The 57,114-nt window shown below is 62.4% G+C and carries 51 protein-coding genes and 1 other RNA gene (1 of these 52 only partly in view); 10 read left to right on the plus strand and 42 right to left on the minus strand.

Annotation, left to right across the window (positions count from 1 at the left end; translation table 11 throughout):
- Positions 1-138 precede the first annotated feature (138 nt).
- Positions 139-4,032, minus strand: a complete 3,894-nt coding sequence (gene purL, locus AB5Y64_RS04150; RefSeq protein ID WP_113977580.1) for a phosphoribosylformylglycinamidine synthase — start codon at positions 4,030-4,032, stop codon at positions 139-141.
- Positions 4,033-4,181: 149 nt separating this feature from the next.
- Here purL and mltF point away from each other — a divergent pair, with 149 nt between their 5' ends.
- Positions 4,182-5,675, plus strand: a complete 1,494-nt coding sequence (mltF, locus tag AB5Y64_RS04155; RefSeq protein WP_042880710.1) for a membrane-bound lytic murein transglycosylase MltF — start codon at positions 4,182-4,184, stop codon at positions 5,673-5,675.
- 322 nt (positions 5,676-5,997) lie between these two features.
- Here mltF and AB5Y64_RS04160 read toward each other — a convergent pair whose 3' ends face one another.
- From AB5Y64_RS04160 to AB5Y64_RS04260, 21 genes are all read right to left on the minus strand, one after another.
- Positions 5,998-6,228 (minus strand): zinc ribbon domain-containing protein, encoded by a 231-nt coding sequence (locus AB5Y64_RS04160; protein ID WP_103242996.1) that lies wholly within the window; start codon positions 6,226-6,228, stop codon positions 5,998-6,000.
- Between the two features lie 123 nt (positions 6,229-6,351).
- Entirely contained in the window at positions 6,352-7,848 is a 1,497-nt protein-coding gene (gene der / locus AB5Y64_RS04165) for a ribosome biogenesis GTPase Der (RefSeq protein ID WP_010675045.1), read from the minus strand.
- Positions 7,849-7,922: 74 nt separating this feature from the next.
- Positions 7,923-9,107, minus strand: coding sequence for an outer membrane protein assembly factor BamB (gene bamB, locus AB5Y64_RS04170; RefSeq protein ID WP_029314685.1), 1,185 nt, complete (start codon positions 9,105-9,107; stop codon positions 7,923-7,925).
- Entirely contained in the window at positions 9,100-9,750 is a 651-nt protein-coding gene (locus tag AB5Y64_RS04175; RefSeq protein WP_039038720.1) for a tetratricopeptide repeat protein, read from the minus strand. Before AB5Y64_RS04175 ends, bamB begins: the two co-directional genes overlap by 8 nt.
- Positions 9,751-9,753: 3 nt before the next feature.
- Positions 9,754-11,031 carry a histidine--tRNA ligase gene (hisS, locus tag AB5Y64_RS04180; protein WP_010675048.1) on the minus strand — a complete coding sequence of 426 codons (1,278 nt, stop codon included), beginning with the start codon at positions 11,029-11,031 and terminating at the stop codon, positions 9,754-9,756.
- A 138-nt stretch (positions 11,032-11,169) separates the two neighbouring features.
- A complete protein-coding gene (ispG, locus tag AB5Y64_RS04185; RefSeq protein ID WP_010675049.1) occupies positions 11,170-12,300 on the minus strand; it encodes a flavodoxin-dependent (E)-4-hydroxy-3-methylbut-2-enyl-diphosphate synthase in 1,131 nt (376 codons plus the stop codon).
- A gap of 10 nt (positions 12,301-12,310) precedes the next feature.
- Positions 12,311-13,231, minus strand: a complete 921-nt coding sequence (locus AB5Y64_RS04190; RefSeq protein WP_171865349.1) for a RodZ domain-containing protein — start codon at positions 13,229-13,231, stop codon at positions 12,311-12,313.
- Positions 13,221-14,012 (minus strand): PilW family type IVa pilus biogenesis/stability lipoprotein TapF, encoded by a 792-nt coding sequence (gene tapF / locus AB5Y64_RS04195; RefSeq protein WP_080768047.1) that lies wholly within the window; start codon positions 14,010-14,012, stop codon positions 13,221-13,223. Before tapF ends, AB5Y64_RS04190 begins: the two co-directional genes overlap by 11 nt.
- Positions 14,013-14,023: 11 nt before the next feature.
- Complete coding sequence (locus AB5Y64_RS04200; protein WP_039038724.1) at positions 14,024-15,127, minus strand: bifunctional tRNA (adenosine(37)-C2)-methyltransferase TrmG/ribosomal RNA large subunit methyltransferase RlmN; 1,104 nt, start codon at positions 15,125-15,127, stop codon at positions 14,024-14,026.
- A gap of 167 nt (positions 15,128-15,294) precedes the next feature.
- Positions 15,295-15,723: a nucleoside-diphosphate kinase gene (ndk, locus tag AB5Y64_RS04205; protein ID WP_010675053.1), complete on the minus strand. Its 429-nt coding sequence runs from the start codon at positions 15,721-15,723 to the stop codon at positions 15,295-15,297.
- 277 nt (positions 15,724-16,000) lie between these two features.
- Positions 16,001-17,284, minus strand: coding sequence for an aminopeptidase PepB (gene pepB, locus AB5Y64_RS04210; protein WP_041213015.1), 1,284 nt, complete (start codon positions 17,282-17,284; stop codon positions 16,001-16,003).
- Complete coding sequence (gene pepB / locus AB5Y64_RS04215) at positions 17,281-18,582, minus strand: aminopeptidase PepB (protein ID WP_119197615.1); 1,302 nt, start codon at positions 18,580-18,582, stop codon at positions 17,281-17,283. The genes pepB (AB5Y64_RS04210) and pepB (AB5Y64_RS04215) overlap by 4 nt, the downstream gene beginning before the upstream one ends.
- A gap of 157 nt (positions 18,583-18,739) precedes the next feature.
- Positions 18,740-19,078 carry an ISC system 2Fe-2S type ferredoxin gene (gene fdx, locus AB5Y64_RS04220; RefSeq protein WP_005299781.1) on the minus strand — a complete coding sequence of 113 codons (339 nt, stop codon included), beginning with the start codon at positions 19,076-19,078 and terminating at the stop codon, positions 18,740-18,742.
- Between the two features lies 1 nt (position 19,079).
- Positions 19,080-20,927, minus strand: a complete 1,848-nt coding sequence (gene hscA / locus AB5Y64_RS04225; RefSeq protein WP_201955889.1) for a Fe-S protein assembly chaperone HscA — start codon at positions 20,925-20,927, stop codon at positions 19,080-19,082.
- A gap of 28 nt (positions 20,928-20,955) precedes the next feature.
- Entirely contained in the window at positions 20,956-21,474 is a 519-nt protein-coding gene (hscB, locus tag AB5Y64_RS04230) for a co-chaperone HscB (protein WP_124243924.1), read from the minus strand.
- 190 nt (positions 21,475-21,664) lie between these two features.
- Entirely contained in the window at positions 21,665-21,988 is a 324-nt protein-coding gene (gene iscA, locus AB5Y64_RS04235) for an iron-sulfur cluster assembly protein IscA (RefSeq protein ID WP_010675058.1), read from the minus strand.
- A 15-nt stretch (positions 21,989-22,003) separates the two neighbouring features.
- Positions 22,004-22,387: a Fe-S cluster assembly scaffold IscU gene (gene iscU, locus AB5Y64_RS04240; protein ID WP_010675059.1), complete on the minus strand. Its 384-nt coding sequence runs from the start codon at positions 22,385-22,387 to the stop codon at positions 22,004-22,006.
- Positions 22,388-22,441: 54 nt separating this feature from the next.
- A complete protein-coding gene (locus AB5Y64_RS04245; RefSeq protein ID WP_010675060.1) occupies positions 22,442-23,656 on the minus strand; it encodes an IscS subfamily cysteine desulfurase in 1,215 nt (404 codons plus the stop codon).
- A gap of 52 nt (positions 23,657-23,708) precedes the next feature.
- Positions 23,709-24,212, minus strand: coding sequence for a Fe-S cluster assembly transcriptional regulator IscR (gene iscR / locus AB5Y64_RS04250; RefSeq protein ID WP_025327241.1), 504 nt, complete (start codon positions 24,210-24,212; stop codon positions 23,709-23,711).
- A 94-nt stretch (positions 24,213-24,306) separates the two neighbouring features.
- Positions 24,307-25,041, minus strand: coding sequence for a tRNA (cytosine(32)/uridine(32)-2'-O)-methyltransferase TrmJ (gene trmJ / locus AB5Y64_RS04255; protein WP_103242991.1), 735 nt, complete (start codon positions 25,039-25,041; stop codon positions 24,307-24,309).
- 190 nt (positions 25,042-25,231) lie between these two features.
- Positions 25,232-25,744, minus strand: a complete 513-nt coding sequence (locus AB5Y64_RS04260; protein WP_103244618.1) for an SCP2 domain-containing protein — start codon at positions 25,742-25,744, stop codon at positions 25,232-25,234.
- 189 nt (positions 25,745-25,933) lie between these two features.
- Between AB5Y64_RS04260 and AB5Y64_RS04265 the strand changes: the two genes are divergently transcribed.
- Both AB5Y64_RS04265 and AB5Y64_RS04270 read left to right on the plus strand, forming a co-directional pair.
- Positions 25,934-26,929 (plus strand): peptidase U32 family protein, encoded by a 996-nt coding sequence (locus AB5Y64_RS04265; RefSeq protein WP_010675064.1) that lies wholly within the window; start codon positions 25,934-25,936, stop codon positions 26,927-26,929.
- A gap of 12 nt (positions 26,930-26,941) precedes the next feature.
- Positions 26,942-27,814, plus strand: a complete 873-nt coding sequence (locus AB5Y64_RS04270; RefSeq protein WP_270804513.1) for a U32 family peptidase — start codon at positions 26,942-26,944, stop codon at positions 27,812-27,814.
- Between the two features lie 75 nt (positions 27,815-27,889).
- Here AB5Y64_RS04270 and nlpI read toward each other — a convergent pair whose 3' ends face one another.
- The 7 genes from nlpI to queA form a co-directional block, all read right to left on the minus strand.
- Positions 27,890-28,822: a lipoprotein NlpI gene (nlpI, locus tag AB5Y64_RS04275; RefSeq protein WP_280520777.1), complete on the minus strand. Its 933-nt coding sequence runs from the start codon at positions 28,820-28,822 to the stop codon at positions 27,890-27,892.
- Between the two features lie 90 nt (positions 28,823-28,912).
- Positions 28,913-29,281 carry a rhodanese-like domain-containing protein gene (locus AB5Y64_RS04280; protein ID WP_069651399.1) on the minus strand — a complete coding sequence of 123 codons (369 nt, stop codon included), beginning with the start codon at positions 29,279-29,281 and terminating at the stop codon, positions 28,913-28,915.
- Positions 29,282-29,381: 100 nt separating this feature from the next.
- Positions 29,382-30,329, minus strand: coding sequence for a protein translocase subunit SecF (gene secF, locus AB5Y64_RS04285; RefSeq protein ID WP_010675068.1), 948 nt, complete (start codon positions 30,327-30,329; stop codon positions 29,382-29,384).
- A gap of 9 nt (positions 30,330-30,338) precedes the next feature.
- Positions 30,339-32,192 (minus strand): protein translocase subunit SecD, encoded by a 1,854-nt coding sequence (secD, locus tag AB5Y64_RS04290; RefSeq protein ID WP_143237663.1) that lies wholly within the window; start codon positions 32,190-32,192, stop codon positions 30,339-30,341.
- An 18-nt stretch (positions 32,193-32,210) separates the two neighbouring features.
- A complete protein-coding gene (gene yajC, locus AB5Y64_RS04295; RefSeq protein ID WP_010675070.1) occupies positions 32,211-32,546 on the minus strand; it encodes a preprotein translocase subunit YajC in 336 nt (111 codons plus the stop codon).
- Positions 32,547-32,596: 50 nt separating this feature from the next.
- Positions 32,597-33,733, minus strand: coding sequence for a tRNA guanosine(34) transglycosylase Tgt (tgt, locus tag AB5Y64_RS04300; RefSeq protein WP_010675071.1), 1,137 nt, complete (start codon positions 33,731-33,733; stop codon positions 32,597-32,599).
- A 118-nt stretch (positions 33,734-33,851) separates the two neighbouring features.
- On the minus strand, positions 33,852-34,919 hold the full coding sequence (queA, locus tag AB5Y64_RS04305) for a tRNA preQ1(34) S-adenosylmethionine ribosyltransferase-isomerase QueA (RefSeq protein ID WP_010675072.1): 1,068 nt from the start codon (positions 34,917-34,919) through the stop codon (positions 33,852-33,854).
- Positions 34,920-35,130: 211 nt separating this feature from the next.
- Between queA and AB5Y64_RS04310 the strand changes: the two genes are divergently transcribed.
- From AB5Y64_RS04310 to ahpF, 3 genes are all read left to right on the plus strand, one after another.
- Positions 35,131-35,577 carry a CBS domain-containing protein gene (locus tag AB5Y64_RS04310; protein ID WP_010675073.1) on the plus strand — a complete coding sequence of 149 codons (447 nt, stop codon included), beginning with the start codon at positions 35,131-35,133 and terminating at the stop codon, positions 35,575-35,577.
- A gap of 629 nt (positions 35,578-36,206) precedes the next feature.
- The gene (gene ahpC / locus AB5Y64_RS04315) at positions 36,207-36,773 is read left to right on the plus strand and encodes an alkyl hydroperoxide reductase subunit C (RefSeq protein WP_010675074.1); all 567 of its coding nucleotides are present in this window, start codon (positions 36,207-36,209) and stop codon (positions 36,771-36,773) included.
- Positions 36,774-36,915: 142 nt separating this feature from the next.
- Complete coding sequence (gene ahpF / locus AB5Y64_RS04320; protein ID WP_041213024.1) at positions 36,916-38,502, plus strand: alkyl hydroperoxide reductase subunit F; 1,587 nt, start codon at positions 36,916-36,918, stop codon at positions 38,500-38,502.
- A 68-nt stretch (positions 38,503-38,570) separates the two neighbouring features.
- Here the strand turns inward: ahpF and AB5Y64_RS04325 are convergent, their stop codons facing one another.
- A complete protein-coding gene (locus AB5Y64_RS04325) occupies positions 38,571-39,890 on the minus strand; it encodes an MFS transporter (protein WP_223931739.1) in 1,320 nt (439 codons plus the stop codon).
- A 116-nt stretch (positions 39,891-40,006) separates the two neighbouring features.
- Between AB5Y64_RS04325 and AB5Y64_RS04330 the strand changes: the two genes are divergently transcribed.
- Positions 40,007-40,252 (plus strand): hypothetical protein, encoded by a 246-nt coding sequence (locus tag AB5Y64_RS04330; RefSeq protein ID WP_041215012.1) that lies wholly within the window; start codon positions 40,007-40,009, stop codon positions 40,250-40,252.
- Between the two features lie 124 nt (positions 40,253-40,376).
- Here AB5Y64_RS04330 and AB5Y64_RS04335 read toward each other — a convergent pair whose 3' ends face one another.
- Positions 40,377-41,126: a class I SAM-dependent methyltransferase gene (locus AB5Y64_RS04335; protein WP_200163629.1), complete on the minus strand. Its 750-nt coding sequence runs from the start codon at positions 41,124-41,126 to the stop codon at positions 40,377-40,379.
- Between the two features lie 228 nt (positions 41,127-41,354).
- Here AB5Y64_RS04335 and AB5Y64_RS04340 point away from each other — a divergent pair, with 228 nt between their 5' ends.
- The gene (locus tag AB5Y64_RS04340) at positions 41,355-41,840 is read left to right on the plus strand and encodes a VOC family protein (protein WP_200163628.1); all 486 of its coding nucleotides are present in this window, start codon (positions 41,355-41,357) and stop codon (positions 41,838-41,840) included.
- A gap of 87 nt (positions 41,841-41,927) precedes the next feature.
- Here the strand turns inward: AB5Y64_RS04340 and gcvP are convergent, their stop codons facing one another.
- From gcvP to AB5Y64_RS04370, 6 genes are all read right to left on the minus strand, one after another.
- A complete protein-coding gene (gene gcvP, locus AB5Y64_RS04345; RefSeq protein ID WP_368203329.1) occupies positions 41,928-44,804 on the minus strand; it encodes an aminomethyl-transferring glycine dehydrogenase in 2,877 nt (958 codons plus the stop codon).
- 232 nt (positions 44,805-45,036) lie between these two features.
- Positions 45,037-45,426, minus strand: coding sequence for a glycine cleavage system protein GcvH (gene gcvH, locus AB5Y64_RS04350; RefSeq protein ID WP_010675081.1), 390 nt, complete (start codon positions 45,424-45,426; stop codon positions 45,037-45,039).
- 76 nt (positions 45,427-45,502) lie between these two features.
- Complete coding sequence (gene gcvT / locus AB5Y64_RS04355) at positions 45,503-46,600, minus strand: glycine cleavage system aminomethyltransferase GcvT (RefSeq protein ID WP_010675082.1); 1,098 nt, start codon at positions 46,598-46,600, stop codon at positions 45,503-45,505.
- 381 nt (positions 46,601-46,981) lie between these two features.
- Positions 46,982-48,202 carry an FAD-dependent 2-octaprenylphenol hydroxylase gene (locus AB5Y64_RS04360; protein WP_368203330.1) on the minus strand — a complete coding sequence of 407 codons (1,221 nt, stop codon included), beginning with the start codon at positions 48,200-48,202 and terminating at the stop codon, positions 46,982-46,984.
- Positions 48,203-48,302: 100 nt separating this feature from the next.
- Positions 48,303-49,526, minus strand: a complete 1,224-nt coding sequence (gene ubiH / locus AB5Y64_RS04365) for a 2-octaprenyl-6-methoxyphenyl hydroxylase (RefSeq protein WP_368203332.1) — start codon at positions 49,524-49,526, stop codon at positions 48,303-48,305.
- A 187-nt stretch (positions 49,527-49,713) separates the two neighbouring features.
- On the minus strand, positions 49,714-50,283 hold the full coding sequence (locus tag AB5Y64_RS04370) for a UPF0149 family protein (RefSeq protein ID WP_042864005.1): 570 nt from the start codon (positions 50,281-50,283) through the stop codon (positions 49,714-49,716).
- A gap of 173 nt (positions 50,284-50,456) precedes the next feature.
- On the opposite strand from AB5Y64_RS04370, the gene zapA reads away from it, so the two are divergent.
- Both zapA and ssrS read left to right on the plus strand, forming a co-directional pair.
- A complete protein-coding gene (zapA, locus tag AB5Y64_RS04375) occupies positions 50,457-50,789 on the plus strand; it encodes a cell division protein ZapA (RefSeq protein WP_010675086.1) in 333 nt (110 codons plus the stop codon).
- Between the two features lie 16 nt (positions 50,790-50,805).
- Positions 50,806-50,988, plus strand: a non-coding RNA gene (gene ssrS / locus AB5Y64_RS04380) — 6S RNA.
- A gap of 135 nt (positions 50,989-51,123) precedes the next feature.
- Here the strand turns inward: ssrS and emrD are convergent.
- The 5 genes from emrD to AB5Y64_RS04405 form a co-directional block, all read right to left on the minus strand.
- Positions 51,124-52,323 (minus strand): multidrug efflux MFS transporter EmrD, encoded by a 1,200-nt coding sequence (emrD, locus tag AB5Y64_RS04385; RefSeq protein ID WP_200163622.1) that lies wholly within the window; start codon positions 52,321-52,323, stop codon positions 51,124-51,126.
- A gap of 271 nt (positions 52,324-52,594) precedes the next feature.
- Positions 52,595-54,025, minus strand: a complete 1,431-nt coding sequence (locus AB5Y64_RS04390; protein ID WP_244812655.1) for an ABC transporter ATP-binding protein — start codon at positions 54,023-54,025, stop codon at positions 52,595-52,597.
- A complete protein-coding gene (locus AB5Y64_RS04395) occupies positions 54,022-54,828 on the minus strand; it encodes an ABC transporter permease (protein ID WP_171865238.1) in 807 nt (268 codons plus the stop codon). The genes AB5Y64_RS04390 and AB5Y64_RS04395 overlap by 4 nt, the downstream gene beginning before the upstream one ends.
- Before the next feature lie 2 nt (positions 54,829-54,830).
- Positions 54,831-55,793, minus strand: coding sequence for an ABC transporter permease (locus tag AB5Y64_RS04400; protein ID WP_171865236.1), 963 nt, complete (start codon positions 55,791-55,793; stop codon positions 54,831-54,833).
- Positions 55,790-57,114, minus strand: partial view of an ABC transporter substrate-binding protein gene (locus AB5Y64_RS04405; protein ID WP_368203337.1) — the 3' portion only. 202 nt of this gene lie beyond the right edge of the window; 1,325 of the gene's 1,527 nt are visible here — the last part of the coding sequence; the start codon falls outside the window, past its right edge; the stop codon is at positions 55,790-55,792. Before AB5Y64_RS04405 ends, AB5Y64_RS04400 begins: the two co-directional genes overlap by 4 nt.

A 57,114-nucleotide genomic window follows, 5' to 3' on the forward strand; every position in this document is an offset into this window, starting at 1 on the left:
AGCAGGGTGATGGTGGTGGTGTGTTTGGAGACAGCCAGTTTACCAGCACCCTGTCTGTCAACTTCCACTTCCCCAAGATCCCGCGAAGAACCTAAAAAAACCGGCCACTGGGGCCGGTTTTTGGTTTCTTGCTGGCGCTTAACCCAGGCGAACCCGAGCATTGCGGAACATGCGCATCCAGGCGCCATCCTCTCCCCAGTTGTCCGGGTGCCAGGAGTTGGCCACGGTGCGGAATACCCGCTCCGGGTGCGGCATCATGATGGTGGCGCGGCCGTCCGCACTGGTCACCGCGGTGATACCGTCAGGGGAGCCGTTGGGGTTGGCCGGGTATTGCACGGTGACGTTGCCGCGGTTGTCCACGAAACGCAGCCCCACCAGACCGCTCTGTTGCAGCGCAGCCAGGTGAGCAGCATCGCGCACTTCCACGCGCCCTTCCCCGTGGGAGACGGCAATCGGCATCACGGAGCCAGCCATCCCGGCGAAGAAGGCGGACGGGGAGTCCTGCACTTCCACCAGGCTGAAGCGCGCCTCGAAGCGCTCGGAGCGGTTGCGCACGAAGCGCGGCCAGAGATCGGCCCCCGGGATGAGGTCGCGCAGGTTGGACATCATCTGGCAACCGTTGCACACCCCCAGGGAGAGGGTATCGCCGCGCTCGAAGAAGCGCTGGAACTGCTCACGGGCGTTGTCGTTGAACAGGATGGACTTGGCCCAGCCTTCCCCCGCCCCCAGCACGTCGCCGTAGGAGAAGCCGCCACAGGCCACCAGGGTCTGGAAATCTTCCAGCTTGATGCGCCCCTCGAGGATGTCGCTCATGTGCACGTCGACAGCGGTAAAGCCGGCGCGGTCAAAGGCGGCCGCCATCTCCACGTGGGAGTTGACCCCCTGCTCGCGCAGCACCGCCAGACGGGGAGAAACCCCGCGAGCGATATAGGGCGCGGCCACGTCGTCGGACGGGTTGTAGGTGAGCCTGGCCTGCAAACCCGGATCGGTGGCGTCCTGGCGGGCGGCATGCTCCTGATCGGCGCACTCCGGGTTGTCCCGCAGGCGCTGCATCTGCCAGCTGGTCTCGCCCCAGATGGTGCGAAGGGCGGTGCGGCTGGCGCGATACACTTCGCTGCCGGCACGCTGGAACAGGATGAGGTCGTCTTCGCGCACCGTGCCCAGCACATGGGAGCAGGCTGCCAGACCGTGACCGGCCAGCAGGGTCAGCACCGCTTCCTTGTCTTCGCGACGAACCTGGATGACGGCACCCAGCTCCTCGTTGAACAGGGCCGGCAGCAGGTCGCCACCCACGCGATCGAGCTGGATGTCGAGGCCGCAGTGACCGGCAAACGCCATCTCGGTCAGGGTGACGAAGAGGCCGCCGTCGGAGCGGTCGTGGTAGGCAATCAGCTTGCGATCCGCCACCAGCGCCTGGATGGCGTTGAAGAAGCCCTTGAGCTGGACCGGGTTGTCCAGATCTGGGGCACTTTGCCCAAGCTGGCGGTAAACCTGGGCCAGGGCCGAGGCGCCGAGGCGCTGCTTGCCGTTGCCAAGGTCGATGAGGATAAGGTCGGTCTCACCGAGATCGGTGCGCAGTTGCGGGGTCACGGTATTGCGCACGTCCTCGACCCGGGCAAACGCCGAGATGAGCAGGGAGAGCGGCGAGGTGACGCTGCGCTCTTCCCCGTCCTGCTGCCAGCGGGTCTTCATGGACATGGAGTCCTTGCCCACCGGGATGGTTATGCCAAGGGCCGGGCAGAGCTCTTCGCCCACCGCTTTCACGGCTTCGTAGAGACCCGCATCTTCCCCCGGGTGGCCGGCTGCGGACATCCAGTTGGCGGAGAGCTTGACCCGCTTGAGGGAGCCGATATTGGCCGGTGCCAGGTTGGTCAAGGCCTCGGCCACCGCCATGCGGGCGGAGGCGGCATGAGAGAGCAGCGCCACCGGGGTGCGCTCGCCCATGGACATGGCTTCACCGTGGTAGCTGTCGTAGGTCGCGGCGGTGACGGCGCAGTCAGCCACCGGGATCTGCCAGGGGCCGACCATCTGGTCGCGGTTGACGAGGCCCGTTACGGTGCGATCGCCGATGGTGATGAGGAAGGACTTCTCCGCCACGGTCGGCAGGCGCAGCACGCGCTCGGCGGCGTCGCTGAGGGTGATGCCGTCCAGTTGCAGCGCCTTGCCCTGGGCGGGCAGGCTCTGCACGTCGCGGTGCATCTTGGGCGCCTTGCCAAGCAGCACGTCCAGCGGCAGATCGATGGGCTGGTTGTCGAAGTGCGCATCGGACAGGGTCAGGTGCTTCTCTTCGGTGGCGGTGCCGATGACGGCATAGGGGGCGCGTTCGCGCTCGCACAAAGCCTTGAACAGAGGCAGCTTGTCCTGGGCCACGGCCAGCACATAGCGCTCCTGGGATTCGTTGCACCAGACTTCCAGCGGGCTCATGCCCGGTTCGTCGTTCGGAATGGCACGCAAGTCGAAGCGACCACCGCGATCCCCGTCGCTCACCAGCTCCGGCATGGCGTTGGAGAGACCACCGGCGCCCACGTCGTGGATGAAGACAATCGGGTTGTCGTCCCCCAGTTGCCAGCAGCGGTCGATCACTTCCTGGCAGCGACGCTCCATCTCGGGGTTGTCACGCTGCACGGAGGCGAAGTCGAGATCTTCGGCAGACTGACCGGAAGCCATGGAGGAGGCTGCGCCGCCACCCAGGCCGATGTTCATGGCCGGACCACCCAGCACGATGAGGGCAGCCCCCACCGGGATCTCCCCTTTCTGGACGTGCTCGCTGCGGATGTTGCCGATGCCACCCGCCAGCATGATGGGCTTGTGGTAGCCGCGCACCTCGACGCCGTTGTGGCTCGGCACCTGCTCTTCGAAGGTACGGAAGTAACCCAGGATGGCTGGGCGACCGAATTCGTTGTTGAAGGCGGCGCCGCCAAGGGGGCCTTCCTGCATGATGTCAAAGGCACTGACGATGCGGCTCGGCTTGCCGAAGTCCTGCTCCCAGGGCTGCTCGAAACCGGGGATGCGCAGGTTGGAGACGGAGAAGCCCACCAGGCCCGCCTTGGGCTTGGCGCCACGCCCTGTCGCACCCTCGTCGCGGATTTCGCCGCCGGAGCCGGTGGCGGCACCCGGGAAGGGAGAGATGGCGGTCGGGTGGTTGTGGGTTTCCACCTTCATCAGGATGTCGACGCGCTCCTGGTGATACTGGTACTCACCGTTGGCGGGGCTCGGGAAGAAGCGGCCACCCTGGCTGCCTTCCATCACCGCGGCGTTGTCTTTGTAGGCAGACAGGACATGGTCCGGCGTCTGCTCGAAGGTGTTCTTGATCATCTTGAACAGCGACTTGGGCTGCTGCTCGCCGTCGATGGTCCAGTCGGCGTTGAAGATCTTGTGGCGGCAGTGCTCGGAGTTCGCCTGGGCAAACATGTAGAGCTCGATGTCGTTGGGATTGCGACCCAGCCGGGTGAAGTTGGTCACCAGGTAATCTATTTCGTCATCGGCCAGGGCCAGACCCAGGGTCACGTTGGCCTCTTCCAGGGCGGCGCGACCACCACCCAGCACATCTACCTGGGTAAAGGGGCGCGGCTCATGGTGAGCAAACAGGGCGGCAGCCTCGTTCATCTCGGCAAAGACCACTTCCATCATGCGATCGTGCAGCAGGGCCGCGATCTCGCTACGCTGGGCCACGCTCAGCTCACCCTTGGCCTGCACGTAATAGGCAATGCCGCGCTCCAGCCGCTTGACCTGTTTCAGGCCGCAGTTGTGGGCGATGTCGGTTGCTTTGGAAGACCAGGGGGAGATAGTGCCGGGGCGGGGGGTAACGAGGAACAGCTGACCGCTGGGGGTGTGTTCCGGGATGGTCGGGCCGTAGCGCAGAAGCTGGCCCAAGGTCGCTCGCTCGGGGGGCGACAGCGGGCTCGTCAGCTCGGCAAAATGCACGTATTCCGCATAGACGCTTGCTATCTCTACTCCTCTCTGTGCGCAGCTCTGCAGCAGCTTGTGGACACGAAACTCAGACAGTGCTGGGGCACCACGCAAGATTTCCATATACCTTTCTCACCAAGTTTTAGAGTGTGGGGGGATTTGAGACGCGCGTATTATAGGGATCAGGCCCATCCTGAACAAACGTTTTTCTCATCTCGCGCGGTGTGACTCCCTTCATACTCTCTGGTATAAAGGTGCCTCTTTTTTGACAAATGCCGTTTTTTTCAACAAGGGTACTCACCTACTTGCGCTGCATTTTTCGACTGTTCATCGGGATGATGTTGACGCTGGCCCTGGCCGGTTGCGACTTCTACCACCCCTCCAGCCAACTGGAGCAGATCCGCCAGCGAGGCGAGATCCGGGTTGGCACCCTCTATGGCCCCACTTCCTATTACCAGCGTGACGACACCGCACTGGGGTTCGACTACGAGCTGGCGCAGCTTTACGCCGACTGGCTGGGGGTCAAGCTGACCATAGTACCGGCCTACAGCACCGCCGAGCTGGTCGAGCAACTGCAAAAGGGCAAGCTGGATCTCGCCGCCGCCGCCATCGTCGTGACCCCGGAGCGGCGCAAGCTGTTCCGCTTCGGCCCCGGCTTCTACCAGGTCTCCCCCAAGCTGGTCTATCGCAACGGCTCCCCCAGGCCCAAGAACCTCGGTGACATCAAGGGCAGCATAGTGGTGCCGGCGGGCTCCACCGGCGAGGACCTGATGAAGGAGCTGGCCAAGCAGTACCCCAACCTGAAGTGGAGCACCAATCGGGATGCGGACGTGGAAGAGCTGCTCAAGCAGGTGGCCGACGGCAAGGTGGACTACACGGTGGTGCAGGACACCATACTGGCCCGTACCCAGCGCTACTACCCTGAACTCACCGAAGGCTTGACCCTCGCCAGCAAGCAGACCGTGGCCTGGGCCATGACCAAGCTGCCCGACGACAGCCTCTACGCCAGCATCATCGACTTCTTCGGTCAGCGCTTCATGGATGGCGCCATCGCCAAGCTCGACGAGAAGTACTTCGGCCACGTGCAGAACTTCGATTTCGTCGACACCCGTACCTTCCTGCAACGGGCCAAGAGCCTGCTGCCCAAGTACCAGGCGCTGTTCCAGACCCACGCCAAGGATATCGACTGGCGGCTGCTGGCCGCCATCAGCTATCAGGAATCCCACTGGGATCCCCAGGCACGCTCCTACACCGGGGTGCGCGGCATGATGATGCTCACCGGTCCGACCGCCAAGGCGATGGGGGTAAACGATCGCACCCACCCGGAAGAGAGCATCAAGGGGGGCGCCCGCTACCTGCAGGAGATGATGGCGAAGGTGCCCGACTCGGTCCCGGCGGACGAGAAAGTGTGGTTTGCCCTCACCGCCTACAACATCGGCTACGGCCACATGATGGATGCCCGCCGCCTGACCAAGGAGCTGGGCAAGAACCCGGACGCCTGGAGCGATGTGAAAGAGGTGCTGCCCCTGTTGCAGCAGTCACGCTGGCATCGCAAGGTGCGCTATGGCTATGCCCGTGGCGGCGAGGCGCGCAACTATGTCAACAACGTGCGCCAGTACTACCAGAGCCTGCTCTGGCTCGACAACGAACAGCAGAAGGCCCATCGTCGCGAGGAGCTGGACGAGGACGACAGCAGCGAACCGGACGTGCCGGCGCAGCGTCCGGCCATCATCGCCGAAGTGGTCAAACAGATCATCACCCCCTAGCCTCGCCGGGGGTGTGTTTTCCTGCCCTGTTCTCTGTTACCATCCTTGGGTATACGAGGGGCGCTGGAGCGAACTTATTGCAATGTATTCATTGCGTTGCAGTTCCTGCCAAGGGCCCTTTCGGCCCCACGCAAGACCAGGGAGGAGAACAGGATGCGAGCACGCAGAAGAGCCATGTTGGCCCGAAAAACCAAATGTGCCTGGAGCCCGAGACGCAAGCTCAAGCTGGCCGACATGAAACGCAAGATCTGGCACAGAAACCGCTCCTTCACGCTGCTGATAGCGGAGCACACAGTATAAACCCGGCATCAGCCGGGTTTTTTTATGCCTTGTCAGGCTGCGCCTCGAACAGAACGGTGCGTTTGGAGACCAGGGTGTTGCAGTGGTTGCAAAAATAATCCACTGCGCCGCAAGCCCGAAGCCGCTCCAGCTCCTGCCCGCAGGCAGGACACAGGGTCCGGATGCGATAACGGGCCTGACACTGGCCACACGTCGTCTCCTGGCTGCGGCTGTCCAGTTCGCCCTGACAGGTAGGGCAGGTCAGCGTGTTCATTCTCTTCTCGACTCCTCTTTACGTCACTGTGCACCGGCATTACCCGCAGCCCCTCCCCCGGTTTGTCTGCCCTGAGGAGGGCCACCAAGAAAAACGGCTGCCGGTAAGGGCAGCCGCAGGGCTTTATTTCTTCGCTTTGGCCTTGAGCAGGCGCTTGCGCTGGCGTTCCTGGCTCAGGGTCAGGGTGTTCTTCTTGCCCTCGAACGGGTTGACCGACTCCTGGAACTCCACCCGGATCGGCGTCCCCATGATCTTCAACGACTTGCGGAAGTAGTTGATGAGGTAGCGCTTGTAGGAGTCCGGCAGGTCGTTCAACTGGTTGCCGTGGATCACGATGCGCGGCGGGTTGTAGCCACCGGCGTGGGCATACTTCAGCTTGACCCGGCGACCATTCACCATGGGCGGCTGGTGATCTTCCTGGGCCATCTGCATGATGCGGGTCAGCATGGCGGTGCTGGTGCGGCGAGTCGCGGACTCGTAAGCCTCGTTGATGGATTCGAACAGGTGACCGACGCCACTGCCGTGCAGGGCGGAGATGAAGTGCACCCGGGCGAAGTCGATGAAGCCCAGACGTCTGTCCAGCTCGTTCTTGACGTCCTCTTTCACCTTCTGATCCAGGCCGTCCCACTTGTTGACCACCAGTACCACGGAGCGGCCGCTGTTGAGCACGAAGCCGAGGATGCTCAAGTCCTGATCCGTGATGGTCTCCCGGGCGTCAATGACCAGCAGGCAGACGTTGGCATCTTCAATCGCCTTGAGCGTCTTGATGACGGAGAACTTCTCCACCGTCTCGTGCACCTTGCCACGGCGACGCACGCCGGCGGTGTCGATGACCACGTATTTCTGATCGTCGCGCTCCATGGGGATGTAGACGGAGTCGCGGGTGGTACCCGGCATGTCGTAGACGATGACCCGATCTTCACCCAGCATGCGGTTGGTCAGGGTGGATTTGCCAACGTTGGGACGACCGACGATGGCGAACTTGATGGGCAGGTCGGCGAACGGCGTCTCCTTGGTGTCTTCCCGGGTGTCGAGCTCACCGGCGGCCACCATGCGCAGCAGGGCCTCTTCGTCGAACTCCTCCAGCTCCTCTTCCTCTTGTGCCTCGGTGGCAGAGCCGACCAGGGTCTCGAGGTGGGGGGCCAAGGCCAGCTCCAGCAGGCTCAGTACGCCACGGCCGTGGGCGGCCGCCATCTGGTAGACCTCGCCCAGGGCCAGACCGTAGAACTCGGACACCGCGGAGTCACCGTCGATGCCGTCGGTCTTGTTGGCCACCAGAAACACCTTCTTGTGGGTCTTGCGCAGGTGCTCGGCGATGGCCTGATCCGCCGCGGTGAGACCGGCACGGGCATCCACCATGAAGAGCACCACATCGGCCTCTTCGATGGCCAGCAGGGACTGCTCGGCCATCTTCAGCTCGATCCCCTCCTCGGTGCCATCGATACCGCCGGTATCGACCACGATAAATTCCAGCTCGCCCAGCTTCGCCTGGCCATATTTGCGGTCCCGGGTCAGGCCGGGGAAGTCGGCAACCAGGGCATCCCGGGTACGGGTCAGGCGGTTAAACAGGGTGGATTTCCCCACGTTGGGACGGCCCACCAGGGCAACTACAGGAGTCATAAAAGCCTCATTCTCAAGACGACAAAGGCTCCGGGTCCGAAGACCAGGAGCCGGATATTCACATTATCGGACGATCAAGGACGCTTGAGGGCGTACAACTTGCCGTCACGGCTCTGCACATACAGGGTGTCACCCTCCACCAGCGGAGCGGCATAGAGACCACTGCTGTCGAGCTGCTGCATGGCCTTGATGGTCCCGTCGGTACGGTCCAGCCAATACAGGTAACCTTCCACATCGCCGACCACCACATAGTCACCCAGGATGACGGGGGCAGTCACGGTGCGGTTTTCCAGCTGGGTGTTGGACCACAGCTCGAGACCGTTGCGACGATCGACCGCAAACAGATGGCTGCGGCTGTCGGTCAGCACGATGGCATTGCCGGTCACCGCCATGTCGCGATAACCGGAATACTTGCGCTTCCACACTTCGTCGCCGCTCATCAGCTTGCGCGCCATCAACTGGCCGTTGTAGGCGATGGCGTAGAGCTCATCACCGGCAATCAGCGGGCTGGCATCGACGTCCACCATCCGATCCAGTTCGGTGGCGCCGCGCGGGTCAGCCACCTTGGATTGACGCACAGGCTGGCCGTTGCTCAGCAGGGCGATGCCCACCTTGCCATCGGCGCGGCCATAGATGACGGCACCGTTGGTGATGATGGGGGCGCCGGCACTGCGCAGGGTCAGGGGCGGCTGCTCTTCGGACAGGGTCCACTGCAGCTTGCCTTCGTCGGTATCGAGCGCCACCAGGCGACCGGAGGTGGTCAGCACCACCACGCGGCCATCCTCGACGGCGGGGCTCGCCACCACTTCCCCAGGAACCGTGGTCTGCCACAGCACTTCGCCGTTGGCCTCGTTCAGGGCGTAGACCACCCCGTTTTCGGACCCGAGGAACAGCTTGCCGTAGCGAGAGACCAGACCACCGGAGAGACGGGCACTGCGCTTGTCGGCGTTGATGGGCAGATCTGCCAGATCCACGCTCCACAGCTCCTTGCCGCTCTCGCGCTCGAAGGCGGTCACATCGCCATCGCGGGCCGCTGCATAGATGCGGTCCTCTTCCACCACCGGCTTGAGCTGGGAGTAGAAGTCGCCGATGCCATCCCCGACCGAGGAGGACCATGCGGTATCGGCAGTGAACGCGGACTCGACCTTGGGCAGGGGTGCCATGGGGTTGAGATCTTCTTCCGAACTGAACAGGGAGCAGCCCTGCAAGGCGAAGGAGACAGCCACCCCCAGCGCCATTCGCTTGTACAGATTACGCATCCGGAGCCTCGCCCGCAGTGACGGCTGGCAGCGCCAGATCATCCATCTTCAGCTTGAGTTCGGCGCTGCTCTGCAGGCCGCCGGCATCCGCCGCCGCCTGATAGGCATCGCGCGCTTCTTCGGCCTTGCCCTGCTTTTGCAGGATGTCGCCGCGCACTTCCGCCACCTGGGCCTTGAAGGCGTCGTTGTTGATCTTGCCAAGCTGGGCCAGGGCCTCGTCAGCCTTGCCCTGATCGCTCAGGACCCGTGCCAGACGCAGGGCGGCGATGGGCTTGATGCTGTCATCGCCACTGGCGGCCACCTGGGTCAGCTGCTCGGCAGCCAGATCCAGCTTGCCCGCCTTGACGGCAGCCGCGGCCAGTTGCAGGGCGGCCAGCTCGGCATAGGCGTCACCCTTGTGAGCGGTAATGAAGCTCTTTGCCTGCTCCAGGGCGGCGTCGTCCCCCTTGGCGAGCTGGGCGGTCATCTCGTTGTAAGCCTGGGAGGCGGCTTCCTGGTTGTTCTGCTGCATCTCGTTGTAGTAGCGCCAGCCAAAGAGGCCGACCAGACCGATCACGGTCCCGGCGATCACCGAGGTGCCGTTCTCTTTCCACCAGCTCTTGATGACCTCAACCTGTTGTTCTTCAGTGGTATACACTTCCACAGCTTACTCTCCTTTCGCTGCCAGCAGGGCGATGGCGGCATCGACCGAGACGGTCTGTTGCTCGGCCTGGCCACGCAGATATTTGATGGTGATCTCCCCGCTTTGCACCTCGGTCTCCCCAAGGATCAGGGCAATGGCCGCGCCGCTCTTGTCGGCACGCTTGAGTTGTTTCTTGAAGTTGCCGCCGCCGCAGTGGCTCATGAGGCGCAAGTCCGGCAGGGCATCGCGCAGGCGCTCGGCCAGGGCAAAGCCAGCCTGCTCGGTCCCCTCACCCACCATGCAGAGATAGACATCCACCGCGGGGCGGATGTCAGCATTGAGTTCGAGGGTTTCAAGCATCAGCACCAGACGCTCCATCCCCATGGCAAAGCCCACCGCCGGGGTCGGCTGGCCACCGAGCTGCTCCACCAGGCCGTCGTAGCGACCACCGGCACAGACGGTGCCCTGGGCCCCCAGGCTGTTGGTCACCCACTCGAACACGGTCAGGTTGTAGTAGTCGAGGCCACGCACCAGACGCTCGTTCACCTCGAACTGGATGCCGGCCGCCGTGAGCAGGCGCTTGAGCCCTTCGAAGTGAGCCAGGCTCTCTTCGCCCAGGTGATCGAACAGACGGGGGGCACCTGCCAGGATGGCCTGTACTTTCTCGTCTTTGGAGTCGAGCACCCGCAGGGGGTTGCTGTACATGCGGCGCTGGCTCTCTTCGTCCAGCTCGCTCTTGTACTGTTCCAGATAGGCGACCAGGGCATCGCGATAGGCGGCACGTTCGTTGCTCTGGCCGAGGGTGTTGAGTTGCAGAGTCACGTGATCGCTGATGCCGAACAGACGCCACAGGCGGTGAGTCAGCATGATGAGCTCGGCATCGATGTCCGGCCCGTTGATGCCGAACAGCTCGACCCCGAACTGGTGGAACTGGCGATAGCGACCTTTCTGGGGACGCTCGTGACGGAACATGGGGCCCATGTACCACATCCGACGTTCCTGGTTGTAAAGCAGACCGTGCTCGATGCCGGCACGCACGCAACTGGCGGTCCCTTCCGGACGCAGGCTCAGGCTGTCGCCGTTGCGGTCTTCAAAGGTGTACATCTCTTTTTCGACCACGTCGGTCACTTCACCGATGGCACGCTTGAACAGATGGGTCTGCTCGACGATGGGCATGCGCACTTCGCTGTAGCCATAGCTGGCCACGACCTGGCGCAGGATCTGTTCTACTTTCTGCCATACCGGGCTCTGCTCCGGCAGGCAATCATTCATACCGCGAATAGCTTGGATCTGTTTTGCCACGTTGATACTCGAGAAAAAGAGGTAAAATTTGGCCGCATTATAGGGATTTTCGACCCCGAGGTAAAATCGGGTGCCCGGATGCGGGATGTAAAATCAACAACCTAAAGCCGGGGCCACCCCAGGTGGCCCCGTCATGGTTCAACCTTTGTCCACCTGGATCTGGTTGGCCGGATCCAGCATGGCAGCCCGGGCACGGATGCGACGCTCCAGGGTCGGGATCAAATCCTTGTTGTCGAGCCGGTCGACCCGCTGGCCCCCCTCGTAGAAGGCACTCTTGTTGGCGGCGCCCGCAAGGCCCAGATCGGAAACCAGCGCCTCCCCCGGACCGTTCACCACACAGCCGATGATGGAGACATCCATCGGGGTGATGATGTCTTCGAGCCGCTCTTCCAGGGCGTTGACCGTGCCGATGACGTCGAACTCCTGACGGGAGCAGGAGGGACAAGCGATGAAGTTGATGCCGCGGGAACGGATGCGCAGGGATTTGAGGATGTCAAAGCCCACCTTCACCTCTTCCACCGGATCGGCGGCCAGGGAGATGCGCAGGGTGTCGCCAATCCCTTCGCTCAGCAACATGCCAAGGCCGATGGCGGACTTGACCGCGCCGGCGCGAAAACCGCCCGCTTCCGTGATGCCCAGATGCAGGGGTTGATCGATCTGCTTGGCCAGCAGGCGATAGGCTCCGACCGCCAGGAAGACATCGGACGCCTTGACACTCACCTTGAAGTTCTGGAAGTCGAGGCGATCCAGGTAATCCACGTGGCGCATGGCGGACTCCAGCAGCGCCTCCGGGGTCGGCTCGCCGTATTTCTCCTGGAGATCACGCTCAAGGGAACCGCCGTTGACGCCGATGCGGATGGGGATGTTGTAGTGACGGGCACAATCCACCACCGCACGCACCCGCTCTTCGTTGCCGATGTTGCCCGGGTTGATGCGCAGGCAGTCGGCCCCGTATTCGGCCACTTTGAGGGCGATGCGGTAGTCGAAGTGGATGTCGGCCACGATGGGGATGCGGGTCTGCTGCTTGATGAGCTTGAACGCTTCCGCCGCCTCCATGGTGGGGACGGAGACCCGGACGATGTCGGCGCCGACCCGCTCGATCCGCTGGATCTGCTCGACGGTAGCGGCCACGTCCGTGGTCTTGGTGTTGGTCATGGTCTGTACCGTGATGGGGGCATCGCCCCCAACCGGCACGTTGCCGACCATGATCTGTCTGGATTTGCGACGAACGATGGGTGATTCGTGTGCGGGCTTTTCGTGAACAGACATGGCGGACTGATTACTCCTGCGGCAGTGAGAAGCGGGCAGTCCGGCCGTTGTTGTAACGGCTCATGTCGAAGGACTTGCCCTGATATTCGAGATTGACCGCCATGGGCGCGCCAATGATGAATCTGAGTGGCTCGGGTCCTTCCAGTACCAGTTCGTCGTTCGCCTTCTTCAGACCGCTGAACAGGGTCTTGCCGTTGGCATCCTTGACGTCCAGCCAGCAATCGGCGGTGAAGCTCATCTTGAGCTGGGGCGCCTTGGCGGGCTCGGTGGTCGTGCTCTCGGCAGTCGAGACCGCACCGGAAACGTCCGTCGGGACGGCAGCGCTGGCATCCGTAGTGACCACAGGCAGGGTCGCGGTGGCACCGCTCACCACAACCTGGGTGGACACGGCATCGGACGCTGCGGGCAGCACGGGCTCGGCGACCTCCACGGCGGGGGCAACATTCGCTTCCGGCGTATTGACGGTCGCGCTCATCTCGGTCGCCGCCAGGGCGTCGTCACCGGCAGAGCGGCGCGCCGTGCTCTGCCACCACCAGGCGACGGAGAGCCCGATCAGCACCAGGATCACAAGCCAGGTCACCACCTTGAGCCGGCTGTCATTGGCCTGCTGGCGGGAGCGACGGGAGAAGCTCTGCATGTCGATGTTGTCGGGGGGAGTCAGTCCCAGCTTCTCGTAGGCGGCGAGGATGGTCTCCTCGGGGATGCCCACGAGCTTGGCATAGGCTCGCAGATAGCCACGAATGAAGGTATGGGACGTGTGCTTGTCATAGGTATCCGCTTCGATGGCGGCGATCAGGGTCAGACGAAGGTGAATGCGGGACGCAACCTGTTCCCGGGTCCAGCCGAGCTGTTCACGGGCGTTGCGCAGCAGCTGGCCTGGGCCCGCTGCCTGGGAGTCGTCTTGGAAATCGTGTGGCTGTTCAGTAGTCATTGGCTAAGTAACGCTTGGCTTGTTGCGAAGTGGGATATTGCCTTACCAGCTCAGTCCCGAATTGGTGAAGTAATGCCGGTTTGTCCATGGCCTGGGCCAGCCGCAGCCGGAGCCAGAGGCTCTCCTCGTTCTCCTCTGCCACGTCGGCAAAGCGCGCGAGGTAAGACTGGACATCAGGAAGCTTGCCATCTTTCATGGAAAGCTCGGCCATGTCCAGCAATAACCTAGGATTGCGGGGATTATACCCCAAGGCCAGACGATAATACTCGCCGGCCTTGTCATTTCTGTGATTTTGCATCGAGCAGAGCGCCGCATTCTCGTAGGTATCGGCGATCTTCACGTAATCGGGCTGGCTGACGGCCTGCAAGAACGCCTTTTCCGCTTCGTCGAAGCGGCCACGGTTGCAGAGGAAGGCGCCATAGTTGTTCATCGCGTCAGCATTGGACGGATCCATGGCCAGTGCTTTCTTGTAGCTCGCCTCGGCGGCCTTGAAATCCGACACCTGCTGGTAGAAATAGGCAAAACCGATGTAGACCTGAGGATTGTTGGGATCGTACTGAAGGGCGCGGTCGAGGTTGAATTTGGCCTGCTCGGCATTGCCCTGGCGCAGATACTGGATACCCAGATCGAGACGAGTCTGGGCGGCGGCCTTGAGGTCAGGACCCACTTCACGCTGGGTCGAATTCTGGCCAGCGTAAGTGGTCTCTGTGACACAACCTGGCAGCGCACAGAGCGCTGCCACTACGATCAATGTACGGATATCCATTTCCTGTCTATACAATGGCTTAGGAGTTAAACCATTTTGACGGAAATCCCATCCTGTTGCATCCGATTTTTCATGGTGCGCTTGGTGCGGTCGATCACCTCCCCCACCAGCTGCCCACAGGCGGCGTCGATGTCGTCACCACGGGTCTTGCGCACGATGACGGTCAGGCCGTATTCCATCAGCACCTTGGAGAAACGGTCGATACGGCTGTTGCTCGGCTTGCCAAACGGGTTGCCCGGGAAGGGGTTGAACGGGATCAGGTTGATTTTGCAAGGGGTTTCCTTGAGGACCTTGGCCAGCTCATGGGCATGCTGCATGTCGTCGTTGATGTGGTCGAGCAGCACATACTCCACGGTCACCCGGCCGCCGTTGGCGTTGGACTTGGCCAGATAGCGGCGTACACCGGCAAGGAAGGACTCGATGTTGTACTTGTCGTTGATCGGCATGATCTCGGAGCGAAGCGCATCGTTCGGCGCATGCAGGGAGATGGCCAGGGCAACGTCGATCTGGTCCCCCAGCATGTCCAGCGCCGGCACCACACCGGAGGTGGAGAGAGTGACGCGGCGCTTGGAGATGCTGAAGCCGAAGTCATCCATCATCAGCTTCATGGCCGGTACCACGTTGGCGAGGTTGAGCAGTGGTTCACCCATGCCCATCATCACCACGTTGGTGATGGGGCGCTTGCCGCCCACCACTTTGGCGGCACGCCACACCTGGCCGATGATCTCGGAAACTTTCAGGTTGCGGTTGAACCCTTGCTGGGCGGTGGAGCAGAAGGTGCACGCCAGGGCGCAGCCCACCTGAGAGGAGACGCACAGGGTCGCGCGGTCCGCTTCCGGAATGTAGACGGTCTCCACCTCCTGATCGCCCACCTGCAGCGCCCATTTGATGGTGCCATCGGCGGAGCGCTGCTCACGGCTGATCTCGGGAGCACGGATCTCGGCAATGGCCTTGAGCCGCTCGCGCAGCGCCTTGTTGACGTTGCTCATCTGATCGAAATCATCACAACCGAAGTGATAGATCCACTTCATTATCTGGTCTGCCCGGAACGGCTTCTCGCCCAACTCGACGAAGAAGGCACGCATGGCATCCCGGTCGAGATCCAGCAGGTTGGTTTTTGTTTCGCTCATCAGGGGCCTCAGCTCACACACTTCATAAATTATCGGCTGACCTACGTCAGGGGGCGGCATTGTACAAATAATGGGTCTGGCTTTCCACCTGGAGAATAAGTGGATATTGGCAGGATGACCAAAAAACAAAAGGGAGCCGAAGCTCCCTTGGTCACCAGCAGACAACATCAGCCGCGCGGGCAGATCTCGTCGTCGGAGAAGAAGTAGGCGATTTCACGGGCGGCAGAGGCCGGGGCATCGGAGCCGTGGACGGCGTTGCGATCGATGCTCTCGGCGTAGCAGGCGCGCAGGGTGCCGGCCAGCGCCTCTTTCGGGTTGGTGGCGCCCATGATTTCACGGTGACGGCGGATGGCGTCTTCACCTTCCAGCACCTGTACCATGACGGGGCCAGAGGTCATGAAGCCGACCAGACCATCATAAAACGGCTTGCCCTGGTGCTCGGCGTAGAAACCGGCGGCCTGTTCGCTGGTCAGGTGCAGCATCTTGGCGGCAACCACTTTCAGACCGGCGCTTTCGAAGCGGCTGTAAATGGCACCAATCAGGTTCTTGCTGACCGCATCCGGCTTGACGATGGAGAAGGTACGTTCGATAGCCATTGAGTTCTTTCCTTAACTACAGAGTTTTATTGTAGGAATCCATGTTCGGCGGCGATTATACGTAAACAAAAAACGAAATAACACACAAAAAATCAACTTTTTGTTAAACAAAAGAATCCTTGAAACAACATGGTGACTCATCTTGTGCCAGGGCAGAGAGAAAAAATGTGCGCTTGCGCACGATCGGCATGCTAATGCCTCAAAACCGTATCAATTGCTCAGCAAAGCAGCACTGGAAAGGGCACCCAGAGGTGCCCTTGTGATGCCGCTCACTGACTCAGCGCGTCTCCGCCAGCAGGGTATGGGCGATGGTGCGCATCCCCAGGGTATTGGCCCCGGGCGCCCACAGACTATCGCCGTTTTCGCTGAAGCAGGCGGCGAGATCGACATGCAGCCAGCCTCTTCCCTCATCAGGGACAAAGCGGGAGAGGAAGCCTGCCGCATTGGAGGCCCCCCCCGGTCCGCCGCCCGGCACGGGGCGGCTGTTGGCGGTGTCGGCATAGTGGGACGGGCACTGCTGGCGATGCCAGGGCTCCAGCGGCAGCGGCCATGCTGGCTCTTGCTCTGCATCCGAATAGGCCATGGCGCGGCTCACCAGCCCCTTGTCCAGTCCAAACAGGGCGTTGTAACGCCCCCCCAGCGCCATCACGGCCGCCCCGGTGAGGGTGGCAGCGTCGATGATGAGCGGCGCACCAGACTCGCCGGCCAGTTGCAAGCCGTCGGCCAGGATCAGACGCCCTTCGGCGTCGGTGTTGACCACCTCCACCGTGGTGCCGTTCTTGTAGGTGAGGATGTCACCCAGCTTGTAGGCATGGCCGGATACCAGGTTCTCGGCGCAGCAGAGGATGAGCTTCACCCGCTTGTCGAGGCCACGCAGAATGGCCAGCGCCAGCGCGCCGGTGACGATGGCGGCACCGCCCATGTCGTGTTTCATGGTCAGCATGCCCTGGGAGGTTTTCATGGAGTAGCCGCCGGAATCGAAGGTGATCCCCTTGCCCACCAGGGCGGCCGCTACCGGCGCCTTGGGATCCTTGCCCGGATTGAAATCCAGCTCCAGCATCACGGGCTCGCGGTCACTGCCACGACCCACTTGATAGAGACCGACCCAGCCCGCCTGTTGCAGCGCCTCTCCCTTGAGGATGCGATGGCTGATCCGGTCCGGTGCCAGCTCGGTGAGGAAGGCGGCGGCTTCGACCGCCAGCTCCAGCGGCCCCAGCTGCTCCGGGGTGGCGTTGGTCATCTCCCGCACCCAGCGCCCGCACAGCCAGCGCGCCTCCAGCTCCTCCCTGTCCTCCTCGGACGAAGTGGCCCACTGCAACCCCACTTCCGCCTTGGGCGTCTGCAGCCCCTGGGCAAAGGCCCACTGCTGCTCCCGCTCCCAGTGGCCAGCCAGGACAACCTGCTGGATCCCTTGGCTACACAGGCGCCGCGCCGCCTGCTGGATATCCAGCAAGGGAGTGGCGCTCACCAGATGGATCACCATGCCGTCGGCACGGTGGGAGAGCAGTGCCCCCTCCCCCCACTCGGCCGGTGCAAACTCTCGGCTCAACCAGACGTTCATGCGCACACCTCCTGCAGCCAGCGGGCAATCGTGCGAAGACCATGACCCTTGGCCCCGGTCGCCCAGAGCTCATTGCCCGACTTCTGATAGGAAGCGGCCAGGTCCAGGTGCACCCAGCCCTTGCCTTCGTCACGGACGAAGCGCGACAGGAACGCCGCTGCCGTGGTGGCGCCGGCAGTACCTTCTGCGGACGCCACATTACCCAGCTCGGCAAAGGCCGAGGTGAGCTGGCCTGCGTGCCAGGGTTCGAGCGGCAGCGGCCAGGCCTTCTCGTTTTCAGCGTTGGCGGCAGCCAGCGCGCGCACCTGCTCCGCCTCATCGAGGGCAAACACGGCATTGTAGTCGCGGCCCAGCGCGGTCTTGGCGGCGCCGGTCAGGGTAGCAGCGTCGAGGATGTAGGCAGCCCCGCTTTCGCTGGCGGCCAGCAGGCCGTCTGCCAGCACCAGGCGACCTTCCGCGTCGGTATTCTGGATCTCGACCGAGATGCCGTTGCGATAAGTGAGGATGTCGCCGAGCTTGAAGGCGTGGCCGGAGACCAGGTTCTCGGCGCAGCAGAGGATGAGCTTGACCCGCTTGTTCAGGTCACGGCTGATGGCCAGCGCCAGGGCGCCGGTCACCATGGCGGCGCCGCCCATGTCGGACTTCATCGGCAGCATGTTGTCGGAGGACTTCATGGAGTAGCCGCCGGAATCGAAGGTGATCCCCTTGCCCACCAGCGCCGCGACCACGGGGGCGTTGGCATCCCCGGTCGGGTTATAGTCGAGCTCCAGCAGCACCGGCTCGCGCTCGCTGCCACGGCCCACCGACCAGACCCCGATATGACCCGATTCACGCAAGGCTTCGCCAGCGGTGATGCGGGCGGTCACCTTGTCACCGCCGAGGCTGCGAATGAGCAGCAGAGCGGACTCCGCCAGGCTCATGGGGTAGATGGCTTCCGGGCAGCCGTTGGTCACCTCGCGCACCCAGCGGGTCGCTTTCAGCAAAGCCGCCAGCTCGGCAGCCTCCTGATCGCTCTGCTCGCCGAAATCGAGCTCGCGATCCCCCTTGGCGGCATAGAAGCCCTGGGCAAAGGCGTAGCGACGCTCCCCATTCCAGCCCTCACCCACCAGTTTGACGCGCTTGATGCCGCTCGACTCGAGGCGTCTGGCCCCCCGCTGGATGGCGCGCAGCGCCTCCTTCTCCTGGCCAGCGGCCAGATGGAGATGGGCCTCGTCGCCGTTGAAACTGAGCAGGGCACCCTCGCCCCAGTGGGCGGCGGCAGCCTGGGACGACAACCTTACGTTCATCATGTCAGCCATGTTCTCTTGCTTCCTTTTTATTGGCACTTTCATCAACGAATAGGGAAATCACGGGCACAAAAAAGGCCGCTCCCTCAAGGGTCACGGCCTTCACCATATCATTACTGCACCATGAGATGCTGCACGCGCAATTCACTCATGTGTAATTAAGGGGTCATCAGTGGCGCTCGGACGCCAGATTCAGGGTGTACTTGGGCAGTTCCACCACCAGATCCTCATCCGCCAGTCTGGCCTGGCAGCTGAGACGGGATTCCGGCTCCAGCCCCCACGCCTTGTCCAGCATGTCGTCTTCCAGCTCGTCGCTCGGCTCGAGGGAGTCGAACCCTTCCCGCACCACGCAATGGCAGGTAGTACAAGCACAGGACTTCTCGCAAGCGTGCTCGATCTCGATGCCGTTGCGCAGCGCGATATCCAGAATGGTTTCACCGGTCGCACCTTCGAGGGCCGCGCCGTCCGGACAGAGCTCGGGATGGGGCAGAATAATCAGTTTTGGCATATCACACCTTGTTGACGTTTTGTCCGGTCAGTACCTTGCGGATGGAGGCATCCATCCGGCGGGCTGCAAATTCGCCACTGGCAGCGTCCGCCGCCTCGATGGCCTCTTTGATCTGATTGGTGGTGCCCGTGCTGCGCATAGTCAGCAGATGGGCGATGGCGGCATCCAGCTCGGCCCGCTCGGTGGGGCTCAGCAACGCCTCGCCATCGGCGGCCAGGGCGGCGTTGAGGCTCTCAACCACCCGGTCGGCCTCGACCTGTTGCTCCGCCAACATGCGGGCGTCCATGTCCTGCTGGGCATTGGCGATGGAGGCGCTCAGCATGTTGAGGATGTCATCCTCACCCAGTCCATAGGAGGGCTTGACCTGGATCTCGGCCTGCACGCCGGAGGATTTCTCCATGGCGCTGACCGACAGCAGACCGTCCGCATCCACCTGGAAGGTAACGCGAATATGGGCCGCCCCCGCCGCCATGGGCGGAATGCCGGTCAGGGTGAAGCGGGCCAGGGAGCGGCAATCGGCCACCAGCTCGCGCTCTCCCTGCACCACGTGGATGGCCATTGCGGTCTGGCCATCCTTGAAGGTGGTGAACTCCTGGGCGCGGGCCACCGGAATGGTGGTATTGCGCGGGATCACCTTCTCGGCGAGGCCGCCCATGGTCTCAAGACCGAGGGAAAGCGGGATGACGTCCAGCAGCAGCATCTCGGCGTCGGGCTTGTTGCCCACCAGGATGTCGGCCTGGATGGCGGCACCGATGGCCACCACCTTGTCAGGGTCAATGCTGGTCAAGGGGGTGCGGCCGAAGAACTCGCCCACCCGCTCGCGCACCAGCGGCACCCGGGTCGAGCCACCGACCATCACCACTTCCAGTACCTCTTCCTGCTCGAGACCCGCATCGCGCAGGGCGCGCCGACAGGCCTGCAGGGTGCGCTTGACCAAGGGCTGGATCAGCTCGTCAAACTGGCTGCGGGTGACGGTACCCTGCCAGCCGGCAAAGGTGCAGGAAACGGCATCGGCATCGGTGAGGCCGTGCTTGATGCTGGCCGCCGCATCCAGCAACTCGCGCTGGGTACGGGCATCGAGCTGACCGGACAACCCGGCTTGCTCTTTGAGCCAGTCCGCCAGCAGATGGTCGAAATCGTCACCACCGAGTGCCGAGTCGCCACCGGTGGCCATCACCTCAAACACCCCGCGATGCAGGCGCAGGATGGAGATATCGAAGGTTCCGCCACCCAGGTCATAGACGGCGATCACCCCTTCCTGGCCGGAGTCGAGGCCATAGGCGATGGCCGCCGCCGTGGGTTCGTTGAGCAACCGCAGTACATGCAGACCGGCCAGTCTGGCCGCGTCCTTGGTGCCCTGACGCTGGGCATCGTCAAAATAGGCGGGCACCGTGATGACCACGCCGTCGAGGTCTCCCCCGAGGGACGCGGCACCGCGCTCGGCCAGTTTTTTCAGGATCTCGGCCGAGACCTGCACCGGGTTGACCAGCCCCTGGCGGGTCTGCAACTGGGGCATGCCCGTCTCGGTAGCCACGAACTCGTAAGGCTGCTGACGGGTATCGATATCGGCCAGCGCCTTGCCCATCATCCGCTTGACCGAGACGATGGTGTTGTGGGGATCGAGGGCCGCCTCACGCTTGGCATCGAAGCCAACCCGGATGGTATCGGCCTGGTAATGGACCACGGAAGGCAGCAGATCACGCCCCTGCTCGTCACAGAGGGTGTCGGCCTGGCCGCTGCGCACGGCGGCGACCAGGGAGTTGGTGGTGCCAAGATCGATGCCGACGGCACGTTTATGCTGGTGAGGTGCGGCGCTCTGGCCTGGCTCGGCAATTTGCAGTAATGCCATGGGTAATCACAATTCCTGCGTTAGAGGGTCAAGACTCGAACAGCGAGTCTTCGAATCGTTCCAGCTCCTCGAGGAGCTTGTCGACAAATTTGAGCTTGCGAACGCAATCCGCCGCCTGCAGATCCTCACCCCTGGTGAGAGAGTCGGTCAGCCGTTGCATCAGCGCCTGGTGATCATGCCTGATCTCCTGGCGAAAATCCTTGATGGCCCCCTCAGGGTCGGCGTCGCCCTTGAGATCAGCCAGCCGCTCTCGCCACTCCAGCTGTTGCATCAGAAAGGCAGGATCTTGCAGTGTCTGCTGCTCGCCGCGAATATCGGTACCCCGCAAGGAGAGCAGGTACTCGGCTCGGCGCAAGGGGGCCTTGAGGGTGGTAAACGCATCGTTGATCTGGGCAGCACGCTGCACGGCAGCAAGCTGCTCCCGCTCGGGGGCAGTCGCAAAACGATCGGGATGGAACTGGGTCTGCAGCTGACGATAGGTGTCAGCCAGTTGGCAAGTATCGAGCTCGAAGCCCTCAGCCAGCCCGAACAGCTCGAAATGATTCATCCTTCGTCCTCAGACAATAGCGCTGGGAGTGCAACCACACTCGTCTTGAACTTGAAAGCAGCGGCATGGACTGGCGTCCACACCACTGTGTTGATGAGCAAGGTGTTGATCACAAGAAACTCGCCGCAACAGGGCTCACCCTTGGGGCTGCGAGGCGTTGCAAACATGGGCGATCTGTCAATCGAACCACTTACACGCTGAAGCTTTCGCCACAACCACATTCGCCCTTGGCATTCGGGTTGTTGAACTGGAAGCCCTCGTTGAGGCCTTCCTTCACGAAGTCCAGCTCGGTGCCATCCAGGTGGATCAGGCTCTTGGCATCCACGATGATCTTGACGCCTTTCTGCTCGAACACCTGATCCTCGGCAGCCAGCTCATCCACGAACTCGAGCACATAGGCAAGGCCAGAACAGCCGGTCGTCTTGACGCCGAGGCGCAGGCCAATGCCCTTGCCCCGGTTGATCATGAAGGAGGAAACCCGCGCCGCTGCGGCATCTGTCATGGTTATGGCCATACTGCTCTCCGGACCTTAAAGACCTTTCTTCTGCTTGTAATCGGCGATGGCGGCCTTGATGGCATCCTCCGCCAGAATGGAGCAGTGGATCTTCACCGGCGGCAGCGCCAGCTCTTCGGCGATGTCGGTGTTCTTGATACCGGCCGCTTCGTCCAGGGTCTTGCCCTTGACCCACTCGGTCACCAGAGAGCTGGAGGCGATGGCGGAACCACAGCCGTAGGTCTTGAATTTGGCATCTTCGATGATGCCATCGTCGCTGATCTTCAGTTGCAGCTTCATGACGTCACCACAGGCCGGTGCACCGACCATACCGGTGGCGACGCTGGGATCGTTCTTGTCAAAACCACCGACGTTGCGGGGATTCTCGTAGTGGTCGATTACTTTTTCACTGTAAGCCATATCTAACTCCTGCTAATTCCGTTGTTCACCAGATCCTTGCCATGCTGGCAAGGATCAGTGATGTGCCCATTCGACCGTGTTCAGATCGACGCCATCCTTGAACATCTCCCACAGGGGGGACATCTCGCGCAGACGACCGATGGAGTCGCAGATGAGCTTGATTGCGTAGTCGATCTCTTCTTCGGTGGTGAAGCGACCGATGCTGAAACGGATGGAGCTGTGTGCCAGCTCGTCGTTCAGACCCAGGGCGCGCAGCACGTAGGAAGGTTCCAGGCTGGCCGAGGTACAGGCAGAACCGGAAGAGACCGCCAGATCCTTCAGTGCCATGATGAGAGATTCACCTTCCACATAGGCGAAGCTGACGTTCAGGTTACCCGGTACACGCTGATCCAGATCCCCGTTGATATAGACTTCTTCGATGTTCTTGATGCCATCCCACAGACGCTGGCGCAGGGCCATGATGTGCTGGCTCTCGCTCGCCATCTCTTCCTTGGCGATGCGGAAGGCTTCCCCCATGCCGACGATCTGGTGGGTTGCCAGGGTGCCGGAGCGCATGCCGCGCTCGTGACCACCGCCGTGCATCTGGGCTTCCAGACGAACACGGGGCTTGCGGCGCACATACAGGGCGCCAATGCCTTTCGGGCCGTATACCTTGTGGGCGGACATGGAGAGCAGATCAACCTTGAGAGCTTCCACGTCGACCGGGATCTTGCCCACGCTCTGGACGGCGTCCACGTGCAGCAGGATCTTGCGGGAACGGCACAGCTCGCCGATGGCAGCGATGTCTTGCACCACCCCGATCTCGTTGTTGGCGTGCATGATGCTGACCAGGATGGTGTCATCACGCAGGGCGCCTTCGATCTGCTCAAGAGTGAACAGGCCGTTGGGCATGGGCTCGAGGTAGGTCACCTCATAGCCTTCACGCTCCAGTTGGCGGCAGGTATCCAGCACGGCTTTGTGCTCGGTCTTGGAGGTGACGATGTGCTTGCCCTTGCCGGCGTAGAAATGGGCGATGCCCTTGATGGCCAGGTTGTTGGACTCGGTCGCACCGGAGGTAAAGACGATCTCGCGCGGGTCCGCGCCGATCAGCTCTGCCACTTGATTACGGGCCAGATCCACCGCCTCTTCGGCCTGCCAGCCGAAACGGTGGGAACGGGAGGCTGGGTTGCCGAACAGGCCGTCCATGGTGAGGCACTGCATCATTTTTTCTGCGACACGCGGGTCCACCGGACAGGTTGCCGAATAATCAAGGTAAATAGGCAGTTTCATCTTTTTCTCCGTTACGACGGGGTCACACAGCGACTCGTCGTGGAAAGCACGTTTATAGTTGGACTTTCAAGCTCACATCACCGCGTTCGGCCCGATCAACCAGGGACAACACGGTCTTCATTTGTTCATCTTGCTTGCCGGCGATACGGCGCACATCGGCCTGACCAACCAGCTCGGCCAGGGTGATATCCCCCAGGAAACTGGAGATGCGTTCGCTCAGATCCCGCCACAAGGAGTGGGTCAGGCACTGGGTACCACCGTGGCAGCCCCCTTTGCCGAGGCACTTGGTCGCATCGACCGATTCATCGACCGCGGTGATCACCTGACCGACCGAGATCTCGCCAGGGGCCAGACCGAGGCGATAGCCGCCACCGGGGCCACGTACGCTGCTCACCAGACCATGCTTGCGCAGACGGGCAAACAGTTGTTCCAGATAGGACAAGGAGATGCCCTGGCGCTCTGAAATATCAGCCAGGGGCACGGGCCCCTGCTCTGCATGCAACGCCACGTCGAGCATGGCTGTCACCGCGTAACGTCCTTTTGAGGTCAGTCTCATATGCCTTACCGTCTTGCGAACCAATCAATATGTGGCATATGGTCACATACCCGACTAAATCAGTCAAGTATATGCTTGAGTAAATCAGTCGGGATTAATCCTGTGCCCTGGACTTCTGGACAGAGGTGAGAATGCCCCGCAGGATGTTCAACTCCACCGCTTCGGGTCTGGCCCGATTGAACAGACGACGCAGTTTGCTCATCACATGGCCTGGATGGTCATCGGCAATGAACCCCGTCTTTTGCAGCGTCTGCTCCAGATGCTGATAAAACCCTTCCAGTTGCTGGGCGCTGGGGTACTCGACCCGCTCATCCTCCGGGGCCGAATGCTCCTGGTTCTGTACTTCCAGCCAGCGCATCCGCACCTCGTAACAAAGGGTCTGCACTGCCATGGCCAGATTGAGGGAGCTGTATTCTGGATTGGCGGGAATGGCCACATGGAAGTGGCATTTTTGCAGTTCGTCATTGGTGAGGCCGGTACGTTCACGGCCAAACACCAACGCGACCGGGTGCTCCATGCCCTCGGCAACCAGCTTCTCGCCCGCTTCACGGGGATCCAGCATGGGCCAACTCAAGGTGCGGGAACGGGCACTGGTGCCGATGACCAGACCACAGTCGGCAATGGCTTCATCCAGGGTCGGCACGATTCGGGCGCGAGACAGGATATCGTTCGCCCCCGCCGCCAAGGCGACGGCCTCCTCATCCGGCTGGGCCTGGGGATCGACCAACACCAGTTGAGTCAGCCCCATGGTCTTCATGGCCCGCGCCGCGGATCCCATGTTGCCGGTGTGAGAGGTGTTTACCAACACGATACGAATCTGATCCAACATGCCCAGTCAATCTTCAGTCAAAAATGGCGCGCAATTGTAACATAACCAATCGCTATTTTGGCACCGCTTCCGACCAGGCATTTCTGCACAAACAGACAGATGATACATCCCCACCCTGCGTGGTCACGCTGACAGTGGGGTACTGCGGCTCAGGTTCACCTGTTCCGCAGCACTCGGGCAAGAAAACGGCTCAGCCCATTGTCGCGGCAGTGGGCACGTGCGTCTCGCGGGCCCGCTCGATAAAGGTCGCCAGATCCATCAGGGGGAATTTCATCAATCCCAGCCCGTCCAGATCCAGGCTGTCCATCAAATTTTTCACCTCCAGGCCCAGCTCGGTATCCCCCTCTATCTTCAGCCGACGCTGGAAGAAGAGGGAATCCGGGTCTTCACGGCGCCCGGCGATCAGAACAAGATCCTGGCTATTGCCGCTGAAACAGACATCGGCATGCTCACACTTCCTTGCCACCACCAATTTTCCCTCCTGCTCGCTGATAAACCAGCATAGCCCCAGATCGCTGACTTCCACTTTCAGCCACTTGCCCGCAAGAAACGCAAATTCCCCCTCTTCGATGGCCTCCCGGAATACCCTGCCCAGCAGGGCCTCCATCAGGTTTTGTTGCAAAGGGAAGGGCACCAGCTTGAGGGGGTGGCGCAAGAGACGGGGTGCCTGTTCGACCAGGCGACGTTGCAGATGTTGAAACACGATAAACTCCCAGTTTTTTGCGCATTCAAGCACAGCCCCTTCGGCAAGATCCTGTTGAAAATCAAACTTGTGCCCACTTACCTCAAGAAGGGTAAAGCCACCTAAAGCTGCCTCAGGTCAAAAAGCGGGAGGGCAAGCATGAATACAATCGGGCCACTTTTGCATTTTTGCCCTCTCGGAGCGTACCCGATGGAATTACTCTGCCCGGCAGGCAGCCTGCCGGCACTGAAGACAGCCGTGGATAACGGGGCCGATGCGGTCTACATCGGCTTCAAGGATGACACCAATGCCCGCCACTTCGCCGGGCTCAACTTCACCGACAGCAAGCTGGAAAGAGCGGTTGACTATGTCCACCAGCATGGCCGCAAGCTGCACATCGCCATCAATACCTTCGCCCACCCGGGCTCCGACGCCCGCTGGAAGCAGGCCGTGGACAAAGGGGTGGCGCTCGGTGCCGATGCCCTGATCATCGCCGATCTCGCCGTGCTCGATTATGCCAGCCGCCGCCATCCCGACATGGAGCTGCATGTCTCGGTCCAGGCCAGCGCCACCAACGCCGCCGCCATCCGCTTCTACCAGCAGCACTTCAACGTCGGCCGGGTGGTGCTGCCGAGGGTGCTCTCCATGCATCAGGTCAGGCAGCTTGCCCGCGAGACCGACGTCGGCCTCGAGGTGTTCGCCTTCGGCAGCCTCTGCATCATGGCGGAGGGGCGCTGCTACCTCTCCTCCTACATGACCGGCGAGAGCCCCAACACCGTCGGCGCCTGCTCACCGGCCAAGTTCGTGCGCTGGGAAGAGACCCCGAGCGGCCTCGAATCCCGACTCAACGAGGTGCTGATCGATCGTTACGGCCCGGGGGAAAACGCCGGCTACCCGACCCTGTGCAAGGGGCGCTTCGAGGTGGATGGCCAGACCTATCACGCGCTGGAGGAGCCCACCAGCCTCAACACCCTCGGCCTCCTGCCCGAGCTGTTCCAGACCGGCATCCAGTCAGTCAAGATTGAAGGACGCCAGCGCAGCCCCGCCTATGTGGAGCAGGTGACCCGGGTCTGGCGCGCCGCCATCGACGCCTATCAGGCCAACCCCGAGGCCTATCAGGTCAAGGCTGAGTGGGATGCCCAGCTCGCCCGCGTCTCCGAGGGGAGCCAGACCACCCTCGGTGCCTATCATCGCCAGTGGCAATAAGGAGCCCTGTTCATGAAATTCTCTCTCGGCCCCCTGCTCTTCTACTGGCCCAAGGCCGACACCCAGGCCTTCTATCAGGCGGTGGCCGCCAGCCAGGCCGACATCGTCTATCTGGGGGAAACCGTCTGCAGCAAGCGGCGCGAACTGAAAGTGGATGACTGGATTGCCCTCGCCCGTCAGGTGACCGCCTCGGGCAGGCAGGCGGTGCTCTCCACGCTGGCGCTGATCTCTGCCCCCTCCGAGCTCAAGGAGGTCAAGCGACTGATCGACAACGGCGAGCTGATGATCGAGGCCAACGATCTGGGGGCCGTCCAGCTCGCCAGTGAAGCCGGGCTGCCGTTCGTCTGCGGCCCCGCCATCAACGCCTACAACGCCGACGTGCTGCGCATGCTGCTTAAACAGGGGATGCAGCGCTGGGTGATGCCGGTGGAGCTCTCCCGCGACTGGCTGATGCAGCTCAATCAGGATCTGGGCAGGGAGCGCCAGCAGTTCGAGGTTGAGGTGTTCGCCTATGGTCATCTGCCGCTCGCCTACTCGGCACGCTGCTTCACCGCCCGCTCCCTCGACCGGCCCAAGGACAACTGCGAACTTGCCTGCATCCACTACCCCACCGGGCGACTTGCCAGCAGTCGCGAAGGGCAGAAGGTGTTCAACCTCAACGGCATCCAGACCCAGTCCGGTTACTGCTACAACCTGGGTAACGAGCTCAAGGGGATGGAGGGGCTGGTGGATGTAGTGCGCCTCTCGCCCGAAGGCATGGAGACCCTGACGATGCTGGAGCGCTTCAAGGCCAACGAACAGGGGATGGCCCCCCTGCCCTTGCTGCAGGAGCGGGACTGCAACGGTTACTGGCGCCAGATCCCCGGCATGAGCCTGGTGGAGTAGCGGCACACCCCGTGTCACCAGACAGCAAAAAGGCCTCGTCAAGAGGCCTTTTTCGTGGGGATCAAACCCGTTTAGTCACGCTTTGCCGCTCTTGCCCTGGGCTCCGGGTGGCTGGGGCTTGCGCGCCATCAGTTCCAGCTCCAGCAAGGCATAGCGATGCTCGATGAAGTCATAGACGTTGTTGGCCAGCGCCAGCTTGAAGTAGCTGATGGCTTCCTTGCGGTTACCCTTGGCCAGCTCGAACTTGCCGAGGTAGAAGTAGGTCTCGCACAGGCGCTCGGCGAGCTCCCTGTTGTCCTTGACCCCTTTCACCACGTTGCTCATCAACTGGGTGGCATTGATGTCGCCCGTATAGAGGCGCACCAGATCCCAGTTCCAGGCGTCGTCGTCATACTTGTTGAGCCGCTCGCGCATCCGGCTCATGGCCGCCGGTCCGTTGAGCTTCTGCTCGGCCAGATAGAGCCAGATCACCCGATAAGGGTCTTCTGGTTGCGCCTCGTAGAAGCGCTTCATATCCGCCGCGGCAAGCTCGGGGCGATTGCCGTAATAGAGCGCGATTCCCCGGTTGAGATAGGCGTAGTCGTAATCCGGGGCGAGCTCCAGGGCGGAGTCGAACGCCTCATAGGCCTCGTCGTAGTTCTGCTGTTGAACCAGATAGACACCGATGAAGTTGTAGGCCTCGGCAAAATCCGGCTTCTCCCGCAGGGCGCGGTTGAAGTCGAGTCGCGCCAGGGAACGCAAGCCCACCCGGTCAAACACCACGGCACGCTCATAGAAGAGTTCTGCCCGCTGTTCGGTCGTCAATTCCATTTCACTGAGCATCTGCCCGAGTCGCGCCAACGCCAACTCGCTCTGGTAGGAGACCTGCAAGGGGGTCGCCAATACCAGTGAAGCGGGTTGCGGCTTGGGAACTTGAGGCGCTTTTACCTGACTGCTACTGCTGCAACCCCACAAGGGGAGCAACAACAGGATACCCGTGAGGTATCCAATCCCTATCCTGACGTTCAATGAACACTCCGACGCTTACGCTTGACCCCGCATATGGTAAAGATCACGGGGCCGTTTGTCATGTGGCGCAGCCCCTCTCCCTCAAATAAATCAGGATTCGACAGGGTATCCGGCATCGCTCCAGCCGCGAAAGCCTCCATCGACGCTGACGACCCGGGAATAACCCATCTTCTGCAGGTTATCCGCCACCAGGATGGAGCGAAATCCCCCACCACAATAGAGGTAGAGTTCGGTGTCGGGATCCGGATACCGGGTCTCGATGTCACGCTCTATCACCCCGCGCCCGAGATAGGCGGCTCCCGGCAGATGGCCCCTGGCCCACTCGCTCTCTTCGCGCACGTCGATCAGATGAAATGCTCGGCCCTCATCCTGCCAGCGCTTGATCTGATGCACATCGGTTTCCTGCACCTGCGGGCGGATGGCCTCTACCAGGGCCAGAAAACGGGGATTGTGTTGCATGGGCTTGCTCCTTGCTTTGGGTAATGGATGCTGGATTGTGGGGAGCATCATGACTCACCCCGGCCACAAGAGAAAGGGCGCCTTGCGGCGCCCTTGTCTGTTACGGCAGGATCTCTTGCTGATCCGCGCCCTCTTTTTCCACCTGGGTCGGCAGCATGTGCTCCCGCTTGATCCCGAGGAACATGGCTGAGGCGCTCGCCACATAGATGGAGGAGTAGGTCCCGAAGGCCACCCCGATCACCATGGCGATGGAGAAACCGTGGATCAGAGGCCCGCCTTTGAGCAGCAGCGCCACCACCACCACGAAGGTCAACCCCGAGGTGATGATGGTCCGGCTCAGGGTCTCGGTCATGGAGAGATCCATGATCTCCGCGGTGTCCCCACGGCGTACCTTGCGGAAATTCTCCCGCACCCGGTCGAACACAACGATGGTGTCGTTCAGGGAGTACCCCACCAGCGTCATCAGCGCCGCCAGCACGGTCAGGTCGAACTCGTACTGGAAGTAGGCAAAGATGCCGAGGGTGATGATCACGTCGTGAGCCAGGGAGAGGATGCCCCCCGTGGCCAGACGCCACTCGAAGCGCACCGCCACGTAGATCAGGATACAGATGATGGAGGCCAGCATGGCCAGGGCACCGTCGGTGGCCAGCTCGTCACCCACAGAGGGACCGACGAACTCGACACGCTTGAGCACGGCGCTCTCGTCGACCAGCTTGGCGGCCGCCAGGACCTCGTTGCCCTGCTGCTCGACCTTGACGCCCTCTTGGGGGGCCATGCGCACCAGCACATCACGGCTGGAGCCGAAGAACTGCAGGGTCGCCCCGTCAATCTTCTGCTGATCCAGCGCCTCGTGCATCTTGTCCAGGCTCACCGACTGCTGGAACCCCACCTCGATGGTGGTACCGCCGGTGAAGTCCAGCCCCCAGTTCAGGCCACGATCGTACAGAACGTAGAGGGCGAGCACCGTTACCAGAGCAGAGAGGACCATACCCAGCTTGGCGAAACGCATGAAGGGGATGGGCTTTTCAAAATGTAGAATTTGAAACATGTCTCTTCCTTAGATCGGCAGCTTGTCGATGCGCCGTCCACCCCAGGCCAGGTTGATGATGGCGCGGGATACCGTGATGGCAGTGAACATGGACGCCGTCAGGCCGATCCCGAGGGTCAGGGCGAAGCCCTTGATGGCACCGGTACCGATACCGAACAGGATCACGCAGGTGATGAGCGAGGTGACGTTGGAGTCGGCGATGGTGGAGAAGGCGCGGTCAAAGCCCAGGTGAATGGCTTGCTGCACCCCGCGACCATTGCGGATCTCTTCACGAATACGCTCGTAGATCAGCACGTTCGCATCCACCGCCATCCCCAGCGTCAACACGATACCGGCGATGCCCGGCAGGGTCATGGTGGCCCCCGGGATCATCGACATGATACCGACGATGAGCACCAGGTTCATGGTCAGCGCCAGATTGGCCACCCAGCCGAAGGCACGGTAGTAGATCCCCATGAAGAGCACGATCACCAGCATGGCCCAGCCGATGGCTTCCATCCCGCTGTCGATGTTCTGCTGACCCAGGCTCGGGCCTATGGTGCGCTCTTCGACGATCTGAATGGGGGCAATCAGGGCACCGGCACGCAGCAGCAGCGCCAGGTTGTGGGCTTCGTTGGCGTTGTCGATCCCGGTGATGCGGAACTGGCTACCCAGGCGAGACTGGATGGTGGCGACGTTGATCACCTCCTCCTGCTTGCGGAACTTGCGCTTGCCGTCCGGACCAGGCTGACCCACCGGCTTGTACTCGATGAAGACGGTCGCCATCCCCTTGCCAACGTTGTCCTTGGTAAAGTTGGCCATCTTGTTGCCACCCTGACCATCGAGCTTGATGTTGACCTGAGGACGGCTGTATTCATCGAAACCGGACTGGGCACCCACGATGTGGTCACCGGTCAGGATCACGCGCTTTTGCAGTACCACGGGACGACCGTTGCGATCGTTGTAGACCTTGGAGCTCGGCGGCACGCGGCCTGCGGCAGCGGCCTGGATATCGGCAGCCTCATCGACCATGTGGAACTCCAGGGTCGCGGTGGCACCCAGGATCTCCTTGGCACGGGCGGTGTCCTGGATCCCCGGCAACTCGACGATGATACGCTCACCGCCCTGCTGCTGGACCAGCGGCTCGGCCACACCCAGTTCGTTCACCCGGTTGCGGATGATGGTGATGTTCTGCTCGAGGGCATACTTCTTCACCTCTTTGACCTTGGCTTCGCTCAGAGTGGCCAGCAGGATGAAGTCATCCCCTTTCTGGTCGGTGGTGAAGACAAGATCCGCATTCTGGCGACGCAGGAAGGAGAGTGCCTTGGCCTGATCGGCCTCGTCACGGAAGACCACCTGCACCTGATCCCCGACCCGGCGCACACCGGAGTAGCGGATCTTCTGGGTGCGCAGTTCGGCGCGGAAATCCTGCACCATCTGTTCCTGCTGCTTGGCCAGCGCCTCATTCATGTCCACTTCCATCAGGAAGTGCACGCCGCCGCGCAGGTCAAGACCGAGCTTCAGGGGCGCCGCGCCGATGGCCTCAAGCCAGGCGGGGGTCGACGGTGCCAGGTTGAGGGCGGTGATGAAATTGTCGCCCAGCTTGTTGGCCACGATGTCGCGCGCCTTGAGCTGGTCTTCGGTGTTGTTGAAACGGATCAGGATGAAGCCGTGCTCGAACGCCGCATGCTTGACCGGGATCTTCGCCTCGTCGAGGGTTTCCTTCACCTGATCGAGGGTTTCTAGTTTGACTTCGGCACCACGGCTGGCAGAGACCTGCAAGGCCGGGTCTTCGCCGTAAAGATTGGGGGCTGCATATAGAAAACCGATGGCGATCACGACGATCACCATCAGGTATTTCCACAGCGGATAGCGATTTAACACGCTGTGCTCCTCGGGAGATTAGAGGGACTGGATAGAACCCTTGGGCAGAACGGCAGAGACGAAGTCACGCTTGATGGTGACCTGGGTCTGATCGTTCAGGGCCAGCACAATGTAGTCGCTGTCGGCGGAAACCTTGGCGATCTTGCCGACCAGGCCACCGGAAGTGAGCACTTCGTCGCCCTTGGAGAGGGAGCTCATCAGATTGCGATGCTCCTTGGCACGCTTGGCCTGGGGACGGTAGATCATGAAGTAGAAGATGAGACCGAACACGGCCAGCATGATGATCATTTCCATGCCACCACCCTGTGCTGCCGGAGCCGCGCCTTCTGCATACGCCTTGGAGATAATGCTCATTTAACAACCTCTTATTGATGTAGATTTGAATACTAACTTATATGTCGTTGTTATTTCACGTCATTTTCAGCCAGTGGAGGCACAGGCTTCCCTTGCCGACGGTAAAACTCAGTTACAAAGTCGTCTAATTTACCCTGCTCGATCGCGTCCCGCAAACCCTGCATCACGCGCTGGTAATAACGCAGGTTGTGGATGGTATTCAGACGGGCACCGAGGATCTCGTTGCACTTGTCCAGATGGTACAGATAGCTACGGGTGTAGTTCTTGCAGGTGTAGCAATCGCAGTCCGCATCTAGGGTGCTGGTGTCTTCCCGGTACTTGGCGTTGCGGATCTTGACCACGCCATCGGTGGTAAAGAGATGACCGTTGCGGGCGTTGCGGGTCGGCATCACGCAGTCGAACATGTCGATACCGCGGCGCACCCCTTCCACCAGATCCTCCGGCTTGCCCACCCCCATCAGGTAGCGCGGCTTGTCGGCCGGAATTTTCGGGCAGACATGGTCAAGGATGCGATGCATGTCCTCTTTGGGCTCACCCACGGCAAGACCGCCGACCGCGTAACCGTCGAAGCCGATCTCAAGGAGACCGTCCAGCGACACATCCCGCAGCGGTTCGTAGACAGAACCCTGGATGATGCCGAACAGGGCGTTCTTGTTGCCGAGTGCATCGAACTTGTCACGGGAACGCTTGGCCCAGCGCAGGGACATCTCCATGGACTTGCGCGCTTCCTCGTAAGTGGCCGGGTACGGGGTGCACTCGTCGAAGATCATCACGATGTCGGAACCCAGATCGTACTGGATCTCCATGGACTTCTCGGGGTCGAGGAAGATCTTCTCGCCGTTGATGGGATGACGGAAGTGCACCCCCTCCTCGGTGATCTTGCGGATGTGCCCCAGACTGAACACCTGGAAACCACCGGAGTCGGTCAGGATGGGCCCCTGCCAGTTCATGAAGTCGTGCAGATCGCCGTGGGCGCGCATCACTTCCTGACCCGGGCGCAGCCAGAGGTGGAAGGTGTTGCCAAGCAGGATCTGGGCACCGGTCTCACGCACCTCTTCCGGTGTCATCCCCTTGACGGTGCCGTAGGTGCCGACCGGCATGAAGGCCGGGGTCTGGACCACGCCACGCTCGAACACCAGTTGACCGCGACGGGCACGCCCATCGGTGGTTTTCAATTCAAATTTCATTGCTACCTCTATTCAGTCAGAGAAACAGTCTGACAACAAAGGGCCCGAGGGGCCCGGTAATATGAAGCCGGCCGGCATACTGACAAGCAGAGCCTGAACGACTTCTGAAGGGTAAGGCTTAACCCTGCACCCGGCGACGGGTGACGAACATGGCGTCCCCGTAGCTGAAGAAACGATACTGTCCCGCCACGGCGGCCTGATAGGCGGCCATCACGTTGTCATAGCCGGCAAAGGCGCTGACCAGCATGATCAGGGTGGATTCGGGCAGGTGGAAGTTGGTGATCATGGCATCGACCACCTGGAACTCGTAACCGGGGAAGATGAAGATGTCGGTGTCATTGAAGAAGGGCGCCAGCGGCTTGCCCTGGGCCAGGGTCGCCTTGGCTGCGCTCTCGAGGGATCGTACCGACGTGGTGCCCACCGCAACCACCCGACCGCCGCGGGCGCGGGTCGCCGCGATGGCATCCACCACCTCCTGGGGCACTTCGGCGTATTCCGAGTGCATGTGGTGATCTTCAATCTTGTCGACGCGCACCGGCTGGAAGGTGCCCGCCCCCACGTGCAGGGTCACGAAGGCCATCTCCACGCCCTTGGCACGGATCTGCTCGAGCAGCGGCTCGTCGAAGTGCAGACCGGCGGTCGGCGCCGCCACGGCACCCGGCTTCTGGTTGTAGACGGTCTGGTAGCGCTCCTTGTCGGCATCCTCGTCGGGGCGGTCGATATAGGGAGGCAACGGCATGTGGCCGATGGCATCCAGAATGGTCAGCACAGGGCGCGGGTCGAGGAAGTGGATCTCGAACAGAGCGTCGTGGCGGGCACGCATCTCGGCCTCGACGGGCACGCCGTCGGCACCGCCATCCAGAAGGAGACGGGTACCTGGCTTGGGGGACTTGGACGAGCGGACGTGCGCCAGCACGCTGTGCTCGTCCAGAATGCGCTCCACCAGCACCTCCAGCTTGCCGCCGCTGGCCTTCTGGCCAAACATGCGGGCCGGAATAACCCGGGTATTGTTGAACACCAGCAGATCGCCGGGGTTGAGCTGGTCAAGCACATCGACAAAATGACCGTGGCGCAGGGCGCCGGTTTGACCATCGAGCTGCAGCAGGCGGCTGGCGGTACGCTCCGCCATGGGATAGCGGGCAATCAGCTCGTCTGGCAGATCAAAATGAAAATCGGATACTTGCATCTTTCACCTCGGGGGAATCGGCGGCTAGTCTAGTTATCCCCCTCTTCCAAGGCAACCCAAAAGACTAAAAACCCAAGGAAGACAAGGGATAGCGGGCCATTTTGTGAGGCTGGGCCCGTTAAAAAACCTTTAAGGTTTTGTATTGACCCCGATCATGTTCTGGCGACGGGGGCTGGGCTAGGGTGGAAGCAGACACACAAGGAGGCCCACCATGATGACCCTCTCCGAGATCATGACTGAACACCCCTTTACTCTGGGTCCGGAAAACAGCGTCAAGCAGGCGATGGAGCTGATGCAGCAGGAGCGGATCCGTCACGTTCCCATCGTCGATGAACACCAGCATCTGCTTGGTCTGGTCACCCTCTCGGACATCCTGGCCACCCGTGAATCCAAGCTGCTGCTGATCAACCCCGAGCGGGAGGCGGAGTTCACCGACAGCGTCCAGCTCGACGAGATCATGACTCGTCAGGTGGCGAGCGTGGATCCCCACGCCGGCATCAAGGAGGCGGCCCTGTATCTGCAGCGCCACAAATATGGCTGTCTGCCGGTACTCAAGGGGCGCAAGCTGGTTGGCATCGTCACCGAGTCGGACTTCATCGCCGTGGCCATCAATCTGCTGGAGCTGATGGAGGAGCAGGAGCCCCCAACCGACTTTTGATCTTAAAATTCTGTAATAAAATTACAATAAAAGCGTTTTCAGCCTAATTTAACGGCTATTTAAGTGAAACACTTTCAATTTGACTGTAAAATTACACCACAAAACTTGTGTTGTGACATTCATCACACTATGATGCCCACCATGCAATGGTTGCCGAAGAGGAGATGAGGATTGTGCACCCGCCATCTTCTCTTCATATGTTTGCAAGTTTGCACACCCCGTAGTTAGTCTTTGCTGTAAAGCATATTTATCGCCATTCCTTGTTTGATGACCCGGCCCTGTCTGTGCGACGGCGCCGGGATTTTTTTATCCCTCTTTTTTCTACTGCGCCGCCTCGTCTGCCCCCTTCTCTGCTCACGCAATGAAAACAAATCCGGCCCAGCCCTTGAAAATGTGACATGCAGGACAGAAATTGAACTTCGACAATGAGTTATCTCCGAAGGCCTGAGATATTCATGTTAGGTACAGTTGTGATGGTCTATCTAATAAATAGATTTATGTGATTCAAAATTGTGGCTTTGACCGATTAGAAAAAGTCACTATGATGACTCCATCGAAAGTTAAGCGCCTCGTCTGGCACGATTCTTCAACACCAGACAGGCATATGTACATCACCAAGGAGCAAATACATGTCTACCTACATCAACACTGAAATCAAGCCGTTCAACGCCACCGCCTATCACAATGGCAAATTCGTTCAGGTGTCTGACGCTGACCTGAAAGGCAAGTGGTCCGTGGTGTTCTTCTACCCGGCTGATTTCACCTTCGTCTGCCCGACCGAGCTGGGCGACCTGGCCGACAACTACGCCGAATTCCAGAAGCTGGGCGTCGAGATCTACGCCGTCTCCACCGACACCCACTTCACCCACAAGGCCTGGCACGACACTTCTGACACCATCCAGAAGATCCAGTACCCGATGATCGGCGACCCCACCGGCACCATCACCCGCAACTTCGGCGTGATGATCGAAGAAGCTGGCCTGGCTGACCGCGGTACCTTCGTCATCGACCCGCAAGGCGTCATCCAGATCGTTGAAATCAACGCTGGCGGCATCGGCCGTGACGCACTGGAACTGCTGCGCAAGGTCAAGGCTGCCCAGTACGTTGCTTCCCACCCGGGTGAAGTGTGCCCGGCCAAGTGGAAAGAAGGCGACGCCACCCTGGCCCCGTCCCTGGATCTGGTAGGCAAAATCTAAGCCTCCCCGCTCTGAAGACCGGCCCGTTCAAGGGCCGGTCTTGTTTACGGCCCTCAGAAAATGCGCCGGTCTGCTGTGTGGACCTCTGTTTTCTGTATCCGGTCATCGTGCCGACCCGCATTCAGCAAGAAGGAATTCGACCATGTTAGATACCAACCTCAAACAACAACTCAACGGTTACTTGCAGTACATCGTCAATCCCATCGAGATCAGCGTGTCCGGCAATGACAGCGACAAATCCGCCGAACTCCTGGCATTGGCCAGCGAGATAGCCGAGATGTCCCCCAAGATTTCCCTGACCGATGGTCGTAACGCCCGCAAGCCTTCCATGAGCATCGCGCCCCAGGGCCAGGCCCCGCGCGTGCACTTTGCCGGCATTCCCATGGGTCATGAATTCACCTCCCTGGTGCTCGCCCTGCTGCAAAGCGGCGGTCACCCCTCCAAGGCCGATCCGGCCGTGCTGGAGCAGGTGAAGAACCTCAAGGGCGAGTTCCACTTCGAGACCTATATTTCCCTCTCCTGCCACAACTGTCCGGACGTGGTACAGGCCCTGAACCTGATGTCCACCCTGAACCCCGGCATCACCCACACCATGATCGACGGTGCCCTGTTCCAGGATGAGGTGAACGAGCGTCAAATCATGGCGGTCCCGAACGTCTACCTGAACGGTCAGCCGTTCAGCCAGGGCCGCATCTCGCTGGAAGAGATCGTTGCCAAACTCGACACCGGCGCTGCCGAGCGCAAGGCGCAAGAGCTGAGCGAAAAAGCGCCTTATGACGTGCTGGTGGTGGGCGGTGGCCCGGCCGGTGCCGCCGCGGCCATCTATGCCGCCCGCAAAGGCATTCGCACCGCCATTGTCGCCGAGCGTTTCGGTGGCCAGGTGATGGACACCGTCGGCATCGAGAACTTCATCTCCGTGCCCTACACCGAGGGCCCCAAGCTGGCCGCCAGCCTGGAGCAGCACGTCAAGCAGTACGGCGTGGAAGTGATCACCGAGCAGCGTGCCGCCGCCATCAGCAAGGATGGTTACGTCAACGTGGACCTCGCCTCCGGTGCCACCTTGAAGAGCCGCGCCGTGATCCTGGCGACCGGTGCCCGCTGGCGCGACCTGAACGTGCCGGGTGAACTCGAGTACCGTACTAAGGGTGTGGCCTACTGCCCCCACTGTGACGGCCCCTTCTTCAAGGGCAAGCGCGTGGCGGTGATCGGTGGCGGCAACTCCGGCATCGAGGCGGCCATCGATCTGGCCGGCATCGTCGAGCACGTCACCGTGGTGGAATTCGCCGATACCCTGCGCGCCGACGACGTGCTGCAGAAGAAGGCCCGTTCCATGGGCAATATCGACATCATCATGAGCGCCCGCACCACCGAAGTGATCGGCGACGGCAGCAAGGTGGTGGGCATGGACTACGAAGATCGCACTACCGGCGAGATCAAGCATCTGGCGGTGGCCGGCATCTTCGTCCAGATAGGCCTGGTGCCGAACACCGAGTTCCTCAAAGGAAGCGAGATTGCCCTGACCCGCTTTGGCGAAATCGAGATCGACACCAAGGGTGCCACCTCCCTGCCCGGCGTCTATGCCGCAGGGGATGCCACCACGGTGCCGTTCAAGCAGATCATCATCTCCATGGGGGCAGGTGCCACCGCCGCCCTGGGTGCGTTTGATTACCTCATTCGCAACCCGGCACCGGAAGCACAAGCTACCCAGGCCGATGCCGTGACCGCCTGATAACCGCCCAACAAAAAACCGACTCCCTGGAGTCGGTTTTTTTATCCCTGTCGTTGGGTCGGCAGCCTTCAACGTCCTTGCGGCGCGTCCCTCTCCTGCCCCTCTTCACTCACCGCTCTCTCTTCTGCATCAGTCGCGGGATAGCTCGCCGGCACTGCCTCCCCTTCCAGATCCGTTCTTGGCTCCAGCTCCGCCGTCATGGGGGTGTTGGGGGGCACCGGCATGAAGACCTGGTGCTCCGTCAGCGGAATGGGGGCTCGCTTACGCCTGCGCCAGCCGAGATAGGCCGACAGCAGCAGACCGCACAGGGCAAAGTAGACGAACAGCCCCTGTGGTCCGAACGTCGCCATGGTTAAGGGGGCCAGCAGCGGACCCGTCATGGCTCCCAGGCTGTAGGCAAGCAGCAGCCCCTGGTTTGCCCCCAGCACCTGATCCGGGCGCAGTTCATCGCAGGCATGGCTGAGGCTCAAGGGATAGATAGAGAACGCCATGCCCCCCAGCAGGAAGACAAGAGTCCCCTCGACTGGCTCGCGCCAGGGCTCCGGCAGCAGCACCATCAACAACGCGATCAGGGTCAGCAGGGCGCAGAGCAGCAGGATCACCAACCGTCTGTCGTAACGATCAGATGCACGCCCGATGGGATATTGCAGACACATCCCCCCCAGGATCACCAGCGCCATCATGTCCGCCACCTGGGAGAGGGAGGCGCCGCTGTCGGTGAAATAGAGCGGCAACAGCCCATAGATGGCCCCGAGGATGAGGCCGGAGGTAAAGCTGCTGCCCATTCCCGCCGGGGTGAGGCGCACCAGCTCCAGCACTCCCACCGGCTGGGGTGCCACCATGGCCGGCGTCGCCACCCGGGAGAGAGCCAGAGGCACCACGGAGAGGGTCGCCGCCATGGCGCACAGGGCGAACGGCGTCAGCACCATGGGGTCCACCTGCTTGAGCAGCAGCTGGCCCAGGGCAAGTGAACCGTACAGCAGGATCATGTAGAGGGACATCAACCGCCCCCGGTTCGCCGGGGTGCTTGAGACCAGCATCCAGGACTCCAGCACCACGAACAGGCCGCCGGTGGCAAACCCCCCGATCAGCCGCAGCGCCGCCCAGGTGACAGGCTCCACCACCATGCCGTGCAGCAGAAACAGAAAACAGAGCAGGGAGGCATAAGCCGCATAGGCCCGGATATGCCCCACCCGGATGATGAGGCGGGCATTGATGAAGGTCCCCAACACCAGGCCGCCGAAATAGGCAGCCGACACCAGACCGATGGCCTGGGTGGACACCTGCTCGGCGGAGAGACGCACCGTCAGCAGGGTATTGAACAGACCGTGACCCAGAATGAAGATCACCAGACTGGTCAGGGGGGACAGCAACCTTGTCAGTGCCATGGAGCCTCCTCGCAACAAAAGGGTCATGGTAGCCCCTGCCTCCCGCCCCCTTCAACCCGAATGCCCTCCCCCTGCGGGGCTATGCTTGACGGGAACCCCACATGGAGATCCGAAAGATGAGACTCATGCTGTTGTTGGCCGCCCTGCTCTTTTGCGGCAGCGCCCTCGCCTTCCACTGCCCCATGGACATGAAGAAGATAGACGACGCCCTGGCCGCAGGCCCCGCCCTCAGTGCCGAACAACTGGCCGAGGTAAAACAGTTGAGAGCGGACGGAGAGACCTTGCACAACGCGGGCAAGCATCAGGAATCGGTCGATACACTGGCCAAGGCCATGGCCATTCTCGGCATCGATCAGGGCTGATACCGCCCCTTCGCCGCGCGACGGTCTCTTTCGCATCGCCCGGATACAGACCGCCAAAATGAAACAAGGCCCTCGCCATCACTGGCGGGGGCCTTTTCACTGCGGATGTCAGCGCTGAACGGTTCTACACCCGGCCACTGTAGACCAGGGTGCAATAGTTGAAGGCTATCTTGCCGTCAACGGCATGGCGAGCAAACTCGCGGCGAACGAGCGCCGTCATCTGATCGTGGGCCGGCGTGCCCGCCACAGGTGCATAGGAGGAGGAGTTGAGCCGTCCAAGCACCCCGTCAAGATCGAACAGCTGGCTGTTCTCGAAGCGATCGAGCCGGTACTCCCCGGTGAAGAAGGCGCGAAAATCCGCCTCGCCGAGGTTGCGATGATTGACCTCCTCGTAATCCCCCGAGTAGGCGTGCAACCCCTCTTCATAGGCCTTGAGAAACGGGGTATTCGTCAGCCTGTCATTCCAGATGAGGGCGACCTGGCCACCGGGCTTGAGCAGCCGCTGGCACTCCTGCCGAAAAGCCGCGCGATCGAACCAGTGAAACGCCTGGGCGACCGTCACCAGATCCATCGCCCCCGTGGGCAGGCCCGTGGCTTCCGCACTGCCGTGCAGCCAGCCGATGTTCCCCACCTGGGCGAGCAGCCGTTTGGCGGCTGCCCGCATATCGTCGTTGGGCTCCACCGCCCAGACCCGCGCGACCCGGGGGGCCAGCAGGGCGGTCAGGATGCCGGTGCCGGCGCCGATGTCGGCCACCTGGGACTCGGGCCCCATGGCCAGCTCCTTTGCCAGAAAATCCAGCATGGCGGCGGGATAACCGGGTCGATATTTCACATAGGCCTCGACCCGGGTCGAGAATCGCTGGGTACTGTCCATGGCAGACTCCTCTCTTGCTGCGGCCTTCATGCCGGCTCCCGGCCTGGTGACCAGGATCCCCATGCCACTACACTTGACCCCATCATGCAAGCCCCAAGCGGGTGGCAAACGGCGTACAGGCTGGCTTGTCACCCAGCGAAGCAGCAGGCGCTGCGGGCGGCAGGATACCCATCGGGGCGCCCGCTCACGGGCGTCGAAGGACAAACACCAGGATGGAGCTGCGACACAATGAGACCAGTCAAGAACAGGATTTGCCTCTGGTATGACGGGAATGCCGAGGAGGCCGCACGGTTTTACGCCAGCCTCTTCCCCGACTCCGCCGTCGGTGCCGTACACCGGGCCCCGGCCGACTATCCCGCTGGCAAGGAAGGAGACGTGCTGACGGTCGAGTTCAGGGTGATGGGGATCCCCTGCCTCGGCCTCAACGGCGGGCCCGGGGTCCGCCACAACTGGGCGTTCTCGTTTCAGGTGGCTACCCAGGACCAGGCCGAGACGGATCGCTACTGGCACGCCATCATCGACCATGGCGGTCAGGCGAGCGAGTGCGGCTGGTGTCAGGACAAGTGGGGCATCTCCTGGCAGATCACCCCTCAGGTCCTCACCGAGGCGATCACCGATCCCGACCCCGAGGCAGCGAGACGCGCCTTCGAGGCCATGATGCAGATGGGCAAGATTGACATTGCCACCATCGAGGCGGCGCGCCGGGGCGAGTAGCCCGTTCGCACGGGCGCCGCACACAACAAGGCCACCCCTGGGGGTGGCCTTGTGCATATTGGCTGTCAGCTCTTCACGGCGCCGCGATTACTTGGCGTAATCCTCGGTGGGTACGCAGGAGCAGAACAGATTGCGATCGCCATAGACGTCGTCGATGCGGTTGACCGACGGCCACAGCTTGCTGGCGCGCACCGCGTCGGATGGGAAGACCGCCTCGGCGCGGCTGTAGCCACGGTTCCACTCTGCATCCATCACGTCGTCCTGGGTGTGCGGCGCATGGACCAGGGGGTTGTCGGCAAGGCTCCAGTGACCGTCCTCTACCCGGGCAATCTCGGCGCGGATGGCGGTCATGGCTTCCACGAAGCGATCCAGCTCGCGCTTGGATTCGGATTCGGTCGGCTCGACCATCAGGGTGCCCGCTACCGGGAAGCTCATGGTCGGCGCGTGGAAGCCGTAGTCCATCAGGCGCTTGGCCACGTCCATCTCGCTGATGCCACTGGCTTCTTTGAGCGGGCGGATGTCCAGAATGCACTCGTGGGCCACCCGGCCGTTGCGACCTGTATAGAGCACGGGGAAGGACTCGCCGAGCTTCTTGGCCAGGTAGTTGGCGTTGAGGATGGCGACCTGGGTGGATTTCTTGAGCCCCTCGTCCCCCAGCATGGCGATGTACATCCAGCTGATGGGCAAAATGCTGGCCGAACCGAACGGAGCGGCAGACACGGCGCCGTTGTCACGGCTCTCCTTGTCGGTCTTGACCACGGCGTGACCGGCCACAAACGGTGCCAGGTGTTTCTTCACGCCGATGGGGCCCATGCCCGGACCGCCACCACCATGAGGAATGGCGAAGGTCTTGTGCAGGTTGAGGTGAGAGACGTCCGCGCCGATAAAGCCTGGCGCCGTCAGCCCGACCTGCGCGTTCATGTTGGCGCCGTCGAGGTACACCTGACCACCATACTGGTGAACGATGTCGCACACCTCCTTGATGGTCTCCTCGTACACCCCGTGGGTGGAGGGGTAGGTCACCATCAGGCAGGAGAGCTGGTCTCCGACCTCAGCGGCCTTGGCCCGCAGGTCGTCCAGATCCACGTTGCCTGCCTTGTCACAGGCGGTGACGATGACCTTGAGGCCCGCCATCTGGGCGGAGGCCGGGTTGGTGCCGTGGGCAGAGGCCGGGATGAGGCAGACATCGCGATGCCCCTCGCCGCGAGACTCGTGGTACTTCTTGATGGCCAAGAGGCCCGCGTATTCGCCCTGAGCGCCGGAGTTGGGCTGCATGCAGACCGCATCGTAGCCGGTCACCTTCACCAGCCAGTCTTCCAGATCTGCCAGCAGCAGCTGGTAACCCTGGGTCTGCTTGAGCGGCGCGAAGGGGTGCAGCTTGCCGAATTCAGGCCAGGTCACCGGGATCATCTCGGCGGTGGCATTGAGTTTCATGGTGCAGGAGCCCAAGGAGATCATGGCGTAGTTCAGGGCCAGATCTTTCGCTTCGAGACGGTGGATGTAGCGCAGCATCTCGGTCTCGGAGTGGTACTTGTTGAATACCTCGTGGGTCAGCACGGCGTCGGTGCGCAGCAGATCCTGCGGGATCGCCTGATGCGTCTGGGCGGCCTGGTCGAGGGCCTCCACATCGAGGCCGTGACCCGCCCCAAGGAACAGGTCGAACAGCTCGGCCACATCGCCTCGGGTGGTGGTTTCAGAGAGGGACACACCGACCGCACCATCGAGATCCGCACGCAGGTTGATGCCGAGCCGTTCGGCCTTGGCAATGAGTGCAGCCTTGTCCGACGTCAGTACTGTGAGGGTATCGAACCAGCTTCCGTGCTTGAGGGCCACGCCCTTGGCGGTAAGGCCGAGCGCCAGGATGGTGGTCAGACGGTGCACGCGGGAGGCGATGGTTTTCAGCCCCACCGGCCCGTGGTAAACGGCGTAGAAGCTCGCCATGTTGGCCAGCAGCACCTGGGCGGTACAGATGTTGGAGTTGGCCTTCTCGCGGCGGATATGCTGTTCGCGGGTCTGCATGGCCATGCGCAGGGCGCTCTTGCCACGGGCATCCTTGGAGACGCCGATGATGCGACCCGGCATGGAGCGCTTGTAGGCGTCGCGGGTGGCGAAGAAGGCGGCGTGGGGGCCACCGTAACCCATGGGCACACCGAAGCGCTGGGCACTGCCGAACACCACGTCGGCACCCAGTTCACCTGGGGATTTGAGCAGCAGCAGGGAGAGCATGTCGGTCCCGACGCAGGCCAGCCCCTTCTGGGCCTGGACGGCGGCAATGAGGGAACGCAGATCGGTCACATTGCCGGTGGTGCCCGGGTACTGGAACATGGCACCGAACACCTCTTCGCTCACGGCCTCGCCCGCAGGGCCGACCACCACATCGAAACCGAAGTGGACCGCGCGCTCCTTGACCACGTCGATCACCTGGGGGTGAACGTCGTCGGCCACGAAGAAGAGGTTGGATTTGGATTTGGCCATGCGCTTGGCCAGCGCCATGGCTTCGGCGGCGGCGGTGGCTTCATCGAGCAGGGAGGCGCTCGCCAGATCCATGCCGGTGAGATCCAGGGTCAGCTGCTGGAAGTTGAGCAGGGCTTCGAGACGGCCCTGGGCCAGCTCGGGCTGATAGGGGGTGTAGGCGGTGTACCAGCCCGGGTTTTCCAGCACGTTGCGCAGGATGACGTGGGGCACGTGGGTGTCGTGGTAGCCCATGCCGATGTAGCTCTTGGCGATCTGGTTCTTGGCCGCATAGCCCTTGAGCTTGGCCAGGGCCTCCACTTCGGTCATGGGGGCGCCGATACCAAGCGGCCCCGGACGACGGATGGCGGCGGGGACCGTCTGCTCAATCAGATCGTCCAGGCTCTCGGCCCCCACGGTGGCGAGCAGGGCCCGCAGTTCTTCCTCACCCGGGCCGATATGACGGCGGATGAAATCGGTTTTTTGCTCGAGTTCAAACAGTGACTGGGTCATTTCCCTATTTCCTGGTAATAGGTCCTGGCATGACATCCTGACAACCAAGACCTGATGTTCCTGTAGCCGGTCGAAACCGGCTCCACTCATGTTCTGTGTCCGCCGCGGGCAGACGGGGAATGCGGCAAGGGCATCCCGAAGGTGCAAAGGCTGCGCCCATTCTGCAACCGCCATGGCCGCAGGATGGCAGTCATACAAGAGGGCCCTGCTGTGTTGGCAGGGCCCGGGGGCATTACTCTTCGTCCACCACGTTCTGGTAGCCTTCGGCATCCAGCAGGTTGGCGAGCTCGCCCGCGTCGTCCAGCTTGATGCGGAACAGCCAGCCGGCGCCGTAGGGGTCGGAGTTGACCAGCTCGGGGCTGCCTTCCAGCTCCTCGTTGACGGCCAGGATCTCGCCGCTCACCGGGCTGTAGATGTCGGAGGCGGCCTTGACGGACTCCGCCACGGCGCAATCTTCACCGGCGCTCACCTGCTTGCCCACTTCCGGCAGATCGACGAACACCATGTCCCCCAGCAGATCCTGGGCGTGCTCGGTGATGCCGACCACGGCTTCGCCGTTGGCTTCAACACGGACCCACTCGTGGGAGGTGGCATATTTCAGTTCGCTCGGGATATGGCTCATTTGTGCTTCCTTTATGCTCTTGGATCGCTTCAACAAAAATGGGGCGGCGAAGGTCAACCCTCGCCGCAATCAATGATTACACCAGCGGCTGGCCGTTGCGCACGAAGGCCGGCTTGGTGACTTTCACGGTGACCTGCTTCTTGCGGATCTCCACCTGGGCCTGTTCACCGATATCACGGGGCACCCGCGCCAGGGCAATGCTGTAACCCAGGGTGGGCGAGAAGGAGCCGGAGGTGATCACCCCTTCCCGTGTCTCGCCGCTCTCGCTGGTGAAGGTGACCGGCATGCCGGCACGCAGCACGCCCTTTTCTTCCATCACCAGACCCACCAGCTTGGGCTGGTTGCCGGCGGCCTTCTGGGCTTCCAGGGCGGCGCGGCCGATGAATTGGCGGGAGGCAGGCTCCCAGGCCAGGGTCCAGGCCATGTTGGCGGCAAGCGGAGAGATTGACTCGTCCATGTCCTGACCGTAGAGGTTCATGCCCGCTTCCAGGCGCAGGGTATCACGGGCACCCAGGCCACAAGGGGCCACGCCGTTGTCCAGCAGGGCCTGCCACAGATCGCATGCCTTCTCTTGGGGGACCACGATCTCGTAGCCATCTTCGCCGGTGTAGCCGGTGGTGGCGATGAAGAGATCCCCGGCCTGCACACCGAAGAAGGGCTTCATGCCTTCGACCGCCGCATTCTGCTCGGGGGTGAACACCTTGGCCGCCTTGGCCTTGGCGTGGGGGCCCTGCACCGCGATCATGGCAAGCTCGGGGCGCTCGGTCACGCTCACGGCAAAGTCGATGGCGTGATGGCGGATCCAGGCCAGATCCTTCTCGCGGGTGGCGGAGTTCACCACCAGGCGGTAGAAGGTATCGGTCAGGAAATAGGTGATGAGGTCATCGATGACGCCGCCTTCCGGATTGAGCATGCCGCTGTAGAGGGCCTTGCCGGGTACGGTGAGTTTGGCCACGTCGTTGGCCAGCAGGTGTTGCAGGAAGGCTTTGACCCGCTCGCCGGTCAAATCGACGATGGTCATGTGGGAGACATCGAACATGCCTGCATCGGTGCGCACCACATGGTGCTCTTCCAACTGGGAACCGTAGTTGATGGGCATCTCCCAACCGTGGAAGTCCACCATCTTGGCACCCGCTTCCAGGTGTTTCGGATGCAATACAGTAGTCTGGATCATCGCTGTGTTTCCTTAAGCGTTCGCGACAACACTCGCAATCCGCCCCGGCTCGTCGGGAACTACGGACCACAAGCTCTGTGCTCGTTCCCGCCCGGGCGGGCAGGAGTGATTCCTTGAACGGAGCGGATTATATGACAAGCGTGCCGGGGCACCGCTCAAAAAAAACTAATCCTCACCCAACTCACTGACACCAGACACTAAGGCAAAAACAGTGATAAAAACAGCCAAAACCGCGCCATTGCGGGATTTAATATTGATTTTTACCGTCCCGTCACAATTTACAGAAAAACGTTTCGCTTCTCGCCAACATTAAAGGCTGACACCCCGAAGGGGCATCTCGCCCTGTCAGATTAGTTTTTTTGTTAAAACCCCGGGGTAATATTAGATTTTTTCACCTTTGGCCAGGGTGGGCAGCTCCCCATCCAGCCCCATGGCGGCCCGGATCATGCCCTGCTTGAGGGGACCAAGACCGTCGACGGCGCGAAGCCCCACCCCGCGCACCAGCTTCTTGAGGGGGTTGCTGCCCGCAAACAGTCGCTTGAGCCCCTCCATGGCCGCCAGCATGCGCGCCGCCTCGCTCTTGCGCCAGCGCTCGTAGCCCCGCAGGTTGGCGAGCAGGCCGATGTCCGCGCCCTTGCCGTGATGAATGAGGATCTGCTCCGCCAGGGCGGCGGCATCCAGCAAGCCCAGATTCACCCCCTGCCCCGCCAGCGGGTGGATGGTGTGGGCCGCATCCCCCACCAGCACCAGGCGCTCGCGGGCAAAGTCGCGGGCGTAGCGGGCGGTCAGCGGAATGGCGCTGCGAGCCCCCTCCACCTTGCACAGCCCGAGGCGCCCATCAAAGGCGGCGGTGAGCTGGCGGTTGAAGCCGTCGTCATCCAGGGCGCAGAGCGCCTCGGCGCGGGCCGCGGGCACAGACCACACGATGGAGCAGAGGTCGGGCTGCCACAGGGGTAGGAAGGCGAGCGGCCCCTCGGGGGTGAAGATCTGGCGCGCCACCGCCTCATGGGGTTCGGCACAACGCACCGTCGCCACCAGGGCGTGATGACCGTAATCCCAGCTGGTGAGCGGGATATCGGCCTGACGGCGCCCCCAGGAGTGGGCGCCGTCGGCGGCCACCACCAGCTTGGCCGAGAGGGCCTGGCCATCTTCCAGCAGCAGCAGGGCGCCCGCTGGCCCGCACTGCAGGCTGGTGGCCCGGGCCGGGGTCAGCATCTGGATATTGCTGGCCCCCGCGATGGCGTCCAGCAGCGCAAGCTGGATCACCCGGTTCTCGACGATGTGGCCAAGGGCCCTCTGACGCAGGCTGGCAGCATCGAAACCGATGTGGCCGAAACTGTCCTGCTCCCACACCTGCATCTTCTCATAGGGCTGCAGGCGGCGCGCCACTATGCCGTCCCAGGCGCCGACCCCTTGCAGGATGTGCTGACTCGCGAGGCTCAGGGCACTGACCCTGTTGTCCGGCGTCTCACCAAGCGTTGCATCGGGCAGCCGGCCTTCCACGATGGCCACCTTGATCGCCCGGTTCTTGAGGGCGGCAGCGAGCCCCAGGCCCACCATGCCCCCCCCCACGATCACCACATCCACATCTTGCATCTGCATTCTCTTGTGTCCTTTCCGGGCGAGTCGCCAGGATCTGCGAGGCGACGCCCACAGGCGTGCCTCTTGCTCGAAATCGTCTTTGCCGCCGGGGCGACAGCGCTTATTGGCCGCACACCTCGTCCACGAATCCCAGGGTGCGGGAGGCGAGCGGTGCCTTGAGCCAGGGCACTCTGCCCATCAGGGAGAGCGCCAGATTGCGGCCCACCACCAGGGGAGCGTGATGGTTTGAGAAGAGCTGGGCCAGGGAGGACGTGAGCCAGACGGTCTGGGCCTGATCGTCCCGCCGCTGCTGCCAGTAGCCGCTTAGCACCTCAAAGCCGCCGATGTCTTCCCCCGCCGCGAGCGCACGGGCCAGGGTCCGGGTCAGCACGTCCAGATCCCGCATGCCGAGGTTGAACCCCTGACCGGCGATGGGGTGCAGCAGGTGGGCGGCGTTACCCACCAGCACGGTGCGCTGGGCCAGCGGGTAGTCGGCCACCGTCAGCACCAGCGGATAGAGGTGGCGCACGCCGGTACGCTCGATGCGCCCGAGGCGCCAGCCAAAAGCCTGCTGCAGACGGGCGAGAAAGGCGGCGTCATCCAGTGCAAGCAGCCCCTGTGCCTCGTCCCGCGGCACGCTCCACACCAGGGAGGAGAGGCCGTCCTGCATGGGCAGCAGGGCCAGCGGCCCTCCATCGGTGAAGCGCTCGAAGGCCCGCCCGGCGGGATCCTCGGCGGTCTTGACGGTGGCGATGATGGCGCTCTGGCCATAATCGTGGCGCCTGACCGGCATCTTGAAATGCTGGCGCACGAAGGAGTGGCCCCCGTCGGCCGCCACCAGCAGCCGGGTGCGGTAGCGCGCGCCGCCCTCCAGGGCGAGCGTCACTCCCGCCTCGTCGGGGTCGATGGCCTCAAGCCTGGCCGGGCACAACATACGGATCTGCGGGCAGGCGGCGATCGCCTCTTGCAGCACGATGCCCGCCGCCGACAGCTCGATCACCTGACCGAGGGCGGGTAGACCATACTCCGCCGCCGACAGCCGGGTCTGGCCACAGTGGCCCCGATCCGACACATGGATATGGGTGATGGGGGAGCAGTGGGGTACCAGGTGCGGCCAGAGGCCGTGACGAGCCAGCGCCTCGCAGGTACCGGCGGAAAGCGCGATGGCACGGGCATCGAAACCGGGATGAGCATTGAGCTCGGGCGCACTCGCCTCCAGCAGCAGGATCTGCAGGGGGGCGCCATCCTGTCCTTTCAGGGCGGCAAGGGAGAGGGCCAGCACGGCACCGCTCATACCACCGCCGACGATAGCCACGTCGACGTGAACCAGATCAGATTGAGACATGAGAAGAGGGCATAGGCGAAAAAACGTGGGCCAATCCTACCACAAAGGTGGCGGACGGGATGCGAAGCCACGGGCAAAAAACCGCTTTGGCGCCATGGGTTAGCAGAGTACCTCCCCTGCTCTCACCCCTTGTAAAACAGAAAGAGCGCCGTGATGCGCTCTTTCATTGACCCGCTGGGCGGGCAGATCAGTGCAGGGTCGGCGGCGTGCTCGGCGCGGCCGGGCGCTTGCCAAACTCCTCGAACGCCATCATGACCCCGAGGCGCACGTGTTCGTAGAGCACCAGGAAGGAGGCTTCGTTCTCTTCATCTTCCTGATCGAACTCGGCAGAGACCTGGGTGATGCTGGCGATGTCCTGAATCATCTCCTGCAGCTCTTCGGATGCCTTGGAGAGCTCCTGTTGGACCACGCCAAAGCCGGCTAGGAAGGCCTGGGACCAGTCCACCAGCGAGTCGATGCGCTCATCGAGCGGCGCCTCGTCGCTTGGCAGCAGCAACTCGACGCCCTTTTGTGCCATCAGGCTCTCGATCACCTCGTGATAGAGGTCGGTCATCACCTGGCGCACCGGTGCCGGCAGACCGAAACCGTCGTTGATCAGATCATTGAAATGGGGCTGCCAGCTTTTGTCGTCCAGGGCCACGCCACCGCACACCAGGCCGCAGATCACGCCATGGGCCTCGACGGCCGTCGCCATGAGGTCGTGCTGTGCCATCAGGTCCGCCACGGCGGCGTATTTCAGGGGGTTTGTTTTGCTCATCTAGGATCCGCTCAAAGTTCAGGCAAATATGCAGAATTTATGGCCGAGATCCTAGCATTCTCCCCCTGCCAGAGCCAGCAAGGCCTTGAAACTTCTGCATCTGCGCTATATAGTCCCGCCCAGTTGTCCACGTGGATAAAGGCGGAAATCAGCCCCGCCGTATTGAGGAAGGCATGAGCATAGAGGCCGTAGAAATCGTCATTCTGGGACGTCCCTACAAGGTGTCCTGTCCCCTGGGACAACAAGATGCCCTGCGCCAGGCCGCCGACCAGCTGACCGACAAGCTCATTGAGCTTCGTCAACGTTCCAAGGTCTCCAGCAACGAACAGCTGGCCGTCATGGCAGCGCTCAATTTCTGTCACGAGCTCTGCCTTGAAAAAGAGAAAAACCACCAATACTCTGAGACCATGGACAAGCGGATCAAGATGCTGCAACGCACCATCGAAGCCGCCTTGATCGAGCACGGACAATACGGTGAATCCAGCGAAGAGGCGCAACAGCCCTAATCGCACCGAGTTTTGAAATTCCCTGGAGTGTTTGTCAGCCGGTTCAAGTCCCCGAGCCGATATTCATACCAAACAGGGGGTCTGCCTTCTGGCTATTGAGCATGCTCGGCCCGACCGAGAAGCCTGCGGCCAGATTAGATCTCCGCCTTGAACCGACGGTTCAAGGGCCCAAACCGGCAACGGCATCTCCGGGGTACCTACCCAAAAAAGCCCGTCATCACGACGGGCTTTTTCTTTGCCTGCGCGGTCCCCCCCCCTTCCACTCCCCTGCGGCGTCTCACCACCCGGCAGGAGGCAATAAAAAGCCCGCCAACGAGACGGGCTCTTGGCCGTGTCAGACGGCCATCTGCTCGTGGGGCGCGCCGTGGTGGCGCAGCCACACAAAGCTCAAGGCCACGATCAGCACCATCACCGTCATGATGGCCCCCAGGGTCACCTGCCCCGTCATCGGGAAGCTGGCGGCCAGCAGGGTTACCACGCCAGCCCCCAGATTCTGCATGCCCCCGAGCACGGCTCCCGCGGTGCCCGCCTGACCCGGGAAGGGCTCGATGGCACAGGAGGTGGCGGTCGGATAGAGAATGCCGCTGCCAATGAAGTAGACCGCAGCCCCGCCCACCAGGGAGGCAGCGCTCACCATGCCGAGCAGCCCGGGTACCAGGATGATGAGCGACCCCAGGGCCAGGAAGGCGATGCCAAGGCGCATCAGCTTGCCCTGGCTCAGGCGAAAACTCAGTTTGGCGGAGAGCCAGGCGCCGAACAGATAACCGGGCAGCGGCAGCACGAACAGCACGCTGACGGTGCGGGCACTCAGCTTGAGCACGTCCCCCAGCAACACCCCGGCCGCCGCCTCGAACACCGCGAGGCCGGCAAAGGTGGCCATCAGACAGAGCAGGTTGCCCTGAAAGCGCGGGTTGCCGAGCACATGACGATAGGCGGCGCCCACCCGCAGCGAATGCTGGCGGGCGGATGCTGGCAGCGTCTCCCCAAACCAGGCCAGCAGCGCCAGGGTGGTCAGGGCACCAAAACCGAACAGGAACCAGTAGCCGGCACGCCAGTTGAACAGCTCGGTGAGCCAGCCGCCCAGCACAGGTGCCAGCAGGGGGGAGAAGATGACCCCCATGCTCACCAGGCTGTTGGCACGGTTGAGCTCGGCACCACTGTAACGGTCGCGCATCACGGTCCGGCTCATGGCGCCCCCTGCCCCGGTGCCCAGCCCCTGGATCAGGCTGCCCGCCAGCAAGGCGGTGAAGCTCGGGATCAGCTGGATGGTGAGGGTGCCGACCAGGAAGATCATCATGCCGATGATGAGCACAGGGCGACGACCGATGCGATCCGACAAGGGGCCATAAACGAACTGGGAGAGGCCGTAGGGAATGAGGTAGCAGGCCATCACCGCCTGCAGCTGGCCGGAGGCCACATGGAAGTCCCCCGCCATCATGGGAATGGAGGGCACATAGAGGGTCTGGGTCATCTGACCCACGGCGACCATCAGAATGGTCAGGAAAAACAGGGGATAGAAGCTGTGCCGATACATACTGTCGTCCGAAAAAGATCAAAAAGCCGCCACCCTCCGGGCAGGGATCTGCAGGAGGTGTCTGACAAAGGTCGTTGAAGAGGAACAAGGCGGAGGACCCGCACCCGCCAGCAGCAGGACGCTCTCTGGCTTGGGATAATCTTAGTGATTCATATCACAAAAAACGAACGAAACTTTATAATCTGCTTTCCCAAGTTTTTCTAATGCGACGGGGCCCAAGGCCCCGTCACTGTCATCTCATCATGGGGGAAGGATTCATCCTGTCCCCTCTTTACCCCACTCTTCTCACCTCGGCCGACGCGCCTTCGAACATGGGGGTACCCGCCTCCCCCAGTCTCAGACAACGAGGAGCAACCTTGTCGGCCAGCCCCTCGTCATGGGTCACCAGCAGCAGGGCGCAGCCTATCTCTCCCAGTTCCTCCAGCAGACAGGCGATGGTCTGTTGCTGGCTCAGGGGATCGAGCCGGGACGTGGGCTCATCGGCGAACAGCAGCACGGGGCGCAGCAACAGGGCCCGGATAAGCGACAGCCGCTGCAGCTCCCCTCCCGAGACCTGGTTTGGCAGGCGTGTCAGCAGCCGTTCATCCAGCCCCAACCGGGCCAGATAGTCGACAAGCCGATGGCGAGGCAGCCTGTGCAGACGCAGCACATCATCGAACTGGGTGGCGAGGCGCACTCGGCTTGCAAAGGCCTGCACCGGATCCTGATAGAGCTTCTGCCAGCGGCAGGGGGCTATCCCTTCCCGGCGCAGCACCTCCCCTTGCAGGGGGCGTTGCAGACCCAGCAGCACGTTGCCGAGGGTGCTCTTGCCCGCGCCGCTCGGCGCCATGATGGCCATTCGCTCCCCTTGCGCCAGGGCAAGGTCGAGCCCCGTGAACAGGGGTTGATCCCCATATCCCATGGCAAGCCCCTTCCCGCGGATGAGCCAGTCACCGGTGGGAGGGACAGCCGCCTCGGGCCAGGCGGAGGGCTCCGCCGCCAGCAGGGCCCGGGTATAGGCATGGGATGGCGTGTGCAGCACACGCTCGGCGGGCCCCTGCTCCACGATCTCTCCTCCCTTGACCACCAGCACCCAGCCCCCCAATGCGCGAGCCAGGGAGAGATCATGGGTGATGGTCAGCAGATGGCGTCCACGGGCCAGGTAGCCCAGCAACAAGGCACCCAGCCTGGCTGCGGCCCGGCTGTCGAGCCCCTTGGTGGGCTCGTCGGCCACCAGCAGACGGGCCTCCCCCAGGGTGGCGGCGGCAAAGGCCGCACGCTGGGCCATGCCTCCCGAGAGCTGGTGTACAAAGGCGCCCTCCCGCCCGGCCAGTCCAAGCCGCTCGAGGGCGGCGCGGGCCCGCGATCGGGCCTCCTTGCCCCCTGGCAGCCGCCCCTCCTCCACCTGGGCAAGCAACCCCATGGTGGGATCCAGCGCCAGCACCGGCTCCTGGGGCAGCATCGCCAGCTCCCGCCCCCAGAGAGTGCGCAGACGAGGCGTGTCGGCCAGGTTGTGATGGCGGCCACCCGACACCATCTCGCCCCGGCCTATCAGGGGGGCTGGCAAGGTCCCCATCAGGGCATGAGCCAACAGGGATTTGCCCGAACCGCTCTCCCCGATCAGGGTCAGGGCGGTGCCGGGATGAATGGTGAAATCCAGCGCCTGCAACAGGGTTTTCTGGCCATCATCGACCTGCAACCCCTTGATATGAATGGCCGTCATGAGGTGGCTCCTTGTGAAGATGGCATGTCAAGGCCGCGCGTCTGATGAAGCAGCACCAGGGCCAGCAACATCAGCCCCATGACAAGAATGGGGGCCAGTAACAGACGGGGAGCCTCCTGATAGTGGGGCAGCGCCTCCGTCATCATCAGCCCCAGCTCGGGCGTTGGCGGCTGAATGCCCACTCCGACAAAGCCCAGGGTAGAGAGGGTTAGAATGGCACCCGCTAGGCCGAAGACCATCATGGTGAGCAACTGGGGGGCGAGCTCGGGCCAGAGATGGCGCCGCACCACATGGGCATGGCCGAATCCCAGCAGACGGGACGCCTCCACCTGGGGCGAGGCGAGCAGCCCCCGGCTGCGGGCACGCACCACCCGGTAATACTCCACCCACTGGGCCATGGCCAACCCGAGATAGAGGATGGCAAAGCCACCCTGGGCCATGGCGGAGAAGAGCAGCACCAGCAACAGGCCTGGCAGGGCCAGCACGCCGTCGGCCAGGCTGCGCAGCAGACCGTCGACCCAGCCGCCGCGCCAGGCCGAGAGCCAGCCCAGCAATGACCCCAACAGCGCCGCCGTGATGACGCACAGCAGTCCCAGCAGCAGGGAGAGCCGGGTCGCCGCCGCGAGGCGCGCCATCAGGCTGCGCCCCATCTGATCCCGCCCGAGGGGCTCCTGCCAGGAGGGATCAGCCAGAAACTGTGCCAGATCCTGAGCCGCCGGATCGGGCCAGAGCACGGGGCCCAGCAGGGCAAACAGCACCACCAGCAGGAGCAGGCCCAGCCCCGTTTTGACAGACAACGACATGATCAGGACTCCTTGGGACCACGGGGGTCAATGGCAAGACAAAGCAGGTCGGTGAGGGTATTGAGCAGCACGAAGAGCACCGCCAGCACCAGCACGGTCCCCTGAACCATGGGGATGTCGCGCCAGAAGATGGCGTGCACCAGCGCATGGCCGATCCCGGGCCAGGCAAACAGGCTCTCGACCACCACGACCCCCTCGATGAGCAGCACCAGCTGCACGCTGGTGTAGGCGATGATGCTGACCCCGGTGTTGCGCAGACCGTGGCGCCAGAAAACCCGGGCCGGCGAAAGCCCCTTGGTGAGGGCAAATCGGTAATAACCGGACTGCACCACGGTGAGCACGCTTTCACGCACCACCCGGGAGAGCACGCCGGAGAGCCCCAATCCCAGGGTCAGGGCGGGCAGCAGCAGGTTGCTCCCCTCCCCGTGCCCTGCCGCACTGACCCAGCCCAGCTCCACCGAGAGCATCACCATGAGCACCAGGCCGAGCAAGAAGGGGGGCAACGCACGCATCAGCACGCTCCAGCCCAGGGTCAGGCGATCACACCATCCCCCCGGACGCAGCGCACTCAGGCTGCCAAGCGGCAGCGCCACCACCAGCGCCAGCACCACGGAGGCGCTCGCGAGCGTCAGGGTGGCGCCCAGGTGATGACCCACGTCGGTGGCGACCGGTGCGCCCGTCACCAGGGAGCTGCCGAGATCCCCTTGCAGCAAGGCCCACAGCCAGTCGCCAAAACGGGCAAGGGCCGAGCCGGCCAGCCCCAGCTCGCTGCGCACCGCGTTGGCCGTCTCGGCGATGACATAGTCATAGCCATAACGACCCGCCGCGATACGAAAGGCGATGTCTCCGGGCAGAGACTGCACCATCAGAAAACAGAGTCCGGCCACCAGCAGGGCAACCACCAGCGCCTGCACCAGACGCTGACCCAGTATCCCCATGACGCGAGACAAGGGTGTCGCTGTCATCGTGCGCTCCATGTCAACCTGTCCAGGCCATAGCTGCGCTCCTGGGGATCGAGTTCAAACCCCTCCAGCCCCCGACTGACCGCCGCGCTCTGGCGGTACCAGGCGATGGGCAGGAGCGGCAACTCCTGTTGCAGTGTCGTGGCTATCTCCCGGCGAGCCGCAGCGGCGTCTGTGGGCGACAAGGCTTGCGTGGCAAGGCGGGTCAGCGTTTGCGTCATGGCCGGGGAATGCCAGTTCATCACCCCCCAGTCCGCACCGGCAGGGGCCAAATCCCCCAGCAAAGTGACCAAGGGATCCGGTACCAGGGCATAATTGCGGGCGTAGAGACCAAGCTGGAGCGAGCCGTCCTGATGGCCCGCCGGGATCTCGCTCGAGTTGCCCACCGCCACCTTGAGATCCACCCCCACCGCCTTCCACTGCGCCTGCAGTGCCGTGGCGAGGAGCGGCAGCTCCGGACGGTCAGGGAAGGTACGCAGGGTCAGGGCGAAGCGCTCTTCCCCCTTGCGCAGCACACCGTCCTCCCCCGGCTGCCAGCCTGCCGCCGCGAAGGCCGCCCGGGCCGCCTTGACGTCATAGGCAAGCGGCGTCAACCCGAGCTGGTGCCACTCCCCCAGAGTGGGAGGAAAGAGCTGGGTTGCCGCCATCTCGGGATCCCGCAACAGGGCGGCTGCCATACCACGACGATCGATGACGAGACTCAGGGCACGGCGCACCACCGGATCACTCAGACGGGGATCGGCGCCATTGAGCTTGAGCTGGATGGTTCGTGGCAGGGTGACCGAGGCGATGGAGACCCGTGACGCCTGCTGCAAGCGGCGGATGCTGACCGGATCCAGCCCCCAGGCGATGTCGGCCTGACCGCTCTCGGCCATCAGGGTGCGGCTCTCTGCACGCCCCACCGTCAGGTAGCTGACCACCTCGATTGCGGGCCTGACCCCCTGCCAGCCGTCGAAACGCACAGTCTCTATCCGCTGGGGTTGTTGCAGGCGGGTGATGCGGTAGGGGCCAGAGCCTATCACCTGGGTTACCTCCCCCTTGGCATCGTAGGCGGCCTTCGCCAGGATCTGGGTGCTGGGATGGGCCAGCACGGCCGGCAGGGAGGCGAAGGGTTCGCTCAGGGTGACCTTCAAGACGCCATCTCCAGATCCGATGGACGCAATGGGAGTGCTGGTCATCACGCCGGGCTTGCGCCAGGCCTGTTGCAGGGCAAAAGCGGCCTGCTCGGCGCTCACCTCGCTGCCATCGTGAAAACGGGCCCCGGGGCGCAATGTGAATCGCCACTGCAGACCGTCATCGCTACGCGACCACTCACTGGCAAGCC

Source organism: Aeromonas sp. R5-1 (genome assembly GCF_040908265.1).
Taxonomy (GTDB): Bacteria; Pseudomonadota; Gammaproteobacteria; order Enterobacterales; family Aeromonadaceae; genus Aeromonas; species Aeromonas caviae.

What these genes read in the sequence shown, in the direction of transcription:
- purL (WP_113977580.1), bottom strand. Translation starts at nt 4,032, where the DNA reads ATGGAAATCTTGCGTGGTGCCCCAGCACTGTCTGAGTTTCGTGTCCAC.
- mltF (WP_042880710.1), top strand. Translation starts at nt 4,182, where the DNA reads ATGCCGTTTTTTTCAACAAGGGTACTCACCTACTTGCGCTGCATTTTT.
- AB5Y64_RS04160 (WP_103242996.1), bottom strand. Translation starts at nt 6,228, where the DNA reads ATGAACACGCTGACCTGCCCTACCTGTCAGGGCGAACTGGACAGCCGC.
- der (WP_010675045.1), bottom strand. Translation starts at nt 7,848, where the DNA reads ATGACTCCTGTAGTTGCCCTGGTGGGCCGTCCCAACGTGGGGAAATCC.
- bamB (WP_029314685.1), bottom strand. Translation starts at nt 9,107, where the DNA reads ATGCGTAATCTGTACAAGCGAATGGCGCTGGGGGTGGCTGTCTCCTTC.
- ispG (WP_010675049.1), bottom strand. Translation starts at nt 12,300, where the DNA reads ATGTCTGTTCACGAAAAGCCCGCACACGAATCACCCATCGTTCGTCGC.
- AB5Y64_RS04190 (WP_171865349.1), bottom strand. Translation starts at nt 13,231, where the DNA reads ATGACTACTGAACAGCCACACGATTTCCAAGACGACTCCCAGGCAGCG.
- AB5Y64_RS04200 (WP_039038724.1), bottom strand. Translation starts at nt 15,127, where the DNA reads ATGAGCGAAACAAAAACCAACCTGCTGGATCTCGACCGGGATGCCATG.
- ndk (WP_010675053.1), bottom strand. Translation starts at nt 15,723, where the DNA reads ATGGCTATCGAACGTACCTTCTCCATCGTCAAGCCGGATGCGGTCAGC.
- pepB (WP_041213015.1), bottom strand. Translation starts at nt 17,284, where the DNA reads ATGAACGTCTGGTTGAGCCGAGAGTTTGCACCGGCCGAGTGGGGGGAG.
- pepB (WP_119197615.1), bottom strand. Translation starts at nt 18,582, where the DNA reads ATGGCTGACATGATGAACGTAAGGTTGTCGTCCCAGGCTGCCGCCGCC.
- fdx (WP_005299781.1), bottom strand. Translation starts at nt 19,078, where the DNA reads ATGCCAAAACTGATTATTCTGCCCCATCCCGAGCTCTGTCCGGACGGC.
- hscA (WP_201955889.1), bottom strand. Translation starts at nt 20,927, where the DNA reads ATGGCATTACTGCAAATTGCCGAGCCAGGCCAGAGCGCCGCACCTCAC.
- hscB (WP_124243924.1), bottom strand. Translation starts at nt 21,474, where the DNA reads ATGAATCATTTCGAGCTGTTCGGGCTGGCTGAGGGCTTCGAGCTCGAT.
- iscA (WP_010675058.1), bottom strand. Translation starts at nt 21,988, where the DNA reads ATGGCCATAACCATGACAGATGCCGCAGCGGCGCGGGTTTCCTCCTTC.
- iscU (WP_010675059.1), bottom strand. Translation starts at nt 22,387, where the DNA reads ATGGCTTACAGTGAAAAAGTAATCGACCACTACGAGAATCCCCGCAAC.
- AB5Y64_RS04245 (WP_010675060.1), bottom strand. Translation starts at nt 23,656, where the DNA reads ATGAAACTGCCTATTTACCTTGATTATTCGGCAACCTGTCCGGTGGAC.
- iscR (WP_025327241.1), bottom strand. Translation starts at nt 24,212, where the DNA reads ATGAGACTGACCTCAAAAGGACGTTACGCGGTGACAGCCATGCTCGAC.
- trmJ (WP_103242991.1), bottom strand. Translation starts at nt 25,041, where the DNA reads ATGTTGGATCAGATTCGTATCGTGTTGGTAAACACCTCTCACACCGGC.
- AB5Y64_RS04265 (WP_010675064.1), top strand. Translation starts at nt 25,934, where the DNA reads ATGGAATTACTCTGCCCGGCAGGCAGCCTGCCGGCACTGAAGACAGCC.
- AB5Y64_RS04270 (WP_270804513.1), top strand. Translation starts at nt 26,942, where the DNA reads ATGAAATTCTCTCTCGGCCCCCTGCTCTTCTACTGGCCCAAGGCCGAC.
- AB5Y64_RS04280 (WP_069651399.1), bottom strand. Translation starts at nt 29,281, where the DNA reads ATGCAACACAATCCCCGTTTTCTGGCCCTGGTAGAGGCCATCCGCCCG.
- secF (WP_010675068.1), bottom strand. Translation starts at nt 30,329, where the DNA reads ATGTTTCAAATTCTACATTTTGAAAAGCCCATCCCCTTCATGCGTTTC.
- yajC (WP_010675070.1), bottom strand. Translation starts at nt 32,546, where the DNA reads ATGAGCATTATCTCCAAGGCGTATGCAGAAGGCGCGGCTCCGGCAGCA.
- tgt (WP_010675071.1), bottom strand. Translation starts at nt 33,733, where the DNA reads ATGAAATTTGAATTGAAAACCACCGATGGGCGTGCCCGTCGCGGTCAA.
- queA (WP_010675072.1), bottom strand. Translation starts at nt 34,919, where the DNA reads ATGCAAGTATCCGATTTTCATTTTGATCTGCCAGACGAGCTGATTGCC.
- AB5Y64_RS04310 (WP_010675073.1), top strand. Translation starts at nt 35,131, where the DNA reads ATGATGACCCTCTCCGAGATCATGACTGAACACCCCTTTACTCTGGGT.
- ahpC (WP_010675074.1), top strand. Translation starts at nt 36,207, where the DNA reads ATGTCTACCTACATCAACACTGAAATCAAGCCGTTCAACGCCACCGCC.
- ahpF (WP_041213024.1), top strand. Translation starts at nt 36,916, where the DNA reads ATGTTAGATACCAACCTCAAACAACAACTCAACGGTTACTTGCAGTAC.
- AB5Y64_RS04325 (WP_223931739.1), bottom strand. Translation starts at nt 39,890, where the DNA reads ATGGCACTGACAAGGTTGCTGTCCCCCCTGACCAGTCTGGTGATCTTC.
- AB5Y64_RS04330 (WP_041215012.1), top strand. Translation starts at nt 40,007, where the DNA reads ATGAGACTCATGCTGTTGTTGGCCGCCCTGCTCTTTTGCGGCAGCGCC.
- AB5Y64_RS04335 (WP_200163629.1), bottom strand. Translation starts at nt 41,126, where the DNA reads ATGGACAGTACCCAGCGATTCTCGACCCGGGTCGAGGCCTATGTGAAA.
- AB5Y64_RS04340 (WP_200163628.1), top strand. Translation starts at nt 41,355, where the DNA reads ATGAGACCAGTCAAGAACAGGATTTGCCTCTGGTATGACGGGAATGCC.
- gcvP (WP_368203329.1), bottom strand. Translation starts at nt 44,804, where the DNA reads ATGACCCAGTCACTGTTTGAACTCGAGCAAAAAACCGATTTCATCCGC.
- gcvH (WP_010675081.1), bottom strand. Translation starts at nt 45,426, where the DNA reads ATGAGCCATATCCCGAGCGAACTGAAATATGCCACCTCCCACGAGTGG.
- gcvT (WP_010675082.1), bottom strand. Translation starts at nt 46,600, where the DNA reads ATGATCCAGACTACTGTATTGCATCCGAAACACCTGGAAGCGGGTGCC.
- AB5Y64_RS04360 (WP_368203330.1), bottom strand. Translation starts at nt 48,202, where the DNA reads ATGCAGATGCAAGATGTGGATGTGGTGATCGTGGGGGGGGGCATGGTG.
- ubiH (WP_368203332.1), bottom strand. Translation starts at nt 49,526, where the DNA reads ATGTCTCAATCTGATCTGGTTCACGTCGACGTGGCTATCGTCGGCGGT.
- AB5Y64_RS04370 (WP_042864005.1), bottom strand. Translation starts at nt 50,283, where the DNA reads ATGAGCAAAACAAACCCCCTGAAATACGCCGCCGTGGCGGACCTGATG.
- zapA (WP_010675086.1), top strand. Translation starts at nt 50,457, where the DNA reads ATGAGCATAGAGGCCGTAGAAATCGTCATTCTGGGACGTCCCTACAAG.
- emrD (WP_200163622.1), bottom strand. Translation starts at nt 52,323, where the DNA reads ATGTATCGGCACAGCTTCTATCCCCTGTTTTTCCTGACCATTCTGATG.
- AB5Y64_RS04390 (WP_244812655.1), bottom strand. Translation starts at nt 54,025, where the DNA reads ATGACGGCCATTCATATCAAGGGGTTGCAGGTCGATGATGGCCAGAAA.
- AB5Y64_RS04395 (WP_171865238.1), bottom strand. Translation starts at nt 54,828, where the DNA reads ATGTCGTTGTCTGTCAAAACGGGGCTGGGCCTGCTCCTGCTGGTGGTG.
- AB5Y64_RS04400 (WP_171865236.1), bottom strand. Translation starts at nt 55,793, where the DNA reads ATGACAGCGACACCCTTGTCTCGCGTCATGGGGATACTGGGTCAGCGT.